This is a genomic window from Prevotella sp. MGM1, from assembly GCF_002933775.1.
In the GTDB taxonomy this organism is placed as follows: Bacteria; Bacteroidota; Bacteroidia; order Bacteroidales; family Bacteroidaceae; genus Prevotella.
On record NZ_BEWV01000215.1, the window covers coordinates 1 to 57,671 of the forward strand.

Sequence of the window (57,671 nt, forward strand, 5' to 3'; positions counted from 1 at the left end):
ACAAAGCAAGTCCAAATACTAATTACACATATATAATATATAAAGAGACAATGGCTACAATCTTTTTTATAAATGAAATACAAGGCTGCCATAAACCACACGGTATACAATTTCTTGTAAACGGACAATATAAAAAAGAGGGGCATACTGTAAAAAGCAAGCAAAAAAGTTTAGTGACTAACTTTTGAGACGCACCGCAATAATCAGATAAAAAAAATGAGGGGCACTTCATTCAAAGTGCCCCATCCTCTTCTTTTTCACTTTTACGATTTTATACTCCAATAATATAAAATCACTGTTGTATTTAAAATACTAGATATTCAAAAATAATATAATAAGGTAATAACACCCGGTTATTTACGGTCACCCATTATTCTGAGAAGATGCAAGAACAGGTTTACGAAATCAAGATAAAGAGACAATGCACCTAAAAGTGCGATTTTCTGCGCTGTCTCACCTGTATCTCCAGCTTCCCAAAGCATTTTCTTTATTTTTTGAGTGTCATAGGCTGTCAATCCAACAAAGACGAGGACACCGACATAGCTAACTATCAGTTCCAATCCTGTACTCTTCAAGAATATATTTACCACGGAAGCGATTATAATACCTATCAATGCCATGAAAAGGAATTTTCCCATTGAAGACAAATCAGTCTTCGTTGTATATCCAATAAAAGCCATAACGGCAAAAGTACCCGCCGTAATAAAGAATACACTTGATATGGACGACATGGTATACAATGCGAATATGAGTGACAACGTGGCTCCGTTGATCACCGAATAGATAACAAACATCAAGGTTGCCACAGTGAGCGACAGCCTGTTGATCGCAGCGCTTAGTCCTATCACAAGAGCCAATTCAGCAATGATAAGACCAAAAAACAGCATCTTGTTCGTTGCTATCTCTATCAGCATTCCCGGGCTGTTGGCTATGCCATAAGCTGTAAACCCTGTTATCACAAGAGCCAAGGCCATCCATGTGTACACTTTTCTCATCAGTGCCGGAAATGCTGCCGACATTTCCAATTCACGCTCCCTAACGAGCTGTTCTGTTTCAAAACTGTTGTAATTCATTTTCTTTCGTTTATTTAAATTTGACATTCCATATTTCTCCGTACCACGATACTGCAACCGAACGGCAACATAACGGTCGCCGGCTGCATACCCGCATCATGATCGCTTTGCAAAGATATCTATTATTTTCCCGATTGGCATCAACATCGGTCATAAAAAAAATAAAAACAGTACATCAACCATTACCCAAAATAAGTAAGAGAACCACTATACGCCACCTAATCACACTTCTTTTTCTCCGAAACAACGGTATAAGAATATGACCCGAAAAGAGTTTGTCTTCTCGCAACCAATATCACACGATAAATCTTCCGTCCCCAAATATTGTACAAACGCGGATCATCTATCAATACCGGTTCTACAACCGGGCTGAAAATATCCTTATCATACATCAACAATGCTTTTATACCCTTTATATCAACAGTTACGATTCCCGGCTCCGAGATATCGACCATGCCCCATGTTAGAAATACAACACGATTGGGACTACACGCTTTCGACAAAGAGAAACGGTCGTTAATCTGCAACGAGCCATCCGACAAACGATACGAGCGAGTCCATATCTTCACATTCGCTTCCCGTGGATACGCTTCCGCAATATTGACAGAAAAACACATATTCACCGAATCAAACACTGTATCTTTCGCCCTATAACTCCTACCAACACCCTGGGAAACACCATTAATCACAGGAATATTATGATACTCGCTTCGCATTGTCCATATCGAATAGCGTTCGGAACTAAATGTTTTTCGCGTGTACGTCCCTACTCCGGCATCCAAAAAGACCGGTATGCTGTTAATATAAAGAGCGAAAGAACCCACATCATTATGATTATGGCTCTCGCCGTTATAACCACCTTTGGCTGCCACGAAAAATCCCGCATTGTTGGCCATATAACAAATCTCCGTTTTCGGATACCACGTGTATGGCGGTTTTTCCGGCGGTTCGTCTGTCCCTGTCAGTTCATTCCGGTAGAGCAACGTTTGCAACAAGCGGAAAATATCTCCTTGCGGTACTTCTCTTTTGGCCGGCAATCCTTTGAGATATGACGCGAAATGCATCATTTCCCGGCTTTTGACAGCTTTTCCATAACGGAAAATCATATCCACGTCAATATGGCCTATCGCTGTGGAGTCGGCAAAACTCACCAGCCATCCATCTCCGACATACGACCGCACCATATATTCACCCATATTCCGAAGTATGTGGCTATCGAATATAGATACGGCTCCGGCCGTTCCATCGTAAAGCAACTGAAGATAGTCATAAAGTTTCCCGGCCGCGTATTCCCAGTAAAACGTACCCTCTTCGCATGCTCCGTCATCAAAATTATAATTGATAAAATGATCCATGGAAACCATGGTACGACAAACTGCTTCGGCCAACCTGTCACGGTCGGTCTCTATAAGAAAGAAACACTGCAATACATAAAAGTTATTCCACGGAGTCCAGTTATTTATATGTTCTGTAGGTATCGGGTTAAATGCCATCCATCTGAAACGGTCTGTGCCCATGTATGTGTCAAGGATCCTTGTCCTCAGCTCATAAAGAAGCCTGTTGGATATCATTGGATTAACTTTATCGAAAGAGGGGCTCAAATAATAATAAATCCATGCCAACAACGAGGCAAGACCTCCGCTTCCCATCTCGATTATATGTTCCTTATGACTTGGCAGATATCCACCGTCCTTCTGATTCCACAGATGAGCCGACAACGCCCAAGTAGTCATCTCGCAACAATAAAACACACCATTTATTATCTGGTCTATAAAGCGGCCGCCACCTTCCGCCATCTCAGCCAAAAACAAGTATTCCAAAGCCGTTCTGTTCTCCCCATACGGTATTTCCATAACAGCCTGGTCGCCGCTTCTTCCGAATTCCATATAATCGGTGGCCTTTATTACTTTCCATTCATAGCCCAGACAATCCTCACCCTTACGTATATAGTCATCTTTATAATCACCAAGAAAATCGTCCCAACCGGCACGGTCCTTGTAAGCAGGATAAGGAACCCACTTTTGATTCATTACCAATGAAGCCCTGACTTTCTTGAAATCAGCCGCATTTTTCAGTAAGTCACGCTTTTCATACGGATAAGGCCGCACGCCAATCACGTCAGAGACCAATAAATACAGCCTTATACCTGTGACTTTAGCCATCCACCGATACACTATTTTGAGTATGCCCTTGATTTTCATTACCATAGAATACAAAAACCGCCATCACATATCCGGTAATCAACGGAATATCAAACAGAAATCCGTCTGACTATTCTTGCCGGGTTTCCGGCTATCACGCAATACCCTTCGGGAAAACTTTTCGTCACCACAGATCCTGCCCCGACAACCGTAACAGGACCCAATGTCACGCCCGGCAGAATCACGCTGTTCATCCCTATCCAGCATCTTTCGCCTATGCTCACCGGCTTTGCCTCTGAGTGCCTGTCAAGATTTAGCAAATCATGATTAGCCGTTATTATCCCTACATTCTGTGCTATGTATGTCCCTTTTCCAACGCTGATAGCCCCGATAGCCTGGAAATAGGTACCCGACATCTGGAAATTATTGATATCATCCACATGAAAAGATATATTGTCGGGATTGACAACTTTCTGAAACCGTGCCACCGGCCACCATGCCCCGGAGTTTGCTCCAAACAGTTTCTGGTGTAAAAGCCCTTTCGTGGCCCACTCCCACCCTAAAGACGATAACCCACTGAACCACACCGACTTATACAAACGGGGGGGGTAAAACATCCTTGCTACCGTATTGCCGATGGCATAATATAGAGCCTTTCGGATATACAATACGGGGTTCTTTATGCAACGACTGATTTTCATTGTGCCATTTATCTATAATTACTAAAACATAAAACCTCTCAAAAAATTACGCGGCCATCCTGTCAGATCCTACTCGATCTACCGCTGCGTCTGATGTATACACTGTATCTTTCCGTGCCATACATTAGCATGGTTATCGTGACGTCCTGTCACTTACATGCCGCTCCGAAGCAGGCGCCGGCTCCTCTAACACACCGGACACGCACTCCTGCATGCAAAGTTATCCATTATTTTTCAGACCGCCGCCAATTCTTTTTCATAAAAACGATAAAAGGCCGGCATCTGCCGGTCCACAGATATGCCTGATAACTTTAGTTAACAATAATCCACGATGCAATCGAGGCATTTTTTTGTAATTTTGCAGAAACCTGCCACAGCAACGGAATTTCCGGTCACATATGATATCGGTTTCCGGCATAGCCGACAAAACATTCGCCATAGGAAACAAATCCGCCCTCGGGCAGGAAAGACCAAACGATTAGCAACATAGTAAACAACCGCAAGCATGCAAGAAAAAATCACACTTCGCCCGGGCCGCAAGGAAGATGCGCCCGTGATAGCCGAACTCATCGTAATGGCAATGACAGACGAGTGTTGCCGCCACTTCTACGGAGAAAACCATACGGCCGAAGACTTCATGAGACTAATCACAGACCTGGCTGCCGGCAGCGACACACAATACAGCTATGAGAACACAATATGTGCCATGACAGACGACGGGCAGATAGCGGGTATCAGCGTGAGCTATGACGGCGGCAGGCTTTATGAACTTCGGCAGGCATTCATCAACGGAGCGAAAACCGCTTTCGGCATAGACCACAGCAGCATGAAGCCCGAGACCCAGGCCGGCGAACTTTACCTCGACTCACTCGCCGTATACCCCAGATTCCGGGGCATGGGCATCGCCAAGATGCTCATCGAGGCCACAGCCGAAAAGGCACGTTCGATGGGCTGCGGCCCTCTCGGACTGCTTGTAGACGAGGGCAACCCGAAAGCCGGGTGTCTGTATGAGTCCGTGGGGTTCAGGTTTGTAAACGACAGCGACTGGGGAGGGCACCACATGCGGCACTTACAGATGGGCAAATAGATGATTACGAATTTTATTTACAACTACCCTCTCATATTTCGTTTATTTTTGAAAAAAAGTCAGGAGGTCGAAAATTCCTGAGTTTTGAGCATTTTATAAGACACTGCCTGTCACCTACTTGTATTTTATTGACAAAACAACGGCATGCAACGGGATACTCGTTGCACACCGTTTGATTGCATTTCACCAAGCGACGGGATGCCCGTTGTCTCGCAATAAGCCGCTAAATGCGCCATAACGAGCGTCCCGTTGGAAAACAATCAGCCAAAAATCCGTTTTACGGCACTTTCAAACCTCATTCAAACGATTTTTCAGCACAAAAATCGGAACGCTTTTTTTTCAGAATTATCATTACATCACCATCAAAATGCCGACCCGAAAAAAACACTTAGAAACTTCATTTTCAAACCGTCGGTTTCATTTTATCGAAAATAATGAATACCTTTGCATAAATCAAGCGGCATACCGGCAATAAACAATTGAAAACAAATCAAAATACAATAGATATGAAAAGTAAACTGTTTTGCACCATCACCGCCATACTAATGGCTGTAACATCGGTGGCACAGACCATCACGGCACACCCGTGGCAAGGCAAGCGGGTGGCCTATTTCGGCGATTCCATCACCGACCCGCGCAACAAAGCGTCAGTCAAGAAATACTGGTCTTACCTGCAAGAGTGGCTCGGCATAAATCCTTATGTGTACGGAGTTAGCGGCCGGCAATGGAACGACATTCCACGACAGGCAGAGAAACTGAGAGCCGAACATGGCAACGACTTCGACGCCATACTGATATTCATAGGTACAAACGACTACAATGCCGGCGTGCCTATCGGAGAATGGTTCACGGAAAAAGACGAGCAGGTGATGGCGGGAATACACGAGCCGAAACACATGGTAGACCGCAAGCGCAGGTATCCCGCAATGGACAAAGGCACATATCGTGGCAGGATAAACATTGCACTCGACACACTGAAACGCATGTTTCCAACCAAGCAGATCGTAATCCTCACCCCGATACACCGTGCCGGCTTCTACGCCAACGACAAGAACTGGCAACCCACAGAAGATTACACCAACAAGTGCGGAGAATACATATCGGCATACGTTGACGCCTCCAAAGAAGCCGCAAACATCTGGGCAGTGCCCGTGATAGACCTCAACGCCTCTTGCGGCCTGTATCCGCTGATAGATGAGCACGCACAGTATTTCAACAAGGCAGACACCGACCGCCTGCACCCTAACGACAAGGGACACGAGCGCATGGCACGCACACTGGCATATCAGCTGCTCACGCTTCCTTGCTGCTTCTGACAGCGCCCCAGGCACGTCGAAACCATACCGGCATTTTCCTCATAATGTGTGGAAAATGCCTTTTTATATGTCCGAGAGAAAACTATACCGAAACAAAAAGTTTCCTTAAAAACATTGTAATACAATATTTTTTTGTATTTTTGTACGCCTAAATATATTTTATCCATTTCTATCCGACAATGAAATATTTATCATACGCCCTACCGGCACTCTTTTATATCCTTTGTCTCACTTCATGCTTCAAAGACGAACCGCTCAACGCGGAATGCGACATCGAAACGGCATGGATACACGCTGACAATCCTGAAGATATGTTTTTCAGCCTCAGCGACAGCCTGATCAACGTTAAGTCAGACATTACGGAAATTGTGTTTGAAGTGAAATCAGGCACCGACCTCACGGCTCTTGCCCCGATGTTTGCCGTCACAGAAGGTTCCACTATAACACCTGCAAGCGGCTCGGTACACGATTTCAGCAATGGCGGAAAAGTGGAATATACCGTGAGATCGCAAGACGGGGAATGGAGCAGGAAGTACACCGTGAGTTTCCGAACAGTGAAACGCACCAAGGAAGACATAGTGAAATTCGACTTCGAGAACTTCAGGAAAGACCGCACGGGCAAATACTACGAATGGAGCGACATCAACGAAGACGGAACCAACTTGAACAACTGGGCCACAGGAAACCCCGGATTCATGATAGCCATGGGATCGGCGCCGGCCGAAAACTATCCAACCACACCGATAGCAGACGGGGGGCTCGACGGAGCTGCCGTCAGGCTGGTGACGAGAAGCACCGGAGCATGGGGAGCGACAGTGGGCAAGAGAATAGCCGCCGGCAACCTGTTTCTCGGTGAGTTCGACTTCAAATACGTGCTGACAGAGACTCTGAAAGCAACAAGGTTCGGTGTTCGCTTCGACAAAAAACCGGTTAAATTCACCGGTTACTACAAGTATGCGCCCGGTGACAAGTTCCAGGACCAATACGGAAAGATTATAGACGGGCGAACTGACCGTGCAGCCATATACTCCGTGCTCTACCGCAACCACGACGACGCAGGCAATCCCGTGGTGTTGTATGGGGACAACATCATGTCGAGCGAGCTGATTGTCGCGATAGCAAGAATAGAATATGTTGAGCCTGCAAGCGGATGGACCATGTTCGAGGTCGACTTCAACTACGTGAAGGAACTCGACGAAGAACTGCTGTCCAACTACGGATACAATCTTGCCGTGGTTTTCTCGTCGAGCGACGAGGGTGACCACTTCGAGGGAGCCATAGGCAGCGAGCTTATGATAGACAAGGTGAGAATTACATGCACGATAACGGAATAGGAAACAATGAAAAGACTCTTTACTATAATGGCGATGGCTGTCGCCACACTGACCGCATGGTGCGGCGGACTGACCGACAGCCTGTGCTACAACGCACGGCTGGGATACAACATCGGCGGAACGGCCCCTATAGGCATGCCCGCCACGATACGAAGCCTCAACGAGTATAAAATGAAATCGAACCTGTCGTTCGGCATCGATGTACATAAAAACCTGAAAGGCCGATGGGGAGTCATGGCCGGCCTTCATCTCGAAAACAAGGGTATGGAGACAGACGCCACAGTGAAAAACTACCACATGACGATAGTGAAAGGCGGACAACCGCTCGAAGGATACTTCACCGGCAACAACTGCGTGAGAGTGGACGAATGGCTGCTGACCGTACCGGTGACGGCCACATACGACGCGGCCAAGAACGTGAGAATAAAACTCGGGCCATACGTGTCTTATGTGATGACGAAGAAGTTTGACGGGTATGTGTACGACGGGTATCTGCGCCAGAACACCCCAACCGGCCCCAAAATAGGCATAGGCAACACCGACAGCACCCGCGGAACATTTGATTTTTCCGACGAGATGCGCCGCTTCCAGTTCGGCATAGACGCAGGCGTAGACTGGTATTTCAGCAAGCGATGGGGAGCGTATGCCGACATAGCGTGGGGACTGACCGGCATACACAACAGCGATTTCAAGACCATAGAGCAGACGCTCTACCCCATATTCGGAACTCTCGGACTGACATACAAATTGAAATAAGATGAGAAACACGAGTACTTATATTCATTAACAAAACAAAAAGAAAGGAACATTATGAGAAAATTGTTTACCCTGTTCACCGCAGCCTGCATATCCGCAGCGGCAACGGCCACCGACTTCAACGGCAGACTGATGGTACTAATCAACGGAAGCGCATCTCCGAGCCAGGAGGCCAACATATCCGTGAACAGGCAGGATGACGGCAAATACACGCTTGAATTGAAAAACTTCATGCTCGGCACGGGAGCCGACGCAATGGGCATCGGAAACATCAAAATCACGGATACCGAAGCTACTGTCAACGCCAGCGGCACGACAAACCTGAAGACGACACAGACAATCACCATCACGGAGGGCGACGCTTCCGGCGTGATGATGTGGATGGGCCCGATGCTCGGTGAGATACCCGTAAGCATAGACGCCGACGTGGATGGCGAAAAGACACTCGCAGCCACCATCGACATTCCGTTCGTATCGATGAACATGCAGATAAAGGTGCTCTTCGACAGCAGGGCTTACCATATCGGCAACTCCGACTTCGAGAGTTTCCACACCGCCAAACTGTATTCGCCCCTCGAAGACGGCAGCGACTGGAACTATGAGGCAGGCCCAATGGCTACAAGCAACGAACCGGACCACTGGCACTCATTCATGAGCGCATCGGGAATAAAGCCCCTTATCTACATGGCGGGATACACTCCGCACACTTTCACATGCGACACGGTACGCCCCGGAAGCACAGGAACAAAGAGCGTACTGCTGACTTCGGCAGACATGGGATTTTTCGGTGTGGCCAACGGCACTATAACCACAGGCCGCATCAACACCGGAAGCATCAGCGCCGCAGACCTTGTGAACCACTCATGGAGCTCGCTCGACTCCATTGGAACCGACGATAAGGGCGACCCGTTCTACTCATTGATGGCCGGGCGGCCCGACAGTCTGACACTGTGGGTAAAGTTCAAGCAACTTGTTCCGCAGGAGACATACCCCTATGCCACTGTAAAAGCGGTGATTACGGACGGCAAATACTATCAGGATCCTGAAGACAAGGAGTACGACAATGTCATAGCCAAAGCCGTAAACAACACCATCGAAAGCAATAACTTCGAGTGGCAGAGACTCAGCATACCTTTCATATATACAGATAACGGAAAGGAAGGAAAGGTGATCCACGTGACTATATCCACCAATGCGGAACCGGGAAAGGGCAGCACCGACTCCCTGATAATAGACGATCTGAGCATATTGTACAACTGCGAGCTGACCGGTCTTAAAGTCAAGGGACAGGGCATAGACCTCGGTAAAGGCGTATACGATGCCGAAACAAACGCCACACTGATTATGGCAGACGGATTTACAGGCAATGACATCACCGCGGCAGACATCGAGACAGCGACGAACGGAAAAGGAGCCAAGGTGATCTACAACGTAGCATACTCGGATACCGACACCTACGTGACGATAACCGTGGTGAGCAACGACCTGAACTCATACAATACTTACAACGTGGTTTTACCCGGAACGGTGACAGGAATAGAGTGCATCGACAATCCGGAGGCATCCGACACCGTAAAGGCCATATACAACATGAAAGGCCAGAAAGTGAGCAAGATGAAGAGCGGAGAGGTATATGTGACCAGATATACCAACGGAAAGACCGTCAAGAGTATAATGAAATAATACCGGAAAGAGTATTAACTGGAAATTAAATCCTCCAAACCGACATCATATCTCGGTTTGGAGGATTTAATTTTAACATCTGAAAGAAGTTTATTTAAACATAAGAAAAGGTTTATCTAAAACTCATTGTCATCGCTTCCGGCTATATTGAAAATCATGTCATCAACTGCCGAAGCTGTTTAGCAAGCCTATCACCGTGTTTATTTCATTCTCCGTGAGCACCTGATTGCAAGGTATGCTCAGTTCCTCACTGTGTATACGCTCCGTTATCGGCAGTGACATATCGGCCATATGCCTGTAACAACCTTGCTTATGGGGGGGCACGGGATAATGGATTACCGTCTGCACGCCATTATCATAGAGGTATTTCCGCAACTCGTCGCGCCGATTGCAAAGTACTGGAAATATGTGAAAGACATTGTCGGAACAGTAGTCTTCCGTCGGAATGGTTATAAACGGATTACGCACATTGTCAATATACAATGCGGCAAGTCGGCGGCGGCATTCATTATCAATGTCAAGATAAGCCAGTTTGACATCAAGCACGGCAGCCTGTATCTCATCGAGACGACTGTTTCGACCCTCGTACGGGAAGATATACTTTCTTGAGGAACCGTAATTAGCCAGCGTTCTCACCATTTCGGCAAGCTCGCTGTCGTCTGTTGTCACGGCTCCTCCGTCGCCGAGGGCACCCAAGTTCTTCCCCGGATAGAAACTATGGGCGGCAGCGCTACCGAGCGAACCGGTGCGGCGAGGACTATCCAGAACTTCATTTCCACATCCCGCCACTTTTTTCTCACACCATCCGGAAACGTCTGCTCCGCCGAATGTGCAACCGTGGGCCTGCGCATTGTCTTCAATAAGCTTGAGATTATGCCGCCTGCATATATCTCCTATCGCATCCGTATAAGCGCATTTACCGTAAAGATGCACTATCATCACGGCCCGCGTGCGGTCTGTCAAGGCGCGTTCTATCAGCGAGTCGTCTATCTGGAACGTTTCGATCCTCGGTTCCACGAGCACCGGCACAAGACGGTTGGCGGTTATTGCAAGAATGGTAGCAATGTAAGTATTGGCCGGAACAATGACCTCGTCACCCTCATTCATCACTCCAAGCTCTATATAGGCCCGAAGAATGAGTGTCAAAGCATCGAGACCGTTGGCGCATCCTATGCAATGCGCCGTACCGATATAGCGGGAATAATCTGTCTCGAAAGCCGCATTAGCGTCTCCTTGCAGATACCATCCGCTGTCTACGACACGACGTACAGCGTCATTAATCTCTCCGGCATGCCGCTCCGTGACCTTTTTCAGTTCGAGATATTTTATCATTACCGTTATATTTCAAATGAGAATTTAAGGGAACTGCGGCATCCTATACCTTCCTTAAAAGAACAAAGGCCGTAATTAGGGACACCGTTTTCCGTTGAAGGGCCTATGTCGAGAATCCTGACACCATGGCCTCTATAATATTCAAAAATGCGGAACGCAAGATAATTCATCGGCCGCAGACGCGAATACTCACGCAAATCCCCCCAATAAATCACCTGGCATATATCATCGGTGACATGGAATATCTGGGCGGCGGCGATATCGTTGCCTTCATGTTCAAGTAGAAAGAAATCGGCATCCACGACTTTTATCGTATTGACAACATCATCGTGAGACATCCGCAACGGATAGCCTTGGTCCTCTCTGTTTCGCCTTATCACACAATATGCCCGATCGACACCCTCAACATCGCCGCTGTCTATATGCCGGAATACAAAATCCTCTTTCATGGCCTGGCGCAGTTTGTTCTTCGCTGTGCGCTCCAAAGACATTCCGTAATTGTCAAAGTCGGAAATGAGAAAATGGTAATTGACATCCATGGAACATATTCTCCCGAAACGGTGCATGGAGTTTGTCATCACGGAGAGTTGCCGTTCGTCATAAAATACCGGAGGCAATGTCATCACTACCGGCCTTGACATGCCATCGCCATAATCTTTCAATAAAGCGACCGCTTCGTCCACAAACTCGAAACATTGCTGCCTGTTGGTAGTAAAACCTCCGAACGGAGCGGAAAAAGGAGAAAGCAGCCGGCCGTTCCGCTCACCGAGAACAAGGCCGAAACGCACTTTTGAATTTTCAAATAACAGATAATGGAGGCTGTCGGCCTTTTCTCTGTTCAACTCAGAGAAACCGACCGTATTGTAAATATGCGGATATCGCATAAAGAACTCTTTATACTCCGCCGCAGAAGTCTCTGTTATTCGCATCCCTTACGACTTTTATCCACACCCATAAACCTTTCGCGACCATCAATCAAGCCTTTCATCATCACCTGTTACGACTTGCGATAAACTCGTCGTAGTCGCGAATATAGTCTTCTTCCTCAAACAGCTCGGACGCAAGGACAAGACAAACTGCACCCGAAGAAAAATCGTCAAGCGTGCGCCAGATACCGGTATCAACATAAAGCCCCTGATAAGGATGGTTCAAATGAAAAGTGACACGCTCTTCTCCATCGTCAAGAGTTACATCGAAAGAACCGCTTACAGCTATTATCAACTCCTTACATAACTTGTGGGCATGGCCTCCCCTGCTCTCACCCGCCGGTATATCATACGTCCAATAAACACGTTTTATGTCAAAAGGCACGTTTCTTATGCCGTCGGCCACTGTCAGATTACCCCGCGGATCAATAATCTTGGGCAGTTCGATTATCCTTCCCTTGGATGGATTCATATTTGATATCGAGTATATTTAAAGATATGGACATGCGGCACGGGCATCTACTCCGGAGTTCATTATCCCCGCCACTTAATCATACACGCAAAGGACACTACCCGCCACCGGCTCGTGCCGCATGTCCGTCACCCTATGAATTACTTTATAATTGTATCGGCAAGGCGCTTGGCTTTATCGCGCAAAGCGTCAATATCGGCATCAACCTCACCGTAACAGAGCACCACTCCCATACGGCGATTGACGTGCTGGTCGGGCTTTCCGAATATGCGTATGCGCGTATGATCTTCCTTCAATGCGTCAACGAAATTGTATTCAGGCTCATAGCCGGCATCTTCCTTTGCCAGAACCACGGCGCTCGCACCGGCATGTTCGAGATGAATGCCTGCGATCGGCAGTCCCATAACGGCACGGAAGTGCAATTCGAATTCGCTGAGATTGGTGGTATGACCGAGTGTTACCATACCCGTATCATGCGGGCGGGGAGACAACTCGCTGAAAATAACACCCTGTTCACGACTGTAAAAGAATTCAACACCCCATATACCGGCACCTGTGAGTGCCTTTGTAACCTTGTCGGCCATCTGCTGAGCGTCTTTCAACGCCTTGTCATCAATGGCATACGGCTGCCAGCTCTCACGGTAATCACCACCTTTCTGTATATGACCTATAGGCGGACAGAACAGCGTAGGGCCGTCTTTCTGGGTCACTGTGAGAAGAGTGAACTCACTGTCGAAATGTATGAACTCCTCTATTATCACTTCTTTCACGTCTCCGCGACTGCCTTCCATAGCCTCATTGAAAGCTTTTTCAAGCTCGTCGGCACTCTTGACAGTGCTCTGTCCGTGACCTGAAGACGACATCAGAGGTTTAATTACACACGGGAAACCGATTTCCTTGCTTGCCTCTTTCAACTCATCGAAAGTCTTGGCATAGAAATACTTGGCCGTGCGCAGTCCCAGTTCCTTGGCGGCGAGATCGCGGATAGCCTTACGGTTCATCGTGTAATTCACCGCACGGGCACTCGGTGTCACCTGTATGCCCTGCTTTTCGAAGTCAAAAAGACGCTCAGTACGTATAGCCTCTATTTCCGGCACGATAATATCAGGCTGATGCTTCTCTACCACCGCGGCCAAAGCATCGCCGTCGAGCATGCTGAATATTTCCCTCTCGTCCGCAACCTGCATTGCCGGTGCGTTATCATAACGGTCGCAAGCAATGACATACTGACCCGCGCGCTTTGCCGCAATGACGAATTCCTTGCCCAATTCGCCTGAGCCTAATAATAATATTTTCTTCATATTGTTTGTTGAATCATTTGCCATTCCGGCGTTATCGCTAATTTTCTGACGCACCCGTCTATAGTCTCCATCATCTCTTCGGGAGTCACCCCACGGCTTGCCGCTATCTCATCAAGGGCTATCCGCTCCATGCCGAACAACCCGTAATAGCCGGTCACGGCATGTTCGTCTTCCGGTGTGAGCAGGTGCATTATATGCTCCATGGCATGAACAATATCGCCACTCACGCTCTCGGGCGTATATGAGAGCCTTACGAGAAACGAATGCAGCCCTTTGCTTATATTATCTGTCGGCATACATGCTCTCGTAATACTTCTCGTACTCTCCGCTTGTGATATTATCCATCCATTCCTGGTTGTCGAGATACCAGCGTACGGTCTTCTCTATACCCTCCTCAAACTGCAAACTCGGTTCCCATCCAAGCTCGTTTTTAAGTTTGGTGGAATCTATAGCATAGCGCATATCATGCCCCTGGCGGTCTGTCACGTATGTGATAAGATCGAGATCCTCACCTTCTTTGCGTCCAAGCAAACGGTCGACGGTGTTTATCACAACCTTTATTATATCTATGTTCTTCCACTCGTTGAAGCCTCCGATATTGTATGTGTCGGCTATCTTGCCGTTGTGGAATATCACATCGATGGCTCTCGCATGGTCTACCACATACAGCCAGTCGCGCACGTTCTCGCCCTTGCCGTATACTGGCAGCGGCTTGCGGTGGCGTATATTGTTGATAAAGAGCGGGATTAATTTTTCCGGGAACTGATACGGACCGTAATTGTTCGAGCAGTTCGTCACTATCGTAGGCATTCCGTAGGTATCATGGAACGCACGCACAAAATGATCGCTTGATGCTTTCGACGCCGAATAAGGCGAATGGGGATTGTATTTGGTATACTCGTGAAAGAACTCATCGCCATATACCTCATGAGCGGATATTTCAGACGGTTTGCCTTCCGGATGAGTAAGTTCCAACGCTCCGTAAACCTCATCTGTAGAGATGTGGTAGAACTTCTTGCCCTCATATCTCTCGGGCAGTGACTCCCAGTATGTCTTGGCAGCTTGAAGTAGCGACAGAGTACCCATCACATTGGTTCTGGCGAATGTGAACGGATCTTTGATACTCCTGTCAACATGGCTCTCGGCGGCAAGGTGTATTATTCCGTCCACACGGTGCGTCTTCATCAGATCGAACATGAAGTCAAAATCACAGATATCCGCTTTCACGAACCTGTAGTTAGGCTTGCCTTCTATATCTCTCAAATTGGCCAGATTACCGGCATACGTGAGTTTATCCACATTGATGATATCATAATCCGGATATTTGTTCACAAACAGGCGGACTACATGGCTGCCTATAAATCCGGCTCCTCCGGTGATTATTATTGTCTTCATACTCTGTTATTTTTGGTTGATATGTCTTTTGTTGTTATCTATCACAGTTCCGCCTTCCGGTGGTCTCCTAATGTAATAACTTCACAATCAGTGAATTTATTGCCCTCTATTGTAAGTCTTATCACCGTCCGTTCCTTGTGCCACCCTTGCAGACCTGCCGCACCGGGATTTATGTGCAACAAATTCAGCGTCTTGTCATATTTCACTTTCAATATATGAGAATGGCCGCTTATAAACAGTTGAGGGGGCGAGGCGTATATCATGCTTCTTATCGAGCAATCGTAATTGCCGGGATACCCTCCGATATGTTTCATCAGCACATCCACGTCCTCACATTTCCAACGTAGGGTCTCACGGTACATCAGCCGCAGGTCACCTCCGTCACAGTTACCGCATACGGCTCTGAGCGGACGAAAGGCGGCCAGTTTTTCCGCCACTTCGAGCGAACCTATATCGCCCGCATGCCATATCTCGTCGCATGGGTCGAAGTATTTCAGGTAGCGGTCGTCCCAGTAAGAATGCGTATCGCTGATTATTCCTATTCTCTTCATCGCTTCATGCGTTTATTCACTAATGAATCATCGTGCGGAAGCTCAACGCTCCGTAGCCAAAGCCTGCTCTATGAAACGGGATATATAATCCACCGTGCCGGACATGCCGAGAACGCTCGAATTCACACACAGGTCGTAACTCTCGCTGTGCCCCCACTTCTTCCCTGTATAGTAATTATAGTAAGATGCCCTCTCGCTGTCTCCTTTCGATATTCGCTTGCGTGCCTCGGCCTCATCCAGTCCGTCACGTCCGCAGATGCGGTTTATGCGGTCTTCGGTATTTGCCGTGACAAATATATTCACGACATCTGTACGGTCACGCAGCACATAGTCTGCACACCGACCTACAAACACGCATGCCCCGGATTCGGCCGCCTTGCGTATGGCATCGCTCTGAAACTTGAAGAGACTCTCCTGCGACAGGTTGTTATTATAGAAGTTTCCGTCGCTCATATGCGGAACGTGCAGATGAAATATTGTCTTGAAAAAGTTTTTGTTCTCATCGTTACGTTCGAAAAACTCCTCGCAGAATCCGCTTTCCTTTGCTGCCAGATTGAGCAGTTCCCTATCATAGAAGCGACAGTTGAAACGCTCCGCCAGACGGGAAGCTATAGTGCGTCCGCCGCTGCCGAGTTGCCGTCCTACATTTATTATCATAGTGTTTGATTTTCGTTTTTCATTTTATTCATGTATCTCACCATAAGCCACAGCGTGACCAGCGCCGACAGAGTATCTGATATGGGCATGGACATCCATACACCGTTCACCCCGAACTCCAACGGAAGTAGCAGAAGCAACGGAAACAGAAAGAGCATCTGGCGGGACATTGAAAGAAATATGCTGGTCTTTGCCATACCGATACTCACAAAGAAGTTGGTCACCACCATCTGATAGCCAACAATCGGGAACGTAGCCATTATAATGCGCAGACCGTGCGCCGCCAGACCTATCAGCTGCTCATCGGGGGTAAACATCCTGGCACATAACTCAGGAATAAACTCGGCCACGAGAAAACCGGATGTCGTGACCACTGTGGCTGCCAGCATCGATAGCTTCAATGTCTTCATCAGCCGGGCCGTGTTGCGCGCTCCATAGTTATATCCGGCTATCGGCTGCATGCCTTGGTTAATTCCCATAACCACCATAACAAAGACAAACGCAATTCTGTTAGCTATACCGTAAGCACCCACCGTCAGGTCACCGCCATATTGGAGCAGTCCCTTATTGATGAATATCACCACGATACATGCACACACATTCATCAGAAATGGTGACATACCTATGCCTATTATGTTTCTGACTATCGCTTTCCTCAACTTGTATGTCCCCTTGCATAGGTGCAGAAGCTGGCTCCTGTCGGCAAACAGCCATATCTGCCACGTAAGAGCTATCATCTGCGACAGTATCGTGGCGTATGCCGCTCCGCTTATACCCAAACCGAGAGTATATATGAACAGCGGGTCGAGCATGGTGTTCATAATAACGGTGAACATCGTGGCATACATCGCATGACGTGGTTTTCCAGCTGCGCGCAGCACGGCATTCATACCGAAATACATGTGCGAGAACACGTTTCCGAGCAGTATTATCACCATATAGTCGCGTGCGTAAGGTATTGTCTGGTCGCTCGCGCCGAAGAAATACAGTATAGGATCGAGAAACAGTAGCGACACGATACTGAAAAGCACTCCGATTATCAGGTTGAGCGTAATCGTGTTACCCAGAATGTTCTGTGCCGTGGAATAGTCGCGCTGACCCAGTTTCACGGATATGCATGTAGACGCTCCCACACCCACCGCCGCACCAAATGCCGCTGAAAGGTTCATGAACGGGAATGTGAGCGCAAGCCCCGATATGGCCATCGGCCCCACTCCCTGCCCTATGAAGATACTGTCTACCATGTTATAGAGCGACGACGCCGTCATGGCGATAATAGCCGGCATGGCATACTGCATGAGCAGACGTCCCACCGGCTTGGTTCCTAATTCCAATGTCGACTGTTTGTTATCTGACATATTTATCTTAGTAAATGATGTGCAAAGTTAGCACAAAAAAGCGAGAATATGAAAAAGAAAAGAAGAGAAAGAAGATTTTTTGAAAAGATGGACAAAGGAAAGACCGGGAATTGAAGAAAATACATGAAAAGTTAAAGAAATAAGAGGGAGTTATGGCAAGACTCGCCCGCCGGCAGGTTAAATGACAATCGCTTTTGCCAATGAGCCTTGCACATTCTGAGACACGCCCTAAACAAATAAAAAAACATGAAACAACTTTTTGTCATCCGCCATAAACAAAACAAGAAATTCTCCGGTTAATATACGCAGATGCTATATACCGAAGAACTTTTACCTGCATTTGACATGTCGGATATGCTTTATCTGTTTCCGGAAAACAGCAAGGTTATCTTTGGAAAAATCTTTCGTGCCACCATAAGTACGACAATACACATAAACGCCGTCAGAAAAGGGGCAAAGAGATATACTATACCATTTTCAATCCCGGTATTCCCCGGAATTATTTTGTGGAGTATCCGGGTAATCAAAACCAAGGGCATTCCTATCAGAGGTAAGCCGACACCATGAAAAGCGTAGATAAAAAAGCAACAAGACACCAAGAACTTGTTTGGCCTGACATCATAATTGCTTATACACCATGAAGCCAAATAAAAAGCTGTAAAAACTCCACTGGACACAAACAGCGGGTAAACATTTTGCCCAATTACTGTATTGGTGCCATCATAAATAGTCGTGACAACTAAAAGACATGCACATACTGGGATTAACAGATATTTGTATTTGTTAGCGAATGTGACAATATTGAGTCTGTTCAAAGCAAAATACGCTCCCGTTGAGAAATAAAAGAATGCCGTAATATGAAAACCTGGCAAAAGAGTCCACACCCTTGAAATATATGCGGCAAACAAGAAAAGGACAAAAGAAAGTCTGAGCTTCTTTATCGCATAATAAATCAATGGCGCAAGAACGGTTACCACTATCAGATCCCGAAGAAACCAAAGAGGCAAATCGTATGGTCCTGTCATCCTCAGATTATCTCCGAGCCAGTTTGTTTGCGTCGTTCCCCATTCCCGACAATCGTAAAAAATGTGCCAACTCTTTTCTTGTATCATGGAAAGCACATCACCAATATTGTCAGAACTGACTAAAGCAAGAGAAAGTTTTCCCAATACTGCCAAAACAAACGGCACAAGATTCCACAATATATAAGGAATAAACAAAGTTTTTGTCCTGCTCTTTACCTTTCTTTTATATGCGTCCCACGATAATTTTGGAATGTTATAAAAGAAAAGAAATCCGGAGATCAGAAAAAAAATCGGTACCGCTATATGGGTCAGCACATGTGAAAAGACTATCCCAATCACATTGTAAATACCGCGACCTGACAATAACTCGAAATCAGCTTCCAACAAATTGATTACATTCGGATTCATGTGTATAAAGATAACCATTATCGTTAATGGAAATCTGAGAAGGTCGATCGTGTTCAATTGCAACTGTGAAGCGTCCGAAAGCGACGCTTTTTGATTAGATAACGTGACGTTTTTATTCATGGTTAATATTGCTTTCCGCATTTATCTATCAATCACGTCACCGCATAAAAAAGGCACAGGCCTTCTTATGCGTTCGTCGAGGTTGCGTCGGAATGAGACCTCTCTATCCTTATAAGAGTACCTATGCCGGATGAGGCAAAGGCAATGACTCCTATTTCAAGGATAGAAAGGCAAATCCGACCAATGGATTCGCCCACCACTATTTGTTTGTTCTTATCTCAATCTGATTAGTTTCCGACGCTATTCAGACGAACGCAAATAATAGTCAATGCTTTATGTAAAATATCTGCGCTATGCGCTAATTGTTTTCTGTTTCTTACTAAAATAAATTATTCAATACCCAACCGCCATAATACGATGCGGATACTGTGTTGTCATACATTAAAAAGTGCCGTCAATATTATTACGGACATAAAGGCAACACATTCATCACTGTGGATAAAAGAAGTTACCGGCGCAAAGATACAATTTTTCCAACAAATAGTAGAAACACTCACAAACTTTTACACTAATCTTGATTTACTTCTTTCATTTATCTGTAACCGCACCCTGATTGCAGTAAAATTGCAGTAAAATTTGCCATCCCCTTCATCGTCAATTTTGTGGAGCTGAAATCAGACAGGTTCCCACACACGTAACCCTCGCCTGACACAATTATAGAAACAACGATGAAATAAACAACAAGCACAAAATACCGATGCGCACCTGCAAGTGCGCCTCTTTTATATCAAACCTCTACACATTTCCGGATTTATTTGGATTTTAGCGGAAATTGCAGTAAGTTTGCACCATAAACGATATGGGAACAAGAACAGGCATATATATAATCGCAATATTCATGGCGTGCTTCTGCCATGCGGCCGGGCACGGGCGGAACATATTCGGAGACAAACCGGTGCGCAACAAGCGCGCCGGCACATGCACACAGGAAACAAACGTGCTATCCACTGAGGACAGCGGCAAGACAGCACACAAGCCGGCGGATACCGGTGATACGAAAGAAAAGAAAAAGAAAGCGGTAAAGAGACAATACATATACAGGTTTACGCTGAAAGACAAAAGCGGCAACCCATACTCTCTGAGCCGTCCGGAAGAGTTTCTTTCACGCAAATCTATTGAGCGCAGGCGGAGACAAAAGCTCCCGACAGACTCCACCGACATGCCCGTCAGTACGAAATATATAGAAATGCTGAGCGTGGAAAGGGTGAAAATAATCGGTACAAGCCGCTGGCACAACACCGTTCTACTGAGCACCTCAGACACAACCACCGTACAACGACTTGCCCGAATGAACTTCGTGAGAAAATGCGAGAAAGTCTATCAGTCGCCAGACAGCATCGAGAAAGAAGTATACGACAAAGACTACCATGACCGCTTCAACCCATGGGACACTGTCGCCACCTCACGCTACGGGGTTGCGGAAAGCCAGGTCGCGATGCTCAACGGCTCTGCGCTGCACGAAGCCGGCTACGAGGGACAGGGCGTGACAATCGCCGTACTCGACGGCGGATTCAGGAATGCAGACCGAATTCCGGCTTTCGAAAGCATAAACATTATCGGAGCGAAGGATTTCATCAGCGAGAACACTGACGACATATACCGCAAAGCCGACCACGGGACAAAGGTCCTGTCGGCGATGGGAGTGAACGCGCCATACGTCTACACCGGCACGGCACCACAAGCCGGCTACTGGCTGCTGCGATGCGAGGACATACAGACCGAGCAACCGGTGGAAGAGGACTACTGGACTATGGCGGCCGAGTTTGCCGATTCCGTCGGAGCGGACATAATAAACAGCAGTCTGGGCTACACACAGTTCGACCGTCACCTCGGCGACCACAGATACAGAGACATGGACGGGCACACCGCATTCATATCGCAATCAGCGTCCATGCTTGCCGACAAAGGCATGATACTCATCACGAGCGCCGGAAACAGCGGCATGGGCCCTTGGAAAAAAATCGTTTTTCCGGCCGATGCGGAAAACATCATCACCGTAGGAGCGGTAACACCGAAAGGCATGAATGCCCCTTTCTGCGGTGTAGGGCCTACGCAAGACGGAAGGACAAAACCCGATGTGATGGCACAGGGCAGTCCGGCGGCCGTAATATCGGGCCGCGGCACGATCAACAGAGACATGGGAACTTCTTTTTCCACACCGGTGGTGTGCGGCCTCACGGCCTGCCTGTGGCAGGCTTTGCCGGGCAAGACGGCAAAAGAAATAATGGACCTTGTACGTCGTTCGGCCGACAACACCGATCATCCCGACAACATATTCGGCTACGGCATACCTGATTTCGGTCGGGCTTACGACATGGGAAGAGACGGTTTGCCACAGCAATGACACATAAACAGCATCCCTTATGACACATTATAGTATCACTGACAGACGACCGATGACACTGCTCGAACTGAACACCATGCTGCGTTCGGCCATCGAAACGGGCATGCCAGACGAGTATTGGGTAGAGGCGGAACTGTCGGAAGCAAGAGAATCGCGAGGCCACTGCTACATGGAACTCGTGGAAAAAGACGGCGCCGGCAACACGCCGATAGCACGTGCACAGGCCAAATGCTGGCAGAACACGTGGTCGCTGCTCCGTCCATACTTCGAGCGCACCACCGGACAGAGGCTCCGCCCCGGCATGAAAGTGATGCTTAAAGTATATGCACGCTATCATGAGGCATACGGCTTCTCATGGATTGTGACAGACATCGACCCTACATACACCATCGGCGACATGGCACGCAAGCGGCAGATGATTATCGACAGTCTGAAAGCCGCCGGAGTGTTCGACCTTAACAAAGAACTGGCTCTCCCCATGTTCACGCAACGTATAGCCGTAATATCGAGCGAGACGGCTGCCGGATACGATGATTTCCGCAACCAGCTCACCGACAACGAATATGGCTTCGCATTCTCAGTAACGCTCTTTGACGCAATAATGCAAGGCGAACACGTGGAGAAAAGCATCATCGCCGCCCTCGACTTGATAAACGGTCGGGCCGAGGATTTCGACTGCGTGGTAATCATCCGGGGCGGCGGAGCCACAAGCGACATGTCGGGGTTCGACTCGCTCGCACTCGCGGAAAACGTCGCCAACTTCCCCCTTCCGGTAATAACGGGCATCGGGCACGACAGGGACGAAAGCGTGACAGACATGGTTGCCCACACCAGCGTGAAGACACCGACTGCCGCCGCCGCAATGCTCATCGGCATTTTGAAATCCACGGCAGACACCATCGACAGTTATGGGGAGCGCATAGCAAGGGCCACAAGCAACCGGATGGAAACCGAACACATACGCATCGGACGACTGGCGGAACGCATTCCTGCTCTATTCTCAGTGGCAAAGACAAAACGTGAGGCGTTTCTTGACATGCTCTGGATGCGGATATGCTCGGCACCGAGACACATACTGACCGCCGAGACACACCGGGTCTCAATGTTGGCACAGCGTGCGCAGGCTCTCGACCCGACCCTGCTGCTCAAGCGCGGCTACAGCATCACCCTTCATAACGGACGTGCCGTAAGAGACGCCAATAAGTTGAAACCCGGTGACGAGATAGAGACAAGATTTGAAAAAGGAAGTGTGAAAGCGGTAGTGAAGTAATTTTCACGAAAAAAGGAAGTGTATTTGAGAAGTTAAAGAAGTTTTTTTTGAGAAGTTAAAGAAGTATTTTTGAGAAGTTAAAGAAGTTAATGAAGTTAGGAGAAGTTAAAGGACGTATGCTTTGTTATATGTATTTTGAAATGAACATAAGCCTAAGTAATAATGATTATTCTATAAATAATCTGCAACCGACACGTCTGCACAATCAGGCACACAGTCGGTATTGTCCTTTAACTTCCCCTAACTTCATTAACTTCTTTAACTTCTCAAAAATACTTCTTTAACTTCTCAAATACACTTCCTTATCTTCTCTATTCCACTTCCTTATCTTCCCAAATCATCATTAAATCATAATCAACAAACAATATCCAATGAAAAAAGCGATAAAATACGAAGAAGCGGTGAAAGAGCTCGAAGAGATTGTAAGGCAAATGGAAAGTGACAGGCTCGACATCGACGTTATGTCAGACAAACTTAAAAGAGCGCAGGAACTGATTACAATCTGTAAGAGCAAACTTAAAAAGACCGATGAGGAAATAAGAAAAATACTCGATAAAGAGTAGTTTTGTTACAATAGAGGTCAATTTATACGACATTTTATTGTCAGTGTCCTATATTTTAACTACTTTTGCAGAAGATAAACCTCATCTACGGCCGCTTCAAGTAAACCGTACTGCGTGCCGCCGGGATTATCATCGCACATTAACGACATAAAAAAGAGTCTGAACAATAATGAAGAACTTAGATTGGGCCAACCTTTCGTTCGGCTATATGCCGACAGATTACAACGTTCGATGCTACTATCGTGACGGCAAATGGGGCGAAGTGGAGATTTGCTCCGACGAATACATCAACATGCACATGGCCGCCACATGCCTGCACTACGGCCAGGAGGCGTTCGAGGGACTGAAAGCATACCGCTGTCCCGATGGCAAGGTACGTGTGTTCCGTATGGACGAGAACGCCGCGAGACTGCAAGGCACATGCCGCGGCATAATGATGCCCGAGGTTCCGGCCGAGCTTTTCGAGCGGATGGTGCGCCAGGTTATATGTCTCAATCAGGAATACATACCTACCTATGAGAGCGGAGCTACACTGTATATCCGTCCTCTGCTCATCGGTATGTCGGCACAGGTGGGCGTCCATCCCGCCACGGAATACCTGTTCCTCATCTTCGTGACTCCCGTCGGCCCGTATTTCAAAGGCGGGTTTGCCACAAACCCGTATGTAATCATCCGCGATTACGACCGCTCGGCACCGCTCGGCACGGGTATGTACAAGGTGGGCGGCAACTATGCTGCCAGCCTCCGTGCCAATCACATCGCCCATGAGAAAGGTTATGCCTGCGAGTTCTATCTCGACGCAAAGGAAAAGAAATACATGGACGAATGCGGAGCGGCCAACTTCTTCGGCATAAAAAACAACACATACGTCACCCCGAAATCGTCGAGCATACTGCCGAGCATCACCAACAAGAGCCTCATGCAACTGGCAGAGGACTTCGGCATGACCGTGGAACAACGGCAGATACCGGAAGAAGAGCTCGCCACATTCGAGGAAGCGGGAGCCTGCGGCACGGCCGCCGTAATATCACCGATATCATATATCGACGATCTCGACACCGGAACGCGCTACACTTTCAGCCGTGACGGCAAGCCGGGGCCAGTATCCACAAGGCTTTATAACCACCTGAGGGCAATCCAATACGGTACCGAAGAAGATAAACACGGCTGGACAACAGTCATCATAGAATAACAAATTAAAAAATTATCACCATGTTAACAAGTACACAGTACAAGAATTTGGCGCTGCAATCACTTAACAGCAAGTGGGGCAAAGGCGCAATCGTGACATTCATCTACCTTGCCGTTTCTGGCGCATTGTCTTCTTTCGATTTTATCAAGGAAGGCTTGGGTTCCGTTATCTCTCTTTTGGTCGGATTGCCCCTCGCATACGGTCTCTACTGCTTCTTCCTCGGGATAAGCCGCGACGAACCTGTGACAAACGGTAATCTGTTCGACGGTTTCAAAGATTTCAAAAGGATATTCCTCACCACTTTATTGCAGAACATATACACATTGCTGTGGACTTTGCTTCTCATAGTTCCCGGAATAATAAAGAGCTATTCTTACGCCATGACACCGTATGTGCTCAAAGACAACCCTGAGTTGAGCAACAACGCTGCCATCGAGGAGAGTATGAGAATGATGGAAGGTAAGAAAATGAAGCTGTTCCTGCTCGACCTGAGCTTCATCGGATGGGCCATTCTCTCTGTCCTGACACTCTGTATCGGTTTCCTTTTCCTCATTCCTTACATATATACGGCACGCGCCCACTTCTATGAGGACGCGAAGAAAGAGATTGCCGAAGTCGGAGCCATTGACTGATAAGCGCAGATGAGCAAAGGAAAATTAGAGAAATTCGCCGACATGGCGAAGTACGAGAACGTGTTCCAATACCCCTATTCGGTAATGGAACACGTTCCTTTTGAGCAGAAAGGCAAGTGGAGAGACTATTTCGGGAACGATAATCCGATAGTACTGGAACTTGGTTGCGGCAAGGGCGAGTATACCGTGGAACTGGCCAAGCTCTATCCCGACATGAACTTCATAGGCGTAGACATAAAGGGAGCGCGCATGTGGACAGGAGCCACGCAGGCTCTCGACGAGCGACTGGCCAACGTGGCTTTCCTGCGCACCAACATCGAAATCATCGATCGCTTCTTCGGTGAAGGCGAGGTGCAGGAGATATGGCTCACGTTCAGCGACCCGCAGATGAAAAACCCACGCAAGAGACTGTCGAGCACATACTTCCTCGAACGGTACAGACGCTTCCTGAAAGACGGCGGTACGATACATATCAAAACAGACTCGAACTTCCTGTTCACATACACCACATACATGGTGGAGCACAACGGCCTGCCGGTGCTGTTCCGGACGGAAGACCTCTATCATACCGATGGTATCGACGAGCAGACCAAAAAGATACTCGGCATACGCACATACTACGAGTCGATGTGGATAGAACGCGGACTGAACATCAGATACATGAAGTTTGCCCTGCCCGCCGCGGGCGCCCTGACAGAGCCGGACGTGGAGATACCGCTCGACGAATACCGGAGCTACAAAAGGCCTAAGCGGAGCGGACTGGCCACAAGCAAATAAACCGACGCCGGAAACCGACGCCACCGGGGCGGCACGCCCTGCCATATAAAGACAATCCGCCCATTGCCGGATACAGGCATACCGATTTGAGGTATATTGAAACGTAAAAAGCCGAAAAGCGGTGAAAGAGCCATAACGGCACGGTATTTGCCTGCACACGGTAAACAAATAAACAATGAATGAAATGACACTATATCCCAAACTGATTCTCGACGCACTGGCAACAGTGACCTATCCGGGTACCAAGAAGAACCTTGTGGAAAGCGAGATGGTAGCCGACACGCCATCAATCAACGGCATGGCGGTGAAAATAGTACTGCTGTTCCCGCGCGACACGGACCCGTTTCTAAAATCGACGGTGAAAGCCGCAGAGGCAGCCATACACTACCACGTGGGCAAAGACGTGCAGGTGACAATCGAAACGGAGTTCAAGTCGAAACCACGCCCTGAGGTAGGCAAGCTCCTGCCTCAGGTGAAAAACATCATAGCCGTAAGTTCAGGCAAGGGCGGAGTGGGCAAAAGCACCGTAGCCGCCAACCTGGCAATAGCCCTGGCAAAGCTCGGTTACAAGGTGGGACTGCTCGACGCCGACATCTTCGGCCCGTCAATGCCAAAGATGTTCCACGTAGAGGACGAGCGGCCTTATGCCACGGAGAAAGACGGCCGCCAGTTGATCGTGCCCATAGAGAAATACGGCGTGAAGCTGCTGAGCATCGGTTTCTTCGTCAATCCCGACACGGCCACCCTCTGGCGCGGCGGGATGGCGAGCAACGCGCTTAAACAGCTCATCGGCGATGCCGACTGGGGAGAGCTCGACTACTTCGTCATCGACACCCCGCCGGGCACGAGCGACATACATCTGACCCTCCTCCAAACGCTCGCCATCACGGGAGCCGTAATCGTCAGCACGCCACAGAGCGTGGCGCTGGCCGATGCCCGCAAGGGAATAGACATGTACAAGAACGACAAAGTGAACGTGCCAATACTCGGACTGGTGGAGAACATGGCATGGTTCACGCCGGCCGAACTGCCCGAAAACAAGTACTACATATTCGGAAAGGAAGGCTGCAAAAAGCTCGCCGATGAGATGGGAACGCCCCTGCTTGCCCAGATACCGCTCGTACAGAGCATCTGCGAGAGCGGCGACGACGGCGAACCGGCAGCCACCAAACCCGACACCGCCACGGGGCAGGCGTTTCTCGGCTTTGCCCAAGCCGTGGTCACGGTGACCAACAGGCGAAACAAAGAGCAAGACCCGACACGAATAGTGAAGGTCAGCAGACAATGACAAACGGCCGTGGCCGGTCTTCCGGCAGTCGGCAAAAAAATGAACATCCACAACAAAAAATCCGCAGTGTCATCTGCGGATTTTTTTGTTGTCGTGCCATCACGCATTCCCTATATGCCACTCATGTCCCGGACACATATCCATACATCGACATCGGAAACACGGCAAAAGATGATTTCCGTATAAAAAAAATCATAAAAAAACGCTCTCTTTTTTTCTTGAAATAGAATTTCAAAACGCTACACACACATATACACAACACGATAGCGGGAGTGCCGCATACCGCCTAAAGACCGTTTCTTTTGCAACGGGACGCTCCTTGGAACGCGTTCAGCAATTGATTGCACTGCGTTTAGCCGCCCGTTGCAACCCAACGGGCGGCTAAACGCAAGGCAATAAGATACCCGTTGCATAAAAAATATCGGACAGACGCAACATGACTGGCGTAAAATCCAGGTCTTACATACGTATCGCCCTGACTGACAACCGTTTGTGTAAAACAGCGAAATACGGCGATATTTTCGGGCACGTGAGTCATATTTCAGAAAGACAAGAATATAAACAGCATATTGTAAACATTATTCACAATCAAGGAACAACTGTTTTATTTAAGTTTAAAAAACTTTAATTTCTCTCTCCACAAAAGCGTTATAGAATAATTTATAAGTAACTTTGCAATTTGATAAAACCAAATCTTCATAATCTAAAAACATACAGACATGGGCATACCCATCTCTAAAAAATTTGCCATCACCGGAGTAGCTGGATACATAGCTCCGAGACATCTGAAAGCAATGAAAGCATTGGATGCGGAACTGACCGTCGCCCATGATCTTTTCGACAGCGTGGGAATAATGGACAGCTACTTCCCGAACGCATATTTCACTACCGACGCCGATGATTTCAAAAGACATATCGCCACCGGAAATACAGATTTTCTCACGGTGTGCACCCCTAACCACCTTCATTGCAGCCATGTGATAGGCGGACTGCAAACGGGCAACGACGTGATATGCGAGAAACCGCTCGCCACCACGCCCGAAGAACTGCAAATGATGGACGACTGCCGGAAGGCATGCGGACACCAGGTATGGACGATATTGCAGCTAAGGCATCACCCCGAAATAATAAGGCTGAAACAGGCGGTGGACGGCGACACACGGAAAGCCACGCACGACATAGACCTGACCTACATAACGCCAAGAGGAAGCTGGTATGCGGCGTCATGGAAAGGCGACCGCACGAAAAGCGGCGGACTGGTGGCGAATATCGGCATACACTTCATCGACATGCTCAACTGGATATTCGGCGAAACGGAACAGGTGGTGATGCACCACTATTCGGCAGACAGCGCTGCCGGAATGCTATACATGAAAAAAGCGCGAGTAAGGTTTTTCCTGAGCATCAACCCGGCGCACAGGCCGGTGCCGGCAGACAACATTATGACGCCATACAGGAGCATATCCATAGACGGGGCGGAGATCGACTTCACAAACGGGTTTACCGATCTGCACACCGCCAGCTACGAACATATATTGAAAGGCGAGGGCTTCACTATAGAAGACACGGCCATGGCCGTAAAGACACTGCAAGCCATAAACGGAGCCGAGCCGAAAGGGTTCGCAGGCGACTATCATCAGGTGGCGAAAACAAAAATAACGGAGTGACCGGCCACCTTGCGACAACTGAAAAAAGTTTTTATAAATCATACGCCTCAATCGGTTTCATGCACAACACGGACATTAAAATGGCAGACCTGTACTGCCAGTACACTGATACGGCCGGAAGTATAGACAAAGCCATAAAAGAGGTTATTGCCAACTCGGACTTTATCAAGGGCGAAGCCGTAGGGGAACTCGAAAGCAGGCTTGCCGGACTTCTGGACACAAAACACTGCATCACGTGCGGCAACGGCACCGACGCGCTATTCATCTCGATGATGGCGACCGGCATCGGACAAGGCGACGAGGTGATAGTGCCGGCATTCTCGTTCGGTGCCGTGGCGGAAGCCGTGGCCCTGCTCGGCGGCACACCCGTATTCGCCGACGTGGAGGCTGACACGTTCAACATGTCTGCCGACAGTGCCGAACGCATGATAACACCACGCACGAAAGCCATCGTACCGGTACACTTGTTCGGACAGCCGTGCGACATGGCGGCTATTAACGACATGGCGGCACGACACGGACTGACGGTAATAGAGGACAACGCACAGTCTCTCGGCTCGGAGTGCTTTTTTCCGGACGGCACACGCAAATACTCCGGCACGGCAGGACACATCGGATGTACGTCTTTCTTCCCGTCGAAACCGCTCGGATGCTTCGGAGACGGCGGAGCCATGTTCACCGACGACGACAGGCTGGCCGAACGCATGCGGGCATTGTCCAATCACGGACAGATACGCAAATACAACCATCTGCATGTCGGCGTAAATTCAAGACTGGATACAATACAGGCGGCCGTATTGCTTGCCAAACTGGGACATATTGGCGAATGGACCGCAAAACGCCGCAAAGCCGCCGAGTACTACACGGCCGGGCTGGCAGGACTCGACGGAACCATCATCACGCCGGCCACACCGCCACACGGCACGCACGTATATCATCAGTATACGATAAGGCTTACCGACGGCAACAGCCGGGACGCACTGAAAAACAAACTGGCCGAAGCCGGAATACCGTCAATGATATACTATCCGATGCCGCTGACGGAACAACCGGCATACAAGAATATATGCCTGTCGGACAGGGGCGTGACACAGGCCGCCAAACTGTCGGAAACAGTGCTCTCGCTGCCGATGCACAGCGGACTTAAAAAAGAACATCAAGACACGATAATAGGCGTGATACGCCAATTCTGTAGGGGGGGGGGTAAAAATAAGGCAAGTCGGATAAACAGACGACAAGGCCCACGAAAACATATACGGAGACCGTATATTCGCACTACCCGAGATACCTATATCAAACTAATAATACAAACATATTATTACAATGACAGGATATTTTATCCACCCGACCTCAATAATAGACGACGGCGCCATGATAGGCGACGGTTGCAGGATATGGCACTTCTCTCATATAATGGGAGACACGGTGCTCGGCGCATCGTGCAACATAGGGCAAAACGTGATGATTGCCTCAGGAGCACGGCTTGGCAACAACGTGAAAGTACAGAACAACGTATCCGTATACTCGGGTGTGACGTGCGAGGATGACGTGTTTCTCGGTCCGTCGTGCGTGTTCACGAACATCAAAAACCCAAGAAGCGCCGTTTCAAGACGCGGTAAATACGAAAGGACAATAGTGCGCAAAGGAGCCACGATAGGGGCGAACGCCACTGTCGGCTGCGGAATAGAGATAGGAAAGTATGCTTTCATCTGCGCAGGTGCCGTGGTGACAAAGTCGGTGCCGGCCTACGCAAGGATGATGGGAGTGCCGGCACGACAGACAGGATGGATGAGCCGATGCGGCCGCAAACTGGTATTCGACGAGAAAGGAGAGGCCGTTTGCGACGAGTCGGGACTGAAATACGTATTAAAGGAGGGCACAGTGTATGAAGTGGAGCAATGACACGGCATTGAGACGGCTTACAAACGGCGAGACGGCAATTGCCGTAATCGGTCTCGGCTACGTGGGACTGCCCGCGGCGATGTGCTTCGCCGGAAAGTTCAAAGTCATAGGCTACGACATCAATGGCAAAAGAATAAAAACACTGAAAGAAAAACACGGCACGGCAAACGGCAACATACTGTTTACCGACAGGGAAGAGGAACTGGATAAAGCATCGTTCCACATAATAACCGTACCCACACCGACAGACAGTGACAACAAGCCCGACCTGGCACCGCTGCTCGACGCCACAAAGACGGTGGCACGGCACATAAAGCCGGGAGACTGCGTGGTGTACGAATCGACCGTGCACCCGGGATGTACCGAAGACACGTGCGTACCAATCATCGAGAGATATTCGGGACTGGAACAAGGAAAGGATTTCAAGACCGGATACTCACCGGAACGCATAAACCCTAACGACACACGACACCAGTTCAGCAACACACCGAAAATAGTATCGGGCAACGATGCCGACGCGCTCGAACTGATATCAAACATTTATTCGTCAGTCATAGACTCACAAGTGCACCGCGCACCGTGCATAAAAGTGGCGGAAGCGTCGAAGATGCTCGAAAACGCACAGCGAAACGTGAACATCGCTCTGATGAACGAGATGTCAGTACTGTTCTCGCGGACAGGCATTGAAATGCGTGACGTACTGGAAGCCGCGGCCACCAAATGGAATTTCGCACGATACACGCCGGGACTTGTGGGCGGACACTGTATCCCGGTAGACCCGCACTACCTCCTGGCGTTTGCCGACAAGGCGGGAGTGGAAACACCGGTACTAAGAACATGCTGCGGAGTGAACGACAATATGGCGCGATATGTGGCAGAATCACTGATCGGCCTCATACGGACAACCGGCAGAAACCCCGAGGAGGCAAGAGCATTGATAATGGGATTTACGTACAAGGAGAATGTCGGCGACATACGAAACACGCTTACAGCAGAAATTTTCAATATACTGACCAAAGCCGGCATAGCCACCGACATAACGGACCCGCATGCAGATCCGAAAGAAGTATCGGCCATGTACGGCATAACGCTTGCCGCTGAGCCGACCGGCAAATATGACATCATAGCAATAACGGTGGCTCATGATGAATACAAAGCGCTCGATGAGGATTATTTTATCGGGTTGTCGGATGGTAACGCCGTGCTCGCCGATATAAAATGGATATATAAAGACAAGATAAAGTCACTGAGATATTGGAGCCTTTGAGATAAACCAGTTGTATGTTTAAATTCGTCCGTATGCCAGAAACGCAGAGTCTACCACTACGACCGAACCGTGATACAACCGACCGCATGGCAAAAGAAAATACCGGTAACAGCCGCACCGTACAGGCCTCGTGGCTCACTCTGGCCGGATTTATGTCGCTGAGCGTAGGTATTATAACGGCAGCCATACTCAGCCGGTTCATGACAAAATCGGAATACGGCACATACCGACAGGTCATTTACATATACTCCACACTGCTGATAATATTCTCACTGGGACTGCCGAAGGCATACTCTTATTTCCTCGCACGGATACCGAGAGACGAGGGCCTTGACATGGTGAAGAAAATAAGCATGCTGTTTATCGGCATGGCAGCCGTCTTTTCCGCCGTATTGCTGTTTGGCGCCGACACTATAGCCGGCCTGCTGGGCAACCCTCTGCTTGCCGAGAACCTTAGATACTTCGCCGTCACCCCCATACTCCTCATGCCGGTGATGGGTGTGGAGAACGTACTGACGGTATACAAGATGTCTCGTGTGGTGGCTGTATATGCCACCGTAAGCAGGCTCTTCATGATTATATGCACCGTATTGCCGGTGGTAATGATAAAAGCTGACGCCACACACGCCGTCATCGGATTTGTAGTCTCGTCGGTGATAACCTGCATTTCGGGATACATTCTGATAAGACTTCCGTTCCGAAATACGGTCCAAAGAAAGACAAAAACAGGATTAAAGGAAATCATAAGGTTCTCCAAGCCCGTATTTACTACGACCGTTTACGGATTTGTCATCAGTTCGACAAGTCTTTTTTTCGTAGGAAGATACTTCGGCGCCGAAGAGTTCGCGATGTTCGCCAACGGTTACAAGGAACTTCCGTTCGCAGGAATGATAATCAGCGCAGCCACCGCCGTGCTGCTTCCCGAATTCTCAAAGATGCAAAAAACAGGAGCCATGAACCGCGAGTTCATATCCCTGTGGAAATCGGTCGTATACAAATCGCTCTCCGTGATATGCCCGTTGTCGCTCTTCTGCTGCGTATTCGCAAAGGATATAATATGCACCATATACGGAACGGAATACTCAGACGCGTCGGTATTGTTTCAGATCATCACGATGATAAACCTCACATACGTCATGCCGTACAACACTATCATGCTCGCACTTGACAGAGGCAAAGAGCTGGCGCGTGCCTATATGCTGGCGGCGGCACTGATAGTGGGGCTGAATATAATGTCTGTAAGCCTGTCTTTCCACTCCATCGCACTGATAGCCGTGATACACACATCGTGTATCCTTCTATGCAGGGCAATGCTCATGGCCGTCATTTCACGGTCGTTGAATACCACTGTCGCCAAACTCGTGCCGTGGAAAAAGAGCATCAGAATACTCACCGCCTCGGCGGCGGCATGTCTCATCGCCGTATTTACGAGATATCTGCTCGGCAATATGCACGGAATAGCAGGTCTGACGACAGGTTTCTGCATTTTCATCATGACATACTGCTTCATCGCCGGCATGGCGAAAATCGACTACAAAGAGATTTTCCGGCCTATAATATCAAGGATCGGAATATACAAAAACAACATATCCGATGCCGGATATGCCTGAAACAGATATTAAATAAACGACAATAACATGAATATTCTTATCGTAAGCAACTATTTCTGCCCTTCCACAACCATAGCGGCATATCGTATAGAGGCTTTTGCCAAATACCTGAAAGAAGCCGGTCACGATATAACAGTAGTGACGGAATGGGATGAAGAGAACCACATCAAATGGCACGGATGTGACGTTTATTATGTTAAAAACCGCATTGCACAAAGGGAGTACTTGGAAAAGTGCAGAAATCTACATAAAAAATGGACTCTAAAGAGAATGGCAAACGCCATTCTTTCACGCGCACTACTCGACCCCTCGATATTGTCTTGGAACCACTGGGCTTATAAAAAAATCGTCGAGTTATTCAAACACAAGCATTTCGACGTCGTATTAAGCTCATACCCGTTCTTGGCTTCGCACCTGCTTGCCCTCAAACTAAGAAAGAACGGATACAAATTCTACTGGATAGCGGACATGCGCGACGAGATGTCCAAGTTTTATTTCGGACCTCCTTTCTACCGCCGACGTATCCGCTCGTATGAGCATGAGATACTGGACTCAGCCGACGTTACGGTATCCGTGTCAGCCCATCTAATCAAAGACTTCAAAGCCACATGCGATAACGGAAGGTTTCTCGAAGTAAAGAACGGATACGACTATGATGAAATACATGACGTAACATTCCAGCCTCAATTCACGATGTCATATATCGGGAACCTCTATAAGAATTTAATTACACCGTACAACTTGTTCAAAGCATTCCACGAGCTTATGGAAGAAAGGAAAATCCCTTCCGACAGCAAAATAAAAATAGTGGGAAACACATACATAAAACTAAATGTTCCCGATAGTATCAAAGATAACGTCATCCAAATAGACAGGGTATCCCACTCGGAAGCCATCAGAATGTCGACAGAGACGGATGTCCTGGTAGTAATACACCAAACGGGAAGAAAAGGAGTATACACGGGAAAGGTCTTCGACTATCTTGCGACAAACAAACCTATACTCGCGCTATGCGACCCTAATGACGTGATAGCCGAATTGCTCAACGAGACCAAGACCGGCTTTACCGTAGACAACGACGATATTGAAGGAATAAAAAGGAGCATCCTAAAATGTTACTCTATATGGAAGAACAAAGAGGTGCTGCCAAGAGACTGGGAGAAAATAAAACAGTATAAACGCAAGAATCAAATAAACATACTGGCCGACTACCTGGCCGCGCACAAGGATGAGGTAGAGAGTAAAAAGGCTTAGAGAAAATATCCGCATATAAAAAACGGATGGGACGATATTGATGGATAATGCGACTATATATCAATGTTCAAAAGAACTGCCGATATACCGGTCGCATTATTTTCGTTTGATACCTCAATAGAACATGTATCGAAAGACAACGATTTTGCGTCTCCCGAATATCCTTTACCCGATCACCATGCAACGGAACGATATTAAAGGCATGAAAAGACATCATCTGTCTTTCCCAACACCATGCCTTAACTTACGGCGGACAGCCCGCTTATGCCTCAAATCGCGCAAACGGCGCATCAGATTGGCACGCGAAAGATATATCTGATAGCGATATACGCCACATGCAAGACAGAAATAGACCACGACGTGCAGCCATAGCATACGATACTCGGTCACCACATCCGAAAGGCCGGCACCCATGGAGTTGACCCGCACAAAGGCACGCACACCGAATGTTGACGGGAATATCCACGAAACAGCCTGCCAAAACCACGGTATATCGCTCTGAGGCCATGACACACCAGAAAGAAACAGCAACGGAACAGACATGAAAACGACAAGCAACATTACATTCTCACGATAACGGATGAGGCACGATACCGTCATGCCGAAGAATACGCAAGCCAACAAATAGGGCAACATTACGCCTAAAAGGTCTGCCGGACGCGAGAGAGCGGCAAAGCCGAAAATCCTCGGTACCACAAGAGTGAGGTATGCGGCGGTAACAGAGAATATCATCATATAACACAAAGCCTTGCCCAATACGATACGGAATACCCCGCGATAATGCTTGCTTATGGGTATCAGTTCCTTATAACCGTTTGTCTCCCTGGCTGTTCCGGCAGCGAGACCGATGCCGAGCACGAGTGTCTGTTGCAGTATGAGCATAAGAACCCCCGGCAATATGAAATTACCGTAACCGCCTGTAGAATTGAAAATGGGAACCTCCTCATACGCCAGCGGCATTCTCATTATCTCATCCTCACGGTCTGTCTGATTTCCGGAAACAGCCACCTGTATATCGGAATTCATCTCCTGAGATACCAACAGGGCAGCCTGGTATACGGCTTTATAAGTCAGCATAAGACTCATATCGCAATAAACGCTCACTACCGTCTGCTGCATCCGTCCCTGACGGGTGGAGAAATCGGACGGGATATAATAAATACCACGCACTTCCTGACTGCTCATCAGTGCCTTGGCCTCATCCATATCCGTGGCATGACAGGCTATTCTCACATCGGGCGAGGCATCGCAACGGCGAATGAAGTCACGGCTCAACGCGCTATGGGAGTTGTCTACCACGGCAACAGGCACCTCATGCACCACTTCATTGTTGTACACCCACGAATAAAGAAGAGGATAAGCAATCGGAACGATGAGGAAAAAGATTATCACCCCCTCGTCTTTAAATGTGTTTCTCATCTCCTGCCACCACACATAACAAGCGTCGCTTATTCCTTCGGCAATTCTTGATAATGGTCCTTTGTCCTTCATACGCCTATGGTATATAAACATAATTGAGCATGGCCTTCTTCAATTTAGGCAGCACAGCCAAAGGCAACAACGCAAAAACGGCAAGAGCCACTATGTGCGGCATGGCATCGACCAGCGGGAAGCCATTGAATATCGCCTGCTGGTATATCATGAAATAATGACGCAGCGGAAAGAGCCACGACAGAGACTGCAACGCCCCGTCCATGCCCATGACGGGAAACGCAGAGCCGGCCATGGAGAAACTGAGCACAGCCCAAAGCGAACAGGTACTCATCGACAGGCGCAATGAAGGCATAAGACCGAATATAAACACGCCGAACCCCTGAGAGGCAAGCACCATCAGAAGTCCCGAAATCACAATAGGCACCATACCTCCCGGATGCGGGAAATCGAGAATGCCATACACATAATACATATATCCGTATGTGACGGCAAGAAAGACGATGGTCTGAGGAATTATTTTACCGGCCATTGCCACCGGCATATTATTACCGGACAAAGCGAGCCAGTGCTTGGAACGGCAGAATTTAAGTTCTGTTCCGAGCGAATAGGCCGTTATCAGAAAGGCGAACAGCATTATCATACCCGGCACAAGCACCGTACTAAGATATACATTATAGTTCGTCCATGGGTTCGACGGTTGATGAAGATCTATCAGTATGGGCTGCAAAAATGTCTTTATCTGCTCAGGGGTGTATCCCCTCGCGCTCATGGCTGCCTGTGCCACCGATGCCGAACCAAGTGTGGATATTGTCTTCAAGTCACGAAACAGCAGTGCCCCTGATGTCAACGACGTCAAACTGTAATAGAAAGAAATCTTCGGTTGCCGGCTCGACAAAAGCTTGCCTGCCGTACCTTTCGGAATGTATATAAACGCATAAATCTCGTTTCGCTGTATGGCAGCGCGAGCCTCGGCCACGCTTTCATAGCGTGCAACGACCCTACTGGTCTGGAAAGCATCGAGATTGCGTATCAGTTTGCGGCTGGTTGAGGTATTGTCAAGGTCCACTACACCCACAGGCATGTCCTGGGGCTGGCCTGAATCCATGAGCGACGTGAAGAAAAACATGGTCAGCAACGGGAATACCACCATGCAAAACCAATACATCGGGTTTGAAACCATGATGCCAACCTCACGCCGCGACACCATGAGCACATTTTTAATATATCCCGCCACACTCATAACAAAGCCCCTTGACAGCCGATTACAAATCCTTTATGATGAGCGACATACCGGGGCGAAGACCATCCACCGCCTTAACGGGACGGGCTTTCACCTCAAAAGTCTTCAAGTCGTACTGCCCGTTGGCTTTCGTCGCCTTCCATACGGCATAGCTACCTTCGTCTTTGATATAGTATACCTTCATACGAATATCTTTACCGAATGCCGGAGCAAAGGCCGTAAACTCCTCTCCCACCTTCATGCCTTTCAAGCGATCCTCACGTACATTGAACGTACCCCACATATCGTTCATCACCGATATCGTCATTATCGGCGAGCCTGTACCCACCAGCTCACCGACCTTCGGATATATATCTGTCACCTCACCGTCTGCCGTGGCAGTCTGAACCGTCTCGCTTATATACGAGTTTACCTCATCGACAGCTCCCTTCGCACGGCTCACCTGTGCCGCGGAAGCCATCTTCTCTTCTTTTCTCGCCCCGTTACGAGCCATGTCATACTGGCTCTTAGCAGCCCGCTCCTGCGCTTCCATAGCTTTATAATTGGCGTAAACCTCGTCACGCTTCTGTGCGCTTATCACTCCCTCATCAAACAAACGCTGCATACGCTCATACGATTTCTGCGCTATATCCAGTCCGGCACGAGCCTGTTGCCACACCTGATATGCCCCGCGCACCTGCTCGGCGCGCGCTCCGGCGTTTGCCATTGCGTCAAGAGCGGCGGCGGCATTCTCCGCCCCCTGCGCCTGCTCCATCTTCGCCCGCACGTCGGGAGCGTCTATAATGGCCAGCGTATCGCCCGCTTTAACGAAGTCGCCCTCTTTCACACGCAGTTCAAGAATACGGCCGGGCACTTTGCTCGACACCCTGTATTCCGTCACTTCCACTTGCCCTTGAATGAAATCCGGTTCACCGCCAATGGTAAAATAACCTATCAAGGCCACGATTAACACCACTGCCGTAAATCCCGCTATGGCATAAAGTATGCTGTTGTGCTGTGATTTTGCTGACATAACTATATGTATTAGTAAAATTTGGTAGATTATTGTTCCAACGTGCCGAGAGCCTTACGCATATTAACGTCGCTCAGGCGGATATCAATCTCCGCGTCAATCTTCTGCGAACGTGCCTGCAACCATGCAGTCTGCGCCTCCATCACCGTGGTGGCAGGCATCACACCCTCACGAAATCCCACCTCGGCACTGCGCAAGTTCTCCTCGGCACGCTTCACATTGCTGTCGGCAAGTGTCAGACGCTTAGACGCCTCGCCAACCTTGAAGGCGCTTTGACTTGCCTGCAGCTCTATCTTTTCACGGGCCTCGGCCACCTCAAGTGCCGCAATAGCAGACGCACCTTTCGCCGCACGAACCTTATAAGCCACGTCGCCCCAGTTCCATACCGGTATACTCACGAGCACACCGACATTCCATACTCCGCCGAATTTCTTCTGATAACCGTCGTAAACATTGGGGTTCGTCACCGTATAACCGCCCGTAAGCCCTATCTTCGGCAGGTTTCCGGCTTTCAGCAGATTTACCGCCTGCTTGCTCATGTCTGCCATAGCCTGAAGCACATGTATTTCCGGACGATTATCAGCCGCCGTCTTAACAGCGGTTGCTTCCACCGGAACCGCCACAGGCACTATCTTATCCTTGTCCTCATCGTCCGTTATCAGTTCCGTATCCACGGGCAATCCGCATTGCTGACAAAGCAGCATGCGCGACAGGGTCAGTCCGTCATTGACTTGAAGCAGTGTCATTTCCGCCTCATTGACCTTCACGTCAACCCCAAGTCCCTCGGCACGGGTAGCCACTCCCTCGGCAATCATCTTATATACATCGCCGCGCAGTTTTTTTATTAGGGCGAGATAACTCTCTGCCAGTTTCTTCTTGTGCTTGAGAGACACGACTGTCCAATATGCCTTGTCGGTGTCGTATATTGTCTGCTGGCGTACCGCCTCGGCTGTTCCGGCGGCCATCCGCTCGCCTATATCGGCCATGCGGTTAACCGCCTTGATGCTTCCTCCCATATATATCGGCTGCGTAACGATCACCGAGCCGGCAAAGATATTGCGAGTGTCGGTACGGAAAGCGTCCACGAGGCTGCGGCCTCCGGCGTTGAGCATTGCCGCGGCACTGTTTATGTGCTCATTGAAACCGCCCGCTATCTGCTCAATGCTTGTACCGAGAGCGCCAAGTTGCCCGTTTATTGCCGCAAGCTGTTCAGGAGTCAGGGATGCGCCCGCATTCTGCAAGGCCGAATTTATTCCGTTTGCGGCTGTTGTTCCGATGTTCGACAATGCCGACTTCTGGTCTCCGTTGAGAAGCGATATCTCACGGCTTGTATACATATAGCTCCCGAATGCGTGTATTCCAGGAAGATATTTAGTGCGAGCCGACTTGCGTATGTTTCTCGCCATGTCTTGCTTGACCTCCGATATGCTCATCTGCTTGTTGTTGCGCAAAGCCATGGCACGACAACTGTCTATGCCGACAGGCTGCCCGGCAGCGACTTCCAGCACAGGGAACGACATAAGGAATAATGCAGCTAAATATCTCATAGGCAAATAATTACTTATCATTTAAAGGTAAAATTGCGTGCGCCTATCATGTTTCCGTCTGCGAATATGCTCACGTTGTATGTTCCGCCTTCGAGATAGTTTGTTATGTTCCAATACGTGATGACCGACATTTCCTCTCCCGTATATTCTATGTTCTTCGTCATTGAATACTCTATCTCACGGTTCTCGTAGGCGAATGTACCTCCCGTACTGCCCAGTATAGAGCCTCCGGGGGTCATTATACGCACGTATATGGTGCGTATTCCGTTAGGGGCCGTCACGTTCTTTGCTATGTTGAATGATACTTCTATCGTCTTGCCGTCCTTGATTTTCTTGGCCGGCTTCTTACGCTTGTTTCTTACCACCATGTTGATCGATGTTGCGTCGAGCTGCGACGCTATTGCCACTTTCTCCGACAACGACGCCTTTTCGTTGCTGAGTCCCTCTATCTGGCGCGTGGCCTCGGCATACTGGTCCTTTACTCTGTGATTCTCATCCATCAGGTTCTGGTTCAACCGGTTGAGCGAGTCTATCTGCAACACATAGCTGCGGAGCACCATACGCACCGTGGCCAGTTCTTTTTTCAGTCTTGTTATCTCCCGGGCGTCATCGCTTTTCACACGCTTCAACTCTTCGAGAAGCCTCTGCGTGCGCAACTGCTCCTGCGTGAGCTGTGCCACGATAGAGTCGTTGTTTATCTGAGCTTTCATCTCGCTGTACTGACGGGCAAACTGCTCATACTCGTTTTCCATCTCTTTCTTTTCAAGGTTTGCCAGTTCCTGCATGTCGCGGTTGGCCTCTTTCTGCTCATTGAGATTAAAAACGAGGAATACCACCGCCCCTATGAGAAACACTAAAACACCTATCAAAGGTATAAGAATCTTCTTGTTCATATCTAAATATTATTATTCTCGAAAACGGTGCAAATTTAAATTATTTTGCCGAGACAACAAAAAAATTGTTTTTATTAAAAGGAAATAAGTATTTATTTTTAAGAGAAATACGGAAAAAAAGAACTTTTTTTACATTAACCCGAATATCCGTCATTTCCCGACTGCCGCCATTCAAGCATAAAGCGACAACCCGGCATCACCTGAATAGAAACGGCACCGCACCATGAATAAAAACGAAAAACGCCACGTGACAATCAGGTTAAAATGACATAACGCGATCGGCACGCACAGCATATATGACAATCGCAGGCAATATCGGTCGATATTGCCTGCAAACATTCAGTCTTCATCCTCTTCGGATACCGGTATGTCCATTATCGGCAATTGCCGGTCTATCGCCGAGTTGAACGATATTATCGTCTCGCTACGTGCCAGTCCGAGCGGCTGCAACTTGTCGTGGATGATGTTCAGCAAGTGATGATTGTTGATGGCGTATATCTTGATGAACATGTCGAAATCTCCCGTGGTGTAATGACACTCCACCACTTCGGGAATATTCCTCAGCTTTTCCACCACCTCGTCGAATTTCTCGGGACTGCGCAGGTTAAGGCCGATATATGCACATGTCTCATACCCTATCTTTTCCGGGTCGATGACAAACTGCGAGCCTTTCAATATTCCGAGATTGGTTAGTTTCTGTATTCTCTGATGTATAGCCGCGCCGCTCACATTACACGCCCGAGCGACCTCCAGAAACGGTATTCTGGCATCGTCGGCTATCAAACGCAAAATTTGTTTGTCAAGTTTATCCAATTTCTGATTTGCCATTTTAATTGATATTTACAGGCACAAAGATATAACAAATATCGCATATTCGCAATAAAACCGTAAGTAATATTACGGTTATTATTATAAATCATCATTCTTTCTCTTCCTGTTCTCCCGAATATACGATGTTGAGAGCATAAGATTTGCGCAACGCCTCTTTCACGTCACTTATCAGCCCCATCGGCACCGACCTGTCGGCACTTATGCTCACTTTCATGTTTTTAAGGTCTTCGGGAGACATCCGCGAACGCTCGGCCGCTATATAGTCGGCTATATCATCCACGTCGGCCAACTTGTCATTGAGCTGTATACGTATGGCACCGGCCTCACCTCCACCGGACGAAGCCCCGACCCTGCCTATATATATATGGGATACCGTCGACCTCTTTGCCAGCCTCTCGGTCTCCGAACCTTGCGGTACTGTGTATTTCACTTTCATCTCCACCTCGCGCATGGTCGTGACTATCATGAAAAAGAAGAGCACGGTGAAAATCATGTCGGGCAGCGACGAGGTGTTCAGTCCCGGCATACGGTGCTCACGGCGGTCGAACATGCTCATCTGCCGCCCCCTTCCGTCGTTTCCGATATACGCTGCGGGTATCGCTCGGCCACCATAGTCTTCTCTTTAGTGTCGCACTCGGCATAAGGCCGTCCATAACGCTGCCGTGCATACCTGTCTCTCAGGTTGTTGTATGCCGCCATTATGGCGTTCTGCATGGCGAAATACGTGTCGTAAGTTGCGCTTCTGTCCACGTGTACCGACAGTACGTGCTTCGTACGCTTGCTTTCCACAAACGTCTCGATCCGACGTACCAACTCTTCGGGCGTGATGTCTTCACCGTCACACGTAAGCCGGTTGTCCGCCGCTATGTCAAGCCTCATCATGTCGGAGCGCCTGACCACCAGCTCGGCCTCTTCCTCACTCTGCGGCGGCGGGGCAAGCCGACGCTGCAAACCGCTGTCGCTGTCTATCGAGGTGGTGACGAGAAAGAACACCAGCAACATAAAAGATATGTCGGCGGTGGATGTAGTGTTGAGTGCGGGCACCCTGCTTCGAATACGTCTCCTGAACATTGATCAACATTTTTTTGAGCCGCGACCGCCACGGACTATGCCCGACAGGCCGAACACCACACATATAACGGCAATGACCATGAGTACGGCAGATGTGTTGATAAACATGTCGCTAAGTTTCAACCACACGGCAGAGTCGTACATACGGCCGTTGATTTCCATGGGCTCCGATGAGCCGGAAAGAAACGTTATCAACAAAACAACCGCTGAAGTGCCTGCCGTGGAATACATGATGCGGGCCGAGGGAATTCCGTTGGACACCGCATCGCCGCCCATGCGGGTCTTTATGTCGCGTACAACCGACACCCCAATAAGCACGACAGCCAATACCACGAGGGTATATGCCAGCCCTATCAGTACATCGGTGAACATAGGGGCGTTGTAGTTCGGATTTTCCTCGTAAGGCACCGAAAAGCCGAACAGATAAAAAGCGCCGAATACCGCGGCCGCTGCGACAATGAGCAACAGAAACACGCGACCGGCAATTCTATCGGCCGACATGTTGCCGATATTTGTCTTACCGGCTCTCTTCATCGTGACGGAGTTTGAATTTCATTATCATATCGAGCAGGGCTATTGCCGATTCCTCCATCTGCGACGTCAGATGCTCGATCTTAGATATCACATAATTATAGAAAAGTTGCAGGATGAGAGCCACGATGATACCGAATATGGTGGTTATCAGGGCCACTTTCATGCCCGATGCCACGATAGACGTGCTTATATCGCCGGCGATGCGTATCTGGTCGAAAGCCATGACCATGCCTATCACCGTGCCGAGAAATCCGAGCGACGGGGCTATGGAGATGAAAAGAGTTATCCACGAGCATCCCCGTTCGAGATTTGCTGACTGTACAGACCCGAAAGAGACTATCGAACGCTCTATGTTGTCTATCGGCTCTCCGATACGGGCAAGCCCCTGATAGCATATCGAGGCCACCGGGCCGCGGGTGTCACGGCACAACTGCTTGGCGCCTTCAATGTCGTCTGCGGCTACTTTCTCCTCCAAGTCCCGCATGAACCGTTTGGCGTTTATCTCTGAAAGCGTCAGATAGATGATGCGCTCTATGCAGAAAGCCAGTCCCAGCACGAGAGCGATAGCCACGAGAGACATAAAACCGGCATTACCTTCTATGAATTTTGTTTTCAGCCGTGTATGAAAGCCTGTGCTTTCCTCCGCCTCAAGCCCGTCGTCCGAAAGATTGTCCGCTGTATCATCATTGATTATCCCGCTTGCCGAAGAGTCGCGTGCCACAACCGCCGCACTGTCTTCCGCCACGGTTTCCACCGTATCCTGTCTTGCCTGAGCACTCGCTAAGTCTGCCTTGATCAACAAAAGGAAACCGCTAATTGCCAAAACCGCAATTAATTTTCTCATTCCTTAAAATAAGCTGAATTGGTTTAAATAAGCTGATTATTTCTTTTTGCGGAGAGAGGGGGATTCGAACCCCCGAACCGGTTTTGCCGGTTACACGCTTTCCAGGCGTGCCTCTTCAGCCACTCGAGCACCTCTCCTAAAATCAGCGTCTGCGCCGCATACGACGCTTTTTGCGGTGCAAATTTATCCTTTTTCGGCCTAATTCATATATTTCACACGCTTTTTTTATAATTCTTTAAGGGAAAAGCCGGTTTATCGCCTTTCTTTTATCTTCCGATATATCGGCAAACATATAGCGATAATCCTTGTTTGACGCATGTTTTTTCCTTAAATTTGCATGGTACGAACAATTCAAGGACAAAGAACAACATGACATTTAATTTACAAGACGGGCATCCATCCATGAATATTTATGCAATAATCGAAGACTATGAAATATGATATTGCCGCACGACAAACCGTCGTCCGCGTCTTTGGCACACATATTATGATTTATCGGCATTTGCCGGCTGTCGTGTTTGCGGGGCTTCACCACTGTGTGAAGCCCCGCAAACACGTTTATACATGAATGGATATTTATGCAAAAACACATTTTTGCCACTCACATCCGGCTATCCGTTCCATTGCGTTTAGACGCTAAACGGCTTCCGTTTAGCGTCTAAACGCAATGCAACCGGTATCTAAACGCAACATAACGGGATACCGAATACATGAACATGCCCCGCTCACCATCATCTGCCGGCAAAACAAGGTCACAACAACAGGAAACATATCATTTATCAATGTTCGGAACACCGCTTTACATCCAGTCTTGCATAAATATGCATTCCGGAAGAGAACGGTTTTGCAGGAATTATGTTTACAAAAGAAAACGAACGAAGTTCCGGAGGGTTATGTGACAATACGAAACGACATTTCCTTAAAGCAAATAAACGCATTTCAGTATCGAAAGTTCCGCATGCCGGCGCATACATGTAAAAAAGAGACAGTCTTATTTGTCTATAAACCGAAATATACGCTCAGCATTGGCAGTTGTGGCACGGGCAATATCTTCCTCGCCGACTCCGTAGCACTCGGCCATCTTTCGAAGTACATACAGCGTATACGCACTCTCATTGCGCTTGCCGCGCATCGGCACGGGAGCCATGTAAGGACTGTCTGTCTCGAGGACGACCCTGCCGAGCGGCACAGATGGGAGCACATCGGGCAGATTGCTCTTCTTGAACGTCAGCACACCGCCTATTCCGAGAGCGAAACGTTCGAAACGCAACAGTTCGGCGGCCTCATGGGCATTGCCGGTAAAGCAGTGGAAAACGCCTCCCGGCAGTTCTTTCTCGTACCTGCGCAGCATGGCCACCATCTCGTTCTGCGCCTTGCGGCAGTGAATCATCAGCGGAAGGCCGTACTCTATCGACCAGCACACCTGCTCCTCGAAAGCGGCAAGCTGCTCCCTCTCGTACTCACGGCTCCAATAATAATCGAGACCAACCTCGCCGACAGCTATATAACAGTCGGGCAACAACGCCTTTATGCCGGCCAGCACTGTGGCATAGTCGGCCTTCACCTCCTCGGGGTGCAGTCCGGCCATGGGATATACGAAACCCGGATAGCTGGCGGCGAGATTACGGGCAGCGACCGACGACGACAAATCTATGGCGGGAACGAACATGCGCCCCACCCCGGCCTCACGGGCACGGGACACGACCTCGTCACGGTCGGCGTCGAACTCTGTGCCGTCGAGATGCGTGTGAGTGTCTATATAGTACATATCAAAACAATGATTTCTTTCCGACTGCACGCCTCACGATAAATGTGAGGCATGGTCTTACTTTTCCCTTTTCATCATCCCGGCAGTGAACCGGCGCAGGCTCTCCTTACGCTCATCGGCCACACCGACCATGTCGAGATACTTCCCGCTCTCGGCAAAACAACTGTTTATCTTCTCCTCGCACAGCCGGCGGATGCCAATCTCATCGTATATAGCCGTGACGGCGGCTATCTTCTCGGCGCGGTCAAACTCTTTCATGCCTATCCACCGCTCCAGTTCGGCACGCTGCCTGCCGTCTGCCAGTTGCAAGGCGTTTATCAGCATGTATGTCTTCTTGTTTGAAGTGATGTCGCCTCCGATTGCTTTTCCGAACACGGCCGGGTCTCCGTAGACATCGAGCAGGTCGTCCTGCAACTGGAACGCCAGTCCCATCCGCTCGCCGAACTTGTAAAGATTATCCGCATCGGCATCCGACGCGCCTGCCAGTATGGCGCCAATCTTAACGGCACAGGCCAGCAGCACGCTCGTTTTCAGACGTATCATCTCGATATATTCCTCTTCCCTGACATCGCTTCGGGTCTCGAAGTCCATGTCATATTGCTGTCCCTCGCCAATCTCCAAAGCCGTCTCCGTAAACAGGTCGAGCACCTGCCTCAACTTGTCGGGAGCACATGCGGCAATGCGTTGATAGGCCACCACGAGCATGGAATCGCCCGAAAGTATCGCCGTGTTGGCATCCCACTTGCGATGAACGGTAGGCCGACCGCGGCGCACATCGGCATTATCCATCAGGTCGTCGTGGAGCAATGTATAGTTGTGGTATGTCTCTATGCCGCAGGCAGGCATGAGAATGCTTTCCGGATCGTCCTTATACAGATTGTAAGCAAGGAGCATGAGCACCGGGCGTATGCGCTTGCCGCCGAGCGAGAGCACATATTTTATGGGGTCGTAGAGCGACTCGGGTTTACGGGAGTATGGCAGATTGTCGATGAAATCGTTCACCATGCTGAGTATTTCTGCTGATGTCAACATATAGATAATGGTTTTATGTTATTACAATTTAAATACAACGGGGACGCGAACCATTGTCCGGCATGGTTTGCCGTCCTGTATGCCGGCTTTCCACCGTGGCATCATCCTTATCACGCGCAGTGCCTCACGGTCGAGTGCCGGGTCGGCATGAGCCACAATCCTAATATCGGTGGCAACGCCATCGACAGTGACGATAAACTGCACTATGACCTTTCCTTCCTTATTGCGCCGCTTTGCGTCGGAAGGATATTTAAGATTGCGGGTGAGCCACTTCATCATCTCAACCGGACCGCCTGGAAACTGCGGCAACTCGCGCACCACACGGAAATGCTCCGGATTATCGCCGGCAACGGGAGAAAGCGGCGGAACGGCAAGAGCCGCATCATCGTCGGCCGGCATGAAAGGCAGCATGCCGGTGGCATTGCCTGAAGGAGCGGCTGTCTCGCTGTCGGACATGGCGGCATGTTCGTCGGTCACGGCATCGTCTTCGACCCGAAGCCTGTCGGCCGCCGGGTCCTGCTTTACAGGAGCAAAGGCTATCATGTCTTCCTCTACACGTACAGGACTGAGTTCGAGATCGGCGGCAATATCGTCGAGAGCCGTATCACCGGCATCAGACGAGGTATCGCTCACAATGTATTCAAAAGCCGCGAAAAGAAGAGATAAAGCGAATATCAGCCCGAGTAGGAACCCCGTAAGCCGCTTGTTCTCCAAATCTGCCGAGACGCTCTTCTTTATCTCCATTCGTATTTATAATATAAAGAGTTATTTTTCGTTATATTGTCAGTGATAAAACGAATTACTGATGCAAAATTAACGCAGATATTTCAAAAAGGCGTAACTTTGCCGACAAATTACCATAAAATAGATGAAAAAAGTGCTTTTTGCCATAATCGCCCTGCTTTTTCCCGTGCTGACAATGGCACAGGAAAGCCGGACCGATTATAATTTCCTGCGGTTGCCCATGAGCGCACACGCTGCCGCACTCGGAGGCGACAACATAACGATAATAGAAGACGACCCAACACTTATATTCCACAATCCGTCGCTGATAACAGGCGTAAGCGACAAGTCGCTCAACCTGGACTACATGACATACATGGAGGGCGTGAGGCTGGCAGGAGCATCGTTCGTAAAGGCAGTGAACGACAAGGCGACATGGGGAGTGTCTGCACAATACATGGACTACGGAAGCATGAAAGAAACGACACCCGACAACGTGCAGACAGGTACATTCTCGGCAAAAGACATAATGATAGGCGGCTCGTTCGCATACACCCTGACCGACAAACTGGCGGGAGGAATAACGGCAAAGGTGATAACATCGACCATAGCAGGATACAACTCGATAGCGATGGGCGTGGATCTGGGACTGAACTACTACATCGAAGACCGGGGACTGTCCGTATCGGCCGTGGCGAGAAACCTCGGCGGACAGGTCAAAGCTTTCAACGATGATTTCGAGAGCATCCCGCTCGACATACAACTTGGAGTGAGCAAGCAGCTCGGCAACGCCCCGCTGCGCATATCCGGCACATTGACAAGACTCAACAGCCGGGAAGGGCGGCTCATCAATCACTTAGTGCTTGGAGCGGACATCATGCTGTCAGACAACATCTACATTGCCGGAGGATATAATTTCAGGCGCGCCGACGAGATGAAAATCACCGACAGCGAGGGCGAAAGCAGTCACGGGGCTGGACTGTCGCTCGGAGCCGGACTGCAACTCGAACGGTTCAAGCTGAACGTTGCCTACGCTAAATACCACGTATCGTCCACATCACTGACGTTCAACGTGACGTATTCACTATAAGAAAAAATCATCCATCATAAGCAACAAATTCATTCACTACAAGAAACATATTTACTCACTATAAGAAACAAGTTTTTTTCACTACAATGACAACAACGGAACACATGAAAAAGATTACCATAGCGATAGACGGTTTCTCGTCGTGCGGCAAGAGCACGATGGCAAAAGACCTTGCGAAAGAGGTTGGTTACGTATATGTGGACACGGGGGCGATGTATCGCTGTGTCACCCTTTACGCACTGACAAACGGAATGTTTGATGCCGACGGCAACATAGACAAGGCCGGACTGGAAAGCAGGATGCCGGATATCGACATATCTTTCAGGCTCAACGAGAATACACGCCTGCCCGAAACATACCTGAACGGAAAGAACGTGGAGCGTGACATACGCACGATGGAAGTGTCGGACCGTGTCAGTCCGGTGGCGGCGCTGCCGTTCGTGCGCTCGGCTCTCGTGGCCATGCAACAGCAAATGGGCAAGGACAAAGGCGTGGTGATGGACGGGCGAGACATCGGTACGACGGTGTTTCCCGATGCCGAACTGAAAGTTTACGTCACGGCGAGTGCCGAAGTAAGGGCCAAACGCCGCTATGACGAACTGAAAGCAAAAGGCATGGACGCCGACTTGGACAGCATACTGCGCAATGTGCAGGAACGTGACTACATCGACTCACACCGCGATGTGTCGCCGCTGCGCAAGGCAGACGATGCCATCGAACTGGACAACAGCCACATGACGCTCGACGAACAGAAACAATGGCTGCTCGAAAAATTCAACGAGGCGGCACGCAAAGCCTGACAATACAGTGCCGAAATAAAAACAAGGCGGATGCCAGACGTACTGAAACGAACGGCATCCGCCTTATTATATATACGGATTTTACATAACAACAATATCATTCTTCCGCCGCAAAGAAGTGCTCACGAGCAAGTTTCAGCATACCGGAGAACACGGGAAGGGTTATCCGACGGCTTCTCATTTCAAGCAGTCTGGCATCCGGCACACCCGGTAACAAATTGTTCTTATCCCTGAAACTCATCATCAGATATGCCTGTTCGAAAAGAGCGTCGGTGCCGGCGGGCTTATGCCGGAAAGCCCTTATTGCCCCCATAACCTTATTTTCAGCACACAAGATGCGTTCCTCCTTAGTTTCACACCGGTCATTTTCACACGCCAAACTGCCGTAACGGCTCAGCGACGAGGCCATCAGTTCGCGCATGAAAGGCTTATATGACGGTACGACGAGGAATGTGTTGTCGCACGCTTTCACTCGCGAAATGACATCATAACCCGAATGCCTGATGATATATGGCAACGTGTCGGAAAGAGTCCGTACTTTCGGTCCGCCGCCCAGAAAAGGCTTTATCATCCTGTTTGCCACCCGGTTGGCTTCATCGACCGCATCCCTTGCGCATCCTACATTATACTCCGTGCGCAGCATCTGCGTCTCTACATCGCCAAGCCTGTATTTTGACGAAAGATAAAGGGCGAGGGAGTCCAATATGTCCATCCGCCTTTCAGCAGTTTCTTTGCCTGCGCACTTCCCTGCCTTAGCGGCATCCGTCGTTCCGGTATATAGCCACGCGACCATAGGGCAGTTGTTGAGCAATTTGCCGAAATCCGTCTTCCCGCTCTTATACTCTATCCGCCTGTCACCGCCGGCATAGTCGTATATGTCCATGTGGAGATTGTCTCCCGGATAGAGCACCACGGGTATTGCCTGAGGCGCATAGTGAGTGGCGGAAGTGAACGGCTTATCCAAAAACTCGGGTGACTTCGGTTTTAAGGCATACAGGGATGTCCATGACGGTCCCAGCACCGGTATTTTGGCACTGAAACATCCCGTACTGTCGACAATAATCGTATAACCGAACTTCATATTGGTTGCCACGCTGTCTATACAATCATGATATTCCGCCAGTTCCAGCCGGAAACCGCCAACGGAATAATTGCCGGTATCGTGAAAACGGCCGGAGACAATCATCGAGTCGGCCATGAAAACATCATCGGGGAATACCTTGGCAACAGCAGGTGACGCACAGCCCTGTTTCGTTCGCTTACCGCCAAGCAACGGCAGCCCGCCCTCACGGATACCGTAATAGTATCTTCCGGCATTCACAAATATCTCCGCTATCATGTCGAAACGCTCCGTGCCGTCGGGCAACGGCAGAAAAGACACGCTGAATTTCAAGCCTTTCTTTCCCGGGCATACATCCTTGCCGGCCTCTACATTCTTGCATCCCGTCATCTTATAGCGCCTGCCCGACTCGTCGACAAGATAGCTGCATGACGGAATACTGAAACTAAACGCACTGTCACCCACGGCATGGAAATAGAGCGTGGTGGCCTTGTCCGTCGTCTTTACGCGCATAATGGTGACCCCATCCGACGGCAACGCCAGATAATCGGGTTTGTCGATGTTTGCCGTCCGCCCGCTTCGGGCAAGGACCGGCACTGCCAGAAGCAGCAGGATGAAAAATGACAAATGTTTCATAATTACTATATATTAAATTAATTAATCGTCATTTCCTACATGTATAGTATATACATTACCAAACAGAATATCTCAATACGACTTTGCGATATAAGCTATTTAACTTTACGAACGGCACACACCGCCCCGCCACGGGGCAAGGCGGACAATGACAATGAAGACGAGGATGAGACCTTTCTGCGTGATATTCGCCACGGAGCACCGGTGCTGCCACTATCCTCAAAAGACACAAGTTCATAATCGCCAACACCCAAAAAGCCTAAATTGAATGATATCTCTTGCGAGACATCAAGGCCGTTAAGGACACCTACCCACCAGTTGTCGCCCTTTCGACGGGCCATAACCACCGACTTGCCGGGATAGCCGCTGATAAGTTTTGTGTCGTCCCATGCCGCGGGCAGGGAAGAGAAGAAATTGCGGACATCCTCCGGTTGCGCGAGCAGACTCTCCGGCCTGTCGGCCAGATGCTGCAATGCCGACTCAAAAACGACGGTCAGGGCCAACTCGTGGGCGTGAGTGGTGATATGCGGATGTTGCGAATCGGAAAAAGCGCACGGTGTATAGTCCATAGAGCCGACGACGTTGCGGGTAAAAGGCAATGTGGTATTATGCACACCGGCACGGTCGGTGAGCACAGGGCGGTTGTTATACCACTCGGCACCATACACTCCCTCGACCGACATAAGATTGGGATAAGTGCGCTGCCAGCCCCGCGGAATGGTGGCTCCGTGGAAGTTTACCATCAGATTATGGCGTGCGGCCGATTCGAGCAGATCCATACAATACTCCATGGTGGGCTGTGTGTCGCCGTCGAAGAAATCGATCTTGACACCGGCGATGCCTTTCTTTTCAAGCCACGCGAACTCGCGCTCGCGGTCTTCGGGCTTGTTAAGCCTGTAGAAAGGACCTGGAGCGCCGTTGTTCACCCATGCCGTAGACGAGTTATACCAAATCATCAGCTTCACGCCTTTTGACGCGGCATAGTCTATAGCGTCGTCGATATTTCCGCCATTGGACATCTCGTCCCACTCGGCGTCTATCAAAGCGTACGGCAGTCGCAAGGCACAAGCCAGATCTATATATTGCTTTACAAGCATGAAGTCCCTCGAACCATGATTATGCGCCCAATAAATCCACGACACGACACCGGGCTTTATCCACCCGTTATCTGTTCCTTTTTCCGCAGGACGGGAGACATCCGTGACAAGAGTGGACTCCACCACATCATCGAGATGCCCCATAATGATGACTCGCCACGGTGACACCCAATCTCCGGTCACGGCACGGTCGTTTCTGGCAAGGGTCACCTTATAATCAGTCGGCACGGCACGATTTGTCAACGACGAGGCCGCATGACAACGCTCGATACCGGCCTCGGTTATCAACGCCCAGCATTCGGGAGCAAACCGCAGTAAAGCAGGGTAAGCGGAATGGGCGGCACTCTCCCTGCCAGATGTGGTCTTAGGAAAGAAGTTCTCGTATGAAGGGTCGAAACGCTGTATGCATCGTTCCACGCCCTCTGGTATGCGGTATGTCGTAAACTCATCGTAGACAACGCTGCCGGCCAGCCCGTCTATCTCATACCGGAACGCGATACCATCGTCATACAGCCTCAGAGCCAATCTGCCATGGCCGTCGGTACCGTAAGAACAGGCATATATGTACTCTATACCCTCGTTGACACATTCTGAACGCTTACCGGTCTGCATGGTATAGCACTCATGGAGCGGCCTTGAAGACTTCATGCCGGCAACCCGCCACCGGCCGCTTTCGGAATTACCGTCGACCGCTACACCAAGAGACGGTATCGTGAATGCACGGCAGACCGATTTACCGTCGATGTATTTCACCGCCAACGACGTGTCGCCCTGCACCTCGACCACAATTCTCCCATTGGGCGAGACGACACCGGCAGATGCCTTATTGCAGACAAAAGACGCTGTACAAAAAAACAAAACGCTTAACAACGCTTCGTGACAGTACTTTCGCAGACATTGGAAACCGTACGCCTTAAAATATCGGAAAGTACTAATTGACGTTTTAATGCCTGACATTGACAAGATAACCATAATAATATTCTTTGTTTAAACACTCATATCGGAAAACAAGCCTACCGACGCTTTAACTCCAGTTTACTCCGTGTACCGCAGGTTAATCCTGCGATACACGAAATACTAATGATACGGGACTACCGTATTTACTGTTTCGACGTGGCATACAGACCGATGCACGCGCCAATGAAACCGGTGGAACGGCTGGTGCTCAGATTGACTGCATCCACACCACGGGCGATAAGCTGCCACTCTTTACCTTGCTCGGCATAGTAGAAATCATAGTAGCGGCCACGGCCTTCTATCTTCAACTTCACCGGAGCATTGCCGGTAATGAATGCCGACCCGACAACGACACGGTCTTTCTCGGCACGGGTGAGCACGACGGCAGGACGGCCGCCAAGCAATGTCTTGCCGAAAGTGAAGTTGTATTCCTCGTTCTGCAATAATGTAAATCCGGCAAAATCCTTATCCGAGCCTGGAGTGAAATCAACCTGAGTCTCGGCAGAGAAAACAGTATGTTGCTGACGACAGAACACTGCCGAAGGCGATTTGCGCTCGGTGATGCTCACCGGTTTGGGATTTATCACAAGGCCGTTATCGAGACGGAAGAACTCCGACGGGTTGCGCAGGAACATCCAACGGATATCAAGCGTCTGCGAGTCAAAACGATCCGTATATCCGAAATTACCCGTGGTAAGTGTCTTATCTGCCGTCGGGATGATGTCCGCTTTATCGTTTACAGTGGGGATGGCTGTGTTCTTCTCCAATATCACGGGCCAACCGTCTTTCCAAGTGACAGGCAACAGATATGTGTCGCGACCCGTATTGTAGAAGTCGCCCTCATAGGGACGGCATCCGAGGAATACAGCCCACCAGTCGCCTTTCTTCGTCTGGACGATGTCCGCATGGCCTGCGCTCGTCACTATATCCTGACGATTGGGGTCAAGACCTGTACGCTGGGTTAGTATCGGGTTCCCGCCGAACTCCTCCCAAGGTCCCATCGGATTCTTGGCACGCAGAATAACCTCGCTATGCCACTCGCAAGTACCGCCCTCGGCACACATGAGATAGTAATACTTGCCGACACGGAAGAGGTGGGGACCCTCTATCCAGATAGGATTTTTATCTACATGTGTTCCGCCTCGGAGTATTTCTTTCTGCTCGCCGACAACCTTATCGTTCTTTACATCAAACTCATGGATGAATATCGAACGCTGGCCTTCATAGTCATGGCCGCCGACAGGCTCGTCATTATTCACGATATAGCCTTTGCCGTCTTTGTCGAAGAAGAAAGACGGGTCTATACCTCCTACCTCTTTGAGATAAATCGGCTCGCTCCACCCCTTTGCTGGGTCTTGGGTCTTGACGAAGAAATTGCCCCGGCCTACATTCGTCGTTATCATATAGAACGTCTTGTTCTTCGGATTATAAGTGATGGCTGGCGCGAAAATTCCGCCGGATACTTTCTGGTTGTCGAGCGGCAACTGGCTCTCACGGTCAAGAACATGACCGAGCTGCTTCCAGTTTACAAGGTCCTTGCTCGTAAAAATAGGTACACCTGGAAAAAACGAGAACGAAGAGTTGACAAGATAATATGTATCTCCCACCCTGCACATCGACGGATCGGGATAGAAACCGGCCAAAACGGGGTTCAAATACTGACTTGACGGGTCATACTTCTTATCGAAACGCGCATCGTTTCCGTCATACTTGAAATACTTGAATGTGGCGGTCTGAGCCTGTGAGCCCATCGATGCGAGAAGCATTGCCGCCGATAAAAGCAATTTTTTCATAATAATGCTGTTATTCTTATATTCTTTACAACTTAAAAATCAGATACAATCATATCATCACGGTCTGGAATGCGGAGATTCGTCACCGAACAGATAACCGGGACGATAGCCGCCAAGGTCTATCACAAGTTTTTCAAGCACGATGGCCGGGTCTTTCGGAGCAAACGTAACGGTGTGCTCACCCTTTCCGAGACGCCCCAACGACACCTTACTCTCAACAACACGACGCGCGACGGTGGGATAATATACCGAATAAATATTGTCCGGATGTTCGTTGAGACGCGCATTGAAGTTTACTGATTGCGGTTTACCGCCATCTATGGATACATCATACACCAATCCGCCCTTATTGAGATAATCAAGCGTTGATTTCACTATGACATGCAGTTCGGCATCATCTGTGGCAGGATTATCAAGACGGAACTTATAAGTAAGCACAGCGCCATCGGCCGGTTTGTCATAGGGCATGAGCGAAATGCCTCCACGTGTACGCCCCATGTCTGGAATGACAGTCCAAGACGTACCATCCGACGATTTACTACTGAAATAATGTCCAGCCTCAATAGCTACATAACCGTCTTTGGCTTCAAAGACAAACCCACCGCATGCAGGTTCGATCCGATATATCTTAGGAAGAATGTCCGCTCTGAAATTATCATTCCATGATTTATAACCGATATGCTTCTGGGTCATCATTCCACGCCATTTTCCACCCGCTATATCGTTATTGTACGCAGCACAAAGAAGTGAGTCACGTCGAAAAGCCTCAACCGTACGGTCTGCCCATACATTGGCTTCAGGGTCATTATTCTTATAAAGATAATTGTTCATTGCCTGGGCATAATACATCTGATGCAGGTTTGACATGGCCTGAACTGGGAAAAGCACCAACTCGTTGTATGCGTCACGGTACCGTTCGTCAAGAGTGATATACTGCCTCAGGGCTTCCGCCTCCAAACGCATGTAATCGTCAGCGACCTTGCGCCACTCTCCCGAAACAAGATTATATGTCTTGGCATCGAGCATCTCTGCCGTTGAACGTCCGTTATACTTGCAACATAGATTTAAAATACGGGCAGCCTCATCGGCCTGAGCATCACCAAACTGCATGCGGCAGAACTCGAGCGTATGAGATTCCACATCGGCTACCATTTCACAACCGTTTGATTTTGTCTTTATCACATCAGGATTCCATGCCATATCCATGAACAGTGTTATTGGGTATTCCATGGGTTTAAGGTCTCCGACATTCAATATCCATAATCTGTCAAGACTGTTCTGATGAGCAAGTGTCAACTGTTCCCACATATTCTGTGTAGGAGTGGCGTTTATCCATTTTGAATTTCGTGGCGCACCTACATAATCCACATGATAATACAGCCCCCAGCCTCCTTTATGCTTTCTCTCTTTGGCATTAGGAACACGGCGGACATTACCCCAGTTGTCGTCGCACAAAAGCATTATGACATCGTCAGGTACACGCATACCTTTGTCATAATAATCAAGAACTTCCTTATATAAAGCCCATACCTGAGGTGTTTTCGACGCATGCTTACCGGTCACCTTGCTGATTATCTTACGCTGATTATCCACAACACGTTCCAACAATTTGGTATCAGCCTCTTCACTCATGGCCTCATCACCGTCGCCACGCATTCCAATGGTGACGATATCGTCAGTATTCTTTATCCTTTCTATACCCTCGGTGAAAAACTTGTCCAAAACCTTTTGATTAGTCTGATAGTTCCACTCTCCGTATTTCCTGCGGTTGCGTGCCCACTCCTGATGATTGCGTCCCATCGGTTCGTGATGTGAAGTACCTATAATAATACCCATATCATCCGCCAATTTTGAATTTTCAGGGTCATCTGCATAAAAAGCCCAACCCCACATGGCCGGCCACAAGA

50 protein-coding genes, 1 tRNA gene and 1 pseudogene (1 of these 52 running past the window's edge) are annotated in these 57,671 nt (G+C 49.1%); 21 read left to right on the top strand and 31 right to left on the bottom strand.

Annotated features, from left to right (window positions below):
- Nucleotides 1–188: hypothetical protein (locus MoGM_RS13415; RefSeq protein WP_233210275.1), on the top strand; the 188-nt coding region annotated here is incomplete at its 5' end.
- 165 nt (nucleotides 189–353) lie between these two features.
- Here MoGM_RS13415 and MoGM_RS11235 read toward each other — a convergent pair.
- From MoGM_RS11235 to MoGM_RS11245, 3 genes are all read right to left on the bottom strand, one after another.
- Complete coding sequence (locus tag MoGM_RS11235) at nucleotides 354–1,073, bottom strand: Bax inhibitor-1/YccA family protein (protein WP_104370143.1); 720 nt, start codon at nucleotides 1,071–1,073, stop codon at nucleotides 354–356.
- Nucleotides 1,074–1,291: 218 nt separating this feature from the next.
- The gene (locus tag MoGM_RS11240; protein WP_104370194.1) at nucleotides 1,292–3,235 is read right to left on the bottom strand and encodes a heparinase II/III family protein; all 1,944 of its coding nucleotides are present in this window, start codon (nucleotides 3,233–3,235) and stop codon (nucleotides 1,292–1,294) included.
- A gap of 89 nt (nucleotides 3,236–3,324) precedes the next feature.
- Entirely contained in the window at nucleotides 3,325–3,915 is a 591-nt protein-coding gene (locus MoGM_RS11245; protein ID WP_233210276.1) for an acyltransferase, read from the bottom strand.
- A gap of 505 nt (nucleotides 3,916–4,420) precedes the next feature.
- Between MoGM_RS11245 and MoGM_RS11250 the strand changes: the two genes are divergently transcribed.
- From MoGM_RS11250 to MoGM_RS11270, 5 genes are all read left to right on the top strand, one after another.
- Complete coding sequence (locus MoGM_RS11250; protein ID WP_104370144.1) at nucleotides 4,421–5,002, top strand: GNAT family N-acetyltransferase; 582 nt, start codon at nucleotides 4,421–4,423, stop codon at nucleotides 5,000–5,002.
- Nucleotides 5,003–5,508: 506 nt separating this feature from the next.
- Nucleotides 5,509–6,318: an SGNH/GDSL hydrolase family protein gene (locus MoGM_RS11255; RefSeq protein ID WP_104370196.1), complete on the top strand. Its 810-nt coding sequence runs from the start codon at nucleotides 5,509–5,511 to the stop codon at nucleotides 6,316–6,318.
- A 179-nt stretch (nucleotides 6,319–6,497) separates the two neighbouring features.
- Nucleotides 6,498–7,652 carry a PCMD domain-containing protein gene (locus tag MoGM_RS11260; RefSeq protein ID WP_104370145.1) on the top strand — a complete coding sequence of 385 codons (1,155 nt, stop codon included), beginning with the start codon at nucleotides 6,498–6,500 and terminating at the stop codon, nucleotides 7,650–7,652.
- Nucleotides 7,653–7,658: 6 nt separating this feature from the next.
- Nucleotides 7,659–8,408, top strand: coding sequence for a porin family protein (locus MoGM_RS11265; RefSeq protein WP_104370146.1), 750 nt, complete (start codon nucleotides 7,659–7,661; stop codon nucleotides 8,406–8,408).
- Between the two features lie 54 nt (nucleotides 8,409–8,462).
- Complete coding sequence (locus tag MoGM_RS11270; RefSeq protein WP_104370147.1) at nucleotides 8,463–10,091, top strand: calycin-like domain-containing protein; 1,629 nt, start codon at nucleotides 8,463–8,465, stop codon at nucleotides 10,089–10,091.
- Nucleotides 10,092–10,253: 162 nt separating this feature from the next.
- Here the strand turns inward: MoGM_RS11270 and MoGM_RS11275 are convergent, their stop codons facing one another.
- The 10 genes from MoGM_RS11275 to MoGM_RS11320 all read right to left on the bottom strand — a co-directional run bounded on the left by MoGM_RS11275 (nucleotide 10,254) and on the right by MoGM_RS11320 (nucleotide 19,657).
- Nucleotides 10,254–11,423 carry a DegT/DnrJ/EryC1/StrS aminotransferase family protein gene (locus MoGM_RS11275; RefSeq protein ID WP_104370148.1) on the bottom strand — a complete coding sequence of 390 codons (1,170 nt, stop codon included), beginning with the start codon at nucleotides 11,421–11,423 and terminating at the stop codon, nucleotides 10,254–10,256.
- A gap of 5 nt (nucleotides 11,424–11,428) precedes the next feature.
- On the bottom strand, nucleotides 11,429–12,352 hold the full coding sequence (locus MoGM_RS11280) for a GNAT family N-acetyltransferase (RefSeq protein WP_104370149.1): 924 nt from the start codon (nucleotides 12,350–12,352) through the stop codon (nucleotides 11,429–11,431).
- A gap of 61 nt (nucleotides 12,353–12,413) precedes the next feature.
- The gene (locus tag MoGM_RS11285) at nucleotides 12,414–12,821 is read right to left on the bottom strand and encodes an FdtA/QdtA family cupin domain-containing protein (RefSeq protein WP_104370150.1); all 408 of its coding nucleotides are present in this window, start codon (nucleotides 12,819–12,821) and stop codon (nucleotides 12,414–12,416) included.
- 140 nt (nucleotides 12,822–12,961) lie between these two features.
- On the bottom strand, nucleotides 12,962–14,122 hold the full coding sequence (gene purT / locus MoGM_RS11290; protein ID WP_104370151.1) for a formate-dependent phosphoribosylglycinamide formyltransferase: 1,161 nt from the start codon (nucleotides 14,120–14,122) through the stop codon (nucleotides 12,962–12,964).
- Nucleotides 14,119–14,418: a hypothetical protein gene (locus MoGM_RS11295; RefSeq protein ID WP_104370152.1), complete on the bottom strand. Its 300-nt coding sequence runs from the start codon at nucleotides 14,416–14,418 to the stop codon at nucleotides 14,119–14,121. Before MoGM_RS11295 ends, purT begins: the two co-directional genes overlap by 4 nt.
- A complete protein-coding gene (locus tag MoGM_RS11300; RefSeq protein ID WP_104370153.1) occupies nucleotides 14,405–15,517 on the bottom strand; it encodes a dTDP-glucose 4,6-dehydratase in 1,113 nt (370 codons plus the stop codon). The genes MoGM_RS11295 and MoGM_RS11300 overlap by 14 nt, the downstream gene beginning before the upstream one ends.
- A gap of 41 nt (nucleotides 15,518–15,558) precedes the next feature.
- The gene (locus MoGM_RS11305; protein WP_104370154.1) at nucleotides 15,559–16,068 is read right to left on the bottom strand and encodes a metallophosphoesterase; all 510 of its coding nucleotides are present in this window, start codon (nucleotides 16,066–16,068) and stop codon (nucleotides 15,559–15,561) included.
- Nucleotides 16,069–16,110: 42 nt separating this feature from the next.
- On the bottom strand, nucleotides 16,111–16,725 hold the full coding sequence (locus tag MoGM_RS11310) for an AAA family ATPase (RefSeq protein ID WP_104370155.1): 615 nt from the start codon (nucleotides 16,723–16,725) through the stop codon (nucleotides 16,111–16,113).
- On the bottom strand, nucleotides 16,722–18,083 hold the full coding sequence (locus MoGM_RS11315) for an MATE family efflux transporter (RefSeq protein WP_104370156.1): 1,362 nt from the start codon (nucleotides 18,081–18,083) through the stop codon (nucleotides 16,722–16,724). Before MoGM_RS11315 ends, MoGM_RS11310 begins: the two co-directional genes overlap by 4 nt.
- Before the next feature lie 359 nt (nucleotides 18,084–18,442).
- Entirely contained in the window at nucleotides 18,443–19,657 is a 1,215-nt protein-coding gene (locus MoGM_RS11320) for an acyltransferase (protein WP_104370157.1), read from the bottom strand.
- A 778-nt stretch (nucleotides 19,658–20,435) separates the two neighbouring features.
- On the opposite strand from MoGM_RS11320, the gene MoGM_RS11325 reads away from it, so the two are divergent.
- The 13 genes and pseudogenes from MoGM_RS11325 to MoGM_RS11390 all read left to right on the top strand — a co-directional run bounded on the left by MoGM_RS11325 (nucleotide 20,436) and on the right by MoGM_RS11390 (nucleotide 35,402).
- Nucleotides 20,436–21,980 carry a S8 family serine peptidase gene (locus tag MoGM_RS11325; RefSeq protein ID WP_233210278.1) on the top strand — a complete coding sequence of 515 codons (1,545 nt, stop codon included), beginning with the start codon at nucleotides 20,436–20,438 and terminating at the stop codon, nucleotides 21,978–21,980.
- Between the two features lie 19 nt (nucleotides 21,981–21,999).
- Entirely contained in the window at nucleotides 22,000–23,250 is a 1,251-nt protein-coding gene (xseA, locus tag MoGM_RS11330; RefSeq protein ID WP_104370158.1) for an exodeoxyribonuclease VII large subunit, read from the top strand.
- Between the two features lie 371 nt (nucleotides 23,251–23,621).
- Entirely contained in the window at nucleotides 23,622–23,813 is a 192-nt protein-coding gene (xseB, locus tag MoGM_RS11335; protein WP_104370159.1) for an exodeoxyribonuclease VII small subunit, read from the top strand.
- A 169-nt stretch (nucleotides 23,814–23,982) separates the two neighbouring features.
- Nucleotides 23,983–25,005, top strand: a complete 1,023-nt coding sequence (locus tag MoGM_RS11340; RefSeq protein WP_104370160.1) for a branched-chain amino acid aminotransferase — start codon at nucleotides 23,983–23,985, stop codon at nucleotides 25,003–25,005.
- Nucleotides 25,006–25,025: 20 nt separating this feature from the next.
- Complete coding sequence (locus tag MoGM_RS11345; protein WP_104370161.1) at nucleotides 25,026–25,637, top strand: DUF975 family protein; 612 nt, start codon at nucleotides 25,026–25,028, stop codon at nucleotides 25,635–25,637.
- Between the two features lie 9 nt (nucleotides 25,638–25,646).
- Nucleotides 25,647–26,414: a tRNA (guanosine(46)-N7)-methyltransferase TrmB gene (trmB, locus tag MoGM_RS11350; RefSeq protein WP_104370162.1), complete on the top strand. Its 768-nt coding sequence runs from the start codon at nucleotides 25,647–25,649 to the stop codon at nucleotides 26,412–26,414.
- Between the two features lie 184 nt (nucleotides 26,415–26,598).
- Nucleotides 26,599–27,702, top strand: a complete 1,104-nt coding sequence (locus MoGM_RS11355; RefSeq protein WP_104370198.1) for an Mrp/NBP35 family ATP-binding protein — start codon at nucleotides 26,599–26,601, stop codon at nucleotides 27,700–27,702.
- Nucleotides 27,703–28,421: 719 nt separating this feature from the next.
- Nucleotides 28,422–29,369, top strand: coding sequence for a Gfo/Idh/MocA family protein (locus MoGM_RS11365; RefSeq protein WP_104370164.1), 948 nt, complete (start codon nucleotides 28,422–28,424; stop codon nucleotides 29,367–29,369).
- 80 nt (nucleotides 29,370–29,449) lie between these two features.
- A pseudogene (locus MoGM_RS11370) lies at nucleotides 29,450–30,538 on the top strand (DegT/DnrJ/EryC1/StrS family aminotransferase); the annotation flags it as partial.
- 154 nt (nucleotides 30,539–30,692) lie between these two features.
- Nucleotides 30,693–31,271: an acyltransferase gene (locus tag MoGM_RS11375; RefSeq protein WP_104370165.1), complete on the top strand. Its 579-nt coding sequence runs from the start codon at nucleotides 30,693–30,695 to the stop codon at nucleotides 31,269–31,271.
- Nucleotides 31,255–32,538, top strand: a complete 1,284-nt coding sequence (locus MoGM_RS11380) for a nucleotide sugar dehydrogenase (protein ID WP_104370166.1) — start codon at nucleotides 31,255–31,257, stop codon at nucleotides 32,536–32,538. Before MoGM_RS11375 ends, MoGM_RS11380 begins: the two co-directional genes overlap by 17 nt.
- An 86-nt stretch (nucleotides 32,539–32,624) precedes the next feature.
- Nucleotides 32,625–34,148 (top strand): oligosaccharide flippase family protein, encoded by a 1,524-nt coding sequence (locus MoGM_RS11385; protein ID WP_158249606.1) that lies wholly within the window; start codon nucleotides 32,625–32,627, stop codon nucleotides 34,146–34,148.
- 27 nt (nucleotides 34,149–34,175) lie between these two features.
- Complete coding sequence (locus MoGM_RS11390) at nucleotides 34,176–35,402, top strand: glycosyltransferase (RefSeq protein WP_104370168.1); 1,227 nt, start codon at nucleotides 34,176–34,178, stop codon at nucleotides 35,400–35,402.
- 213 nt (nucleotides 35,403–35,615) lie between these two features.
- Here MoGM_RS11390 and MoGM_RS11395 read toward each other — a convergent pair whose 3' ends face one another.
- The 14 genes from MoGM_RS11395 to MoGM_RS11465 form a co-directional block, all read right to left on the bottom strand.
- Nucleotides 35,616–36,893, bottom strand: a complete 1,278-nt coding sequence (locus MoGM_RS11395) for an ABC transporter permease (protein ID WP_104370199.1) — start codon at nucleotides 36,891–36,893, stop codon at nucleotides 35,616–35,618.
- Nucleotides 36,894–36,897: 4 nt separating this feature from the next.
- Nucleotides 36,898–38,076: an ABC transporter permease gene (locus MoGM_RS11400; RefSeq protein WP_104370169.1), complete on the bottom strand. Its 1,179-nt coding sequence runs from the start codon at nucleotides 38,074–38,076 to the stop codon at nucleotides 36,898–36,900.
- A 22-nt stretch (nucleotides 38,077–38,098) separates the two neighbouring features.
- Nucleotides 38,099–39,088 (bottom strand): HlyD family secretion protein, encoded by a 990-nt coding sequence (locus MoGM_RS11405; protein WP_104370170.1) that lies wholly within the window; start codon nucleotides 39,086–39,088, stop codon nucleotides 38,099–38,101.
- A 29-nt stretch (nucleotides 39,089–39,117) separates the two neighbouring features.
- Complete coding sequence (locus MoGM_RS11410) at nucleotides 39,118–40,635, bottom strand: TolC family protein (protein WP_104370200.1); 1,518 nt, start codon at nucleotides 40,633–40,635, stop codon at nucleotides 39,118–39,120.
- 17 nt (nucleotides 40,636–40,652) lie between these two features.
- Entirely contained in the window at nucleotides 40,653–41,528 is an 876-nt protein-coding gene (locus MoGM_RS11415) for a hypothetical protein (protein ID WP_104370171.1), read from the bottom strand.
- Nucleotides 41,529–41,867: 339 nt separating this feature from the next.
- Nucleotides 41,868–42,356 carry an Lrp/AsnC family transcriptional regulator gene (locus tag MoGM_RS11420; RefSeq protein ID WP_104370172.1) on the bottom strand — a complete coding sequence of 163 codons (489 nt, stop codon included), beginning with the start codon at nucleotides 42,354–42,356 and terminating at the stop codon, nucleotides 41,868–41,870.
- A 91-nt stretch (nucleotides 42,357–42,447) separates the two neighbouring features.
- A complete protein-coding gene (locus MoGM_RS11425; RefSeq protein WP_104370173.1) occupies nucleotides 42,448–42,915 on the bottom strand; it encodes a biopolymer transporter ExbD in 468 nt (155 codons plus the stop codon).
- Nucleotides 42,912–43,430: a biopolymer transporter ExbD gene (locus MoGM_RS11430; protein ID WP_104370174.1), complete on the bottom strand. Its 519-nt coding sequence runs from the start codon at nucleotides 43,428–43,430 to the stop codon at nucleotides 42,912–42,914. The genes MoGM_RS11425 and MoGM_RS11430 overlap by 4 nt, the downstream gene beginning before the upstream one ends.
- Before the next feature lie 3 nt (nucleotides 43,431–43,433).
- Nucleotides 43,434–43,964: a hypothetical protein gene (locus MoGM_RS11435; protein ID WP_104370175.1), complete on the bottom strand. Its 531-nt coding sequence runs from the start codon at nucleotides 43,962–43,964 to the stop codon at nucleotides 43,434–43,436.
- The gene (locus MoGM_RS11440; RefSeq protein ID WP_104370176.1) at nucleotides 43,948–44,808 is read right to left on the bottom strand and encodes a MotA/TolQ/ExbB proton channel family protein; all 861 of its coding nucleotides are present in this window, start codon (nucleotides 44,806–44,808) and stop codon (nucleotides 43,948–43,950) included. The genes MoGM_RS11435 and MoGM_RS11440 overlap by 17 nt, the downstream gene beginning before the upstream one ends.
- Nucleotides 44,809–44,857: 49 nt before the next feature.
- Nucleotides 44,858–44,945 (bottom strand) — tRNA-Ser (locus MoGM_RS11445).
- An 854-nt stretch (nucleotides 44,946–45,799) separates the two neighbouring features.
- Entirely contained in the window at nucleotides 45,800–46,576 is a 777-nt protein-coding gene (locus MoGM_RS11455; RefSeq protein ID WP_104370178.1) for a TatD family hydrolase, read from the bottom strand.
- 57 nt (nucleotides 46,577–46,633) lie between these two features.
- Nucleotides 46,634–47,608: a polyprenyl synthetase family protein gene (locus tag MoGM_RS11460; RefSeq protein WP_104370179.1), complete on the bottom strand. Its 975-nt coding sequence runs from the start codon at nucleotides 47,606–47,608 to the stop codon at nucleotides 46,634–46,636.
- Nucleotides 47,609–47,629: 21 nt separating this feature from the next.
- Nucleotides 47,630–48,352 (bottom strand): energy transducer TonB, encoded by a 723-nt coding sequence (locus MoGM_RS11465; RefSeq protein WP_104370180.1) that lies wholly within the window; start codon nucleotides 48,350–48,352, stop codon nucleotides 47,630–47,632.
- Between the two features lie 124 nt (nucleotides 48,353–48,476).
- Here MoGM_RS11465 and porQ point away from each other — a divergent pair, with 124 nt between their 5' ends.
- On the top strand, nucleotides 48,477–49,421 hold the full coding sequence (porQ, locus tag MoGM_RS11470) for a type IX secretion system protein PorQ (protein ID WP_104370181.1): 945 nt from the start codon (nucleotides 48,477–48,479) through the stop codon (nucleotides 49,419–49,421).
- 104 nt (nucleotides 49,422–49,525) lie between these two features.
- On the top strand, nucleotides 49,526–50,221 hold the full coding sequence (gene cmk, locus MoGM_RS11475) for a (d)CMP kinase (protein ID WP_104370201.1): 696 nt from the start codon (nucleotides 49,526–49,528) through the stop codon (nucleotides 50,219–50,221).
- 97 nt (nucleotides 50,222–50,318) lie between these two features.
- On the opposite strand, the gene MoGM_RS11480 is transcribed toward cmk, so the two are convergent.
- From MoGM_RS11480 to MoGM_RS11495, 4 genes are all read right to left on the bottom strand, one after another.
- On the bottom strand, nucleotides 50,319–51,917 hold the full coding sequence (locus MoGM_RS11480; RefSeq protein ID WP_104370182.1) for a hypothetical protein: 1,599 nt from the start codon (nucleotides 51,915–51,917) through the stop codon (nucleotides 50,319–50,321).
- A gap of 95 nt (nucleotides 51,918–52,012) precedes the next feature.
- Nucleotides 52,013–53,872 (bottom strand): glycoside hydrolase family 97 protein, encoded by a 1,860-nt coding sequence (locus MoGM_RS11485; RefSeq protein WP_233210279.1) that lies wholly within the window; start codon nucleotides 53,870–53,872, stop codon nucleotides 52,013–52,015.
- Between the two features lie 242 nt (nucleotides 53,873–54,114).
- Entirely contained in the window at nucleotides 54,115–55,764 is a 1,650-nt protein-coding gene (locus MoGM_RS11490; RefSeq protein WP_104370184.1) for a glycoside hydrolase family 43 protein, read from the bottom strand.
- A 57-nt stretch (nucleotides 55,765–55,821) separates the two neighbouring features.
- A protein-coding gene (locus tag MoGM_RS11495; protein ID WP_104370185.1) for a glycosyl hydrolase 115 family protein crosses the window boundary here: on the bottom strand, nucleotides 55,822–57,671 show its 3' portion. It continues 649 nt past the right edge of the window; 1,850 of the gene's 2,499 nt are visible here — the last part of the coding sequence; its start codon lies beyond the right edge, outside the window; its stop codon occupies nucleotides 55,822–55,824.

Bases quoted from the DNA above. Each gene is read 5' to 3' on its own strand.
- MoGM_RS11235 (WP_104370143.1), bottom strand. From the start codon at position 1,073: ATGAATTACAACAGTTTTGAAACAGAACAGCTCGTTAGGGAGCGTGAA.
- MoGM_RS11240 (WP_104370194.1), bottom strand. From the start codon at position 3,235: ATGGCTAAAGTCACAGGTATAAGGCTGTATTTATTGGTCTCTGACGTG.
- MoGM_RS11245 (WP_233210276.1), bottom strand. From the start codon at position 3,915: ATGAAAATCAGTCGTTGCATAAAGAACCCCGTATTGTATATCCGAAAG.
- MoGM_RS11250 (WP_104370144.1), top strand. From the start codon at position 4,421: ATGCAAGAAAAAATCACACTTCGCCCGGGCCGCAAGGAAGATGCGCCC.
- MoGM_RS11255 (WP_104370196.1), top strand. From the start codon at position 5,509: ATGAAAAGTAAACTGTTTTGCACCATCACCGCCATACTAATGGCTGTA.
- MoGM_RS11260 (WP_104370145.1), top strand. From the start codon at position 6,498: ATGAAATATTTATCATACGCCCTACCGGCACTCTTTTATATCCTTTGT.
- MoGM_RS11265 (WP_104370146.1), top strand. From the start codon at position 7,659: ATGAAAAGACTCTTTACTATAATGGCGATGGCTGTCGCCACACTGACC.
- MoGM_RS11270 (WP_104370147.1), top strand. From the start codon at position 8,463: ATGAGAAAATTGTTTACCCTGTTCACCGCAGCCTGCATATCCGCAGCG.
- MoGM_RS11275 (WP_104370148.1), bottom strand. From the start codon at position 11,423: ATGATAAAATATCTCGAACTGAAAAAGGTCACGGAGCGGCATGCCGGA.
- MoGM_RS11280 (WP_104370149.1), bottom strand. From the start codon at position 12,352: ATGCGAATAACAGAGACTTCTGCGGCGGAGTATAAAGAGTTCTTTATG.
- MoGM_RS11285 (WP_104370150.1), bottom strand. From the start codon at position 12,821: ATGAATCCATCCAAGGGAAGGATAATCGAACTGCCCAAGATTATTGAT.
- purT (WP_104370151.1), bottom strand. From the start codon at position 14,122: ATGAAGAAAATATTATTATTAGGCTCAGGCGAATTGGGCAAGGAATTC.
- MoGM_RS11295 (WP_104370152.1), bottom strand. From the start codon at position 14,418: ATGCCGACAGATAATATAAGCAAAGGGCTGCATTCGTTTCTCGTAAGG.
- MoGM_RS11300 (WP_104370153.1), bottom strand. From the start codon at position 15,517: ATGAAGACAATAATAATCACCGGAGGAGCCGGATTTATAGGCAGCCAT.
- MoGM_RS11305 (WP_104370154.1), bottom strand. From the start codon at position 16,068: ATGAAGAGAATAGGAATAATCAGCGATACGCATTCTTACTGGGACGAC.
- MoGM_RS11310 (WP_104370155.1), bottom strand. From the start codon at position 16,725: ATGATAATAAATGTAGGACGGCAACTCGGCAGCGGCGGACGCACTATA.
- MoGM_RS11315 (WP_104370156.1), bottom strand. From the start codon at position 18,083: ATGTCAGATAACAAACAGTCGACATTGGAATTAGGAACCAAGCCGGTG.
- MoGM_RS11320 (WP_104370157.1), bottom strand. From the start codon at position 19,657: ATGCGGAAAGCAATATTAACCATGAATAAAAACGTCACGTTATCTAAT.
- MoGM_RS11325 (WP_233210278.1), top strand. From the start codon at position 20,436: ATGGGAACAAGAACAGGCATATATATAATCGCAATATTCATGGCGTGC.
- xseA (WP_104370158.1), top strand. From the start codon at position 22,000: ATGACACATTATAGTATCACTGACAGACGACCGATGACACTGCTCGAA.
- xseB (WP_104370159.1), top strand. From the start codon at position 23,622: ATGAAAAAAGCGATAAAATACGAAGAAGCGGTGAAAGAGCTCGAAGAG.
- MoGM_RS11340 (WP_104370160.1), top strand. From the start codon at position 23,983: ATGAAGAACTTAGATTGGGCCAACCTTTCGTTCGGCTATATGCCGACA.
- MoGM_RS11345 (WP_104370161.1), top strand. From the start codon at position 25,026: ATGTTAACAAGTACACAGTACAAGAATTTGGCGCTGCAATCACTTAAC.
- trmB (WP_104370162.1), top strand. From the start codon at position 25,647: ATGAGCAAAGGAAAATTAGAGAAATTCGCCGACATGGCGAAGTACGAG.
- MoGM_RS11355 (WP_104370198.1), top strand. From the start codon at position 26,599: ATGACACTATATCCCAAACTGATTCTCGACGCACTGGCAACAGTGACC.
- MoGM_RS11365 (WP_104370164.1), top strand. From the start codon at position 28,422: ATGGGCATACCCATCTCTAAAAAATTTGCCATCACCGGAGTAGCTGGA.
- MoGM_RS11375 (WP_104370165.1), top strand. From the start codon at position 30,693: ATGACAGGATATTTTATCCACCCGACCTCAATAATAGACGACGGCGCC.
- MoGM_RS11380 (WP_104370166.1), top strand. From the start codon at position 31,255: ATGAAGTGGAGCAATGACACGGCATTGAGACGGCTTACAAACGGCGAG.
- MoGM_RS11385 (WP_158249606.1), top strand. From the start codon at position 32,625: ATGGCAAAAGAAAATACCGGTAACAGCCGCACCGTACAGGCCTCGTGG.
- MoGM_RS11390 (WP_104370168.1), top strand. From the start codon at position 34,176: ATGAATATTCTTATCGTAAGCAACTATTTCTGCCCTTCCACAACCATA.
- MoGM_RS11395 (WP_104370199.1), bottom strand. From the start codon at position 36,893: ATGAAGGACAAAGGACCATTATCAAGAATTGCCGAAGGAATAAGCGAC.
- MoGM_RS11400 (WP_104370169.1), bottom strand. From the start codon at position 38,076: ATGAGTGTGGCGGGATATATTAAAAATGTGCTCATGGTGTCGCGGCGT.
- MoGM_RS11405 (WP_104370170.1), bottom strand. From the start codon at position 39,088: ATGTCAGCAAAATCACAGCACAACAGCATACTTTATGCCATAGCGGGA.
- MoGM_RS11410 (WP_104370200.1), bottom strand. From the start codon at position 40,635: ATGAGATATTTAGCTGCATTATTCCTTATGTCGTTCCCTGTGCTGGAA.
- MoGM_RS11415 (WP_104370171.1), bottom strand. From the start codon at position 41,528: ATGAACAAGAAGATTCTTATACCTTTGATAGGTGTTTTAGTGTTTCTC.
- MoGM_RS11420 (WP_104370172.1), bottom strand. From the start codon at position 42,356: ATGGCAAATCAGAAATTGGATAAACTTGACAAACAAATTTTGCGTTTG.
- MoGM_RS11425 (WP_104370173.1), bottom strand. From the start codon at position 42,915: ATGAGCATGTTCGACCGCCGTGAGCACCGTATGCCGGGACTGAACACC.
- MoGM_RS11430 (WP_104370174.1), bottom strand. From the start codon at position 43,430: ATGTTCAGGAGACGTATTCGAAGCAGGGTGCCCGCACTCAACACTACA.
- MoGM_RS11435 (WP_104370175.1), bottom strand. From the start codon at position 43,964: ATGAAGAGAGCCGGTAAGACAAATATCGGCAACATGTCGGCCGATAGA.
- MoGM_RS11440 (WP_104370176.1), bottom strand. From the start codon at position 44,808: ATGAGAAAATTAATTGCGGTTTTGGCAATTAGCGGTTTCCTTTTGTTG.
- MoGM_RS11455 (WP_104370178.1), bottom strand. From the start codon at position 46,576: ATGTACTATATAGACACTCACACGCATCTCGACGGCACAGAGTTCGAC.
- MoGM_RS11460 (WP_104370179.1), bottom strand. From the start codon at position 47,608: ATGTTGACATCAGCAGAAATACTCAGCATGGTGAACGATTTCATCGAC.
- MoGM_RS11465 (WP_104370180.1), bottom strand. From the start codon at position 48,352: ATGGAGATAAAGAAGAGCGTCTCGGCAGATTTGGAGAACAAGCGGCTT.
- porQ (WP_104370181.1), top strand. From the start codon at position 48,477: ATGAAAAAAGTGCTTTTTGCCATAATCGCCCTGCTTTTTCCCGTGCTG.
- cmk (WP_104370201.1), top strand. From the start codon at position 49,526: ATGAAAAAGATTACCATAGCGATAGACGGTTTCTCGTCGTGCGGCAAG.
- MoGM_RS11480 (WP_104370182.1), bottom strand. From the start codon at position 51,917: ATGAAACATTTGTCATTTTTCATCCTGCTGCTTCTGGCAGTGCCGGTC.
- MoGM_RS11490 (WP_104370184.1), bottom strand. From the start codon at position 55,764: ATGAAAAAATTGCTTTTATCGGCGGCAATGCTTCTCGCATCGATGGGC.